Below are 57671 nucleotides of genomic sequence, written 5' to 3'. Positions count from 1 at the left end.
CTCGTTTACTTCGGGTATTAGAATCCGGAGAGTATATACGCGTCGGATCATCGAAAGTTCAGAAGACAAATGTCCGTGTCGTTGCTGCTACTAATGTAGACGTATATGAAGCTGTGAAAAAGAGCAAATTCAGGGAAGATCTTTATTACAGGTTAAATACCGTTCCTCTGCGGATACCTTCTTTGCGTGAACGTAAGGAGGATATCTTTTTGCTTTTTCGGAAGTTTGTTGTGGATTTTTCGGATAAATATCGTTCTCCTGGGGTACAGTTGACTCCTGATGCTCAGGAATTGTTGTCGAATTATAATTGGCCGGGAAATGTTCGGCAGTTGAAAAATATTGCGGAACAAATAGCTGTTTTGGAAAAGGAACGCATTGTTGATGCTCGTATTTTAAGCAACTATTTGCCATTAGAAAAAAGTGCAAATAGTCTTCCTGTATTTGTAAAAGATCAGAGTAAAGAAGATTTTTCGGAACGAGATATTCTTTATAAAGTCCTTTTCGATATGAAAAAGGATATGGTGGATCTGAAGAAATTAGTTGTAGAGTTGTTGCAAAATGGAACTACGCCTGCATCTTATGATCAAAATTCGCAGTATATTAATCAATTGTATCAAGAGGTAAAGCCTGGTACGGCACAGCTTTATAATGAAGAGATTAATACGACGCCTACATTGACAATACACAATCCGAGTACTAGCTCTTCAGGCAACAGCTATGTTTCGATTGATGATACACAAGATGTGGAAGAGATCGAGGAATCTCTCTCGTTGGTAGACAAAGAGTCGGATATGATTAAAAAGGCGCTGAAAAAGCACAAAGGTAAACGGAAGTCTGCTGCGCAGGAACTTGGTATTTCCGAACGTACTTTATACAGAAAAATTAAGGATTTAAATTTAGATTAAGTACTTATGTGGAAGTTAATAGCTCAAGTTAGAGTAATCGGAGTTCTTTTATTTACGCTGCTTGTTATTCAAAGCTGTGGTGTGAAGTATAGTTTTACAGGGGGGTCTATTCCTAAAGATATGAAGACATATACTGTTTTGTACTTTGAGAATATTGCACCGCTGGTATACACGACTCTTAGTCAGAATTTTACGGAAGGCCTGAAGGAGCGGATTCGTACACAATCTAGTTTAAGTCAAGTTAATGCAGACGGTGATGCTATTTTTGAGGGGGTGATTACGAATTATACAATTACGCCTGCTTCGGTAGCTGCCGGTGGGCTGGAACGTGCAGAGAATAGTAGGTTGACTATCACCGTTAAAGTAAAGTATACAAACCGGTTGGATCAGTCCGGGGAGAGCAATTTTGAAGAGAGTTTTTCTCAATTCAAAGAATTTTCTGGTTCGGATGTTACTAGATTTGAAGCCCAGTTAAATCAAGATATAATAAAAGCGTTAACCGAGGATATATACAATAAAGCATTTGCGAACTGGTAGTGATAAACCGATAGAGGTAATGACAGATTTAAATAATTCACAACATACACTGTATCGACAGGCACTTATTGATCCTTCCAGGTTGACGGAGGACGATCTTTTGGGACTGATAGTTCGCTACCCTTATTCTCAGCCGCTTATCTTTGCTTACGAACGCAGGAAGAAACTTATTAACGAAGAATCTCCAAATCGTGAGTTAGCGCTGCTATATGCTGCGAATGCAAATTGGCTTTGGAATTTTGTAAATGCGCCTGTAGTAAAAGTCGAGGAGATTATTCCGGAACAGGATGGGTATGTGCCATTCGAGTTATACGAAGATAGTACTGAAGAACTTTGTCTTGATTCCGAGCATGAGGGAGAAGATAAGATCGTAGCTGTGGATGATAGAGAGGGTGCAGAAGGCGAGTTTGATGATAGCTCTATTGTTGAGCAAACGGATGCTCTAGCGTCGAGCGAAGAAGGAATGGAGCTCGATAAGCTTGTTCAAGGTGGGGCGGTGCTTGGTGATTATTTTGTTTTCGAAAAGAAGGAACGTGAGCATGGGACTAATGTTGAAGAGGAGGTTGTACGTGTAACAGTATCTGAAGATCCAGAAAATGTTAGTCTATACAATGATGACCTGATGCCTTATAGCTTCCGGTGGTGGTTGCACAAGACACGGTTAGAGCATGCAGATACATATCAACCTTTTATCAAGCCACATTTACCAAAACCGGAAAAGGGACAGTTTGATTTATCAAAGCTCGAGGAAAACATCCTTGATCAGCAGATTAAAGAAAATATAATACATTTTCAGGAGCCTGAGAGCAAATTGAGTGATGCGGTCAAAAATAGTCCATTAAAGCAAGTAGAGCCCAAAAAGAGTGACCCAGTTATTGATCGATTTATAAAAGAAGAGCCAATGATTCAAGCTCCATCGCCAGAAAATTTAAATAATGAAAATATGGCTAGACAGAGTGCAGAAGATAATTATTCATTGGTTACAGAGACTTTGGCCAATATTTATGTTGATCAAGCACTTTATTTAAAAGCGATCGAGGTGTTCAAAAAATTAATTTTGAAATATCCAGAAAAAAAATCGTATTTTGCGGCCCGAATTCAAGATTTAGAGAAGAACTTATAAATAATATTAACTAAGAAATGACAACATTATTCATTATCCTGATTATTTTGGTAAGTGTGATTTTAGCATTTTTCGTGCTTATTCAAAATCCAAAAGGAGGAGGTTTATCATCAGGTTTTGCTGGTGGAAGTAATCTTATGGGCGTACAACGTACAGGAGACTTTTTAGAGAAAGGTACTTGGACTTTAGTTATTGCGCTTATGGTATTTAGTTTAGCTATTAATATCTTAGGTCCTGGTGCAGGAACGAAATCCGGAGGTCTTTCCGAACAAATTGAAGCTCCAGTACAGGCTCCTTCATTGAACTTAAATGCTCCTGCACAAGGTCAGCAGGCCAATCCTGCACCTGTAGCACAGGATTCATCTAAATAGGATATGACAAGATAAGATAGGCCTCACATATTGATGTGGGGCTTTTTTTGTTTATAAACTGTCATCATGGCATTGTGTGTCCTGCTAATAACTGCCATGCTATAGTGTTTGAAATGAAAAAATGGCAATCTTTTAGACGTATCTGTGTTTGGCACAGTTGGTGATGGAATAGAAGTAAAAGTAAAAATTAATAATAAACGTATAATTGTATAAATTATGGCATTAAGTATTAGACCTATCGGAGACAGAGTGGTCGTAGAGGCTGCTCCAGCAGAAGAGAAAACAGCATCGGGTATTTATATCCCGGATACAGCTAAGGAAAAACCATCTCAGGGCACTATCGTTGCTGTAGGCGCTGGAAAACCAGAAGAACCACTTACAGTTCAAGTTGGTGACAAAGTGTTATATGGTAAATACGCTGGAACTGAGATCACGTACGAAGGAAAAGAATATTTAATCATGCGTGAGTCTGATATTTACGCAGTATTATAAGTTATTAGCAGTATTATAGGTAATTAATCAAGTGAAGTTAGCGAGCGCTGAGATAAAAATGATCTTCAGGTGCTAAGTTCTATACTCAAAACGAAAATAACATGGCAAAACAAGTTAAATATAACGTTGAGGCGCGTGAAGCCCTAAAAAAAGGAGTAGATACATTAGCGAATGCAGTAAAGGTTACATTAGGACCTAAGGGGCGTAACGTAATTATTGAGAAAAAATTTGGATCTCCTGCAATCACTAAAGATGGCGTTTCTGTAGCTAAGGAAATTGAGCTTAAAGATGCGTTGGAAAATATGGGCGCTCAAATGGTAAAAGAAGTAGCGTCTAAAACAGCTGATCAAGCTGGTGATGGTACCACTACTGCAACTGTATTGGCGCAAGCGATTGTTGCTCCTGGTATTAAGTCCGTTGCAGCAGGTGCTAATCCGATGGATTTAAAAAGAGGTATTGATAAAGCAGTAACTGCTGTAGTTGCTAACTTGAAATCCCAGTCGCAAGCTGTAGGTGCGGATAACAACAAGATCAAACAGGTGGCGTCTATCTCTGCTAACAATGATGAAGTTATCGGTTCTTTAATCGCTGAAGCGATGGAGAAAGTTGGTAATGATGGGGTTATTACTGTCGAAGAGGCAAAAGGTACAGAGACAGAAGTGAAAACTGTAGAAGGTATGCAGTTTGACCGTGGTTACTTGTCTCCATATTTTGTGACAAACTCTGACAAGATGGAAGCGGAGTTAGAGAATCCTTATATTTTGATTTACGATAAGAAAATCAGTAATATGAAGGAATTGTTGCCTGTTTTGGAAAAGCAAGTTCAGACGGGTAAACCGTTATTGATTATCGCTGAAGATCTAGATGGTGAGGCATTGGCTACTTTGGTTGTAAACAAAATTCGTGGTTCACTGAAAGTGGCTGCTGTTAAGGCTCCTGGATTTGGTGATCGTCGTAAAGCTATGTTGGAAGACATCGCTATCTTAACTGGTGGTACAGTGATTTCTGAGGAAAGAGGTTACAAGTTAGAAAATGCAGAATTATCTTACTTAGGTCAAGCTGAAAAAGTTGTTATAGATAAGGATAATACAACAGTGATTAATGGTTCAGGTAATGCTGATGATATTAAAGCTCGTGTTGCTCAGATTCGTTCTCAAATAGAGACTACTACATCAGATTATGATCGTGAAAAATTGCAAGAGCGTTTAGCTAAATTGTCTGGTGGTGTTGCTGTTCTTTATGTTGGTGCTACTACTGAGGTGGAGATGAAAGAGAAGAAAGACCGTGTAGATGATGCATTGCACGCAACTCGTGCCGCTGTTGAAGAAGGTATTGTTGCTGGTGGTGGTGTAGCATTCATTCGCGCTGTCGAGGCGTTAGCAGGTCTTAAAGGTGATAATGAGGACGAGCAAATCGGTATCGATATCATCAAAAGAGCGATTGAAGAGCCTTTGCGTCAGATCTGTTTCAATGCAGGAATTGAGGGCGCAGTGATTGTACAGAAAGTTAAAGAGGGTACAGCTGATTTTGGTTATAATGCACGTACAGACAAGTTCGAAAACTTAATCGGTGCAGGTGTTATTGACCCTACAAAAGTATCTCGCGTAGCTTTGGAAAATGCTGCTTCAATAGCATCGATGTTGCTGACAACAGAGTGTGTATTGGCTGATGAGCCAGAAGAAGCTGGTGCCGGTGCTGGCGCTCCTCCAATGGGCGGCGGAATGGGTGGAATGATGTAATAAATTATTCTTTCATATATAAAAAATCCCCGATTCTATTTTTGGATCGGGGATTTTTTTATACCTATGTATTTTCATATGTGTATAATTATCTTAGATGAGCTCGCAAGCTCGGTTTGACTTTTAATGGTCATATGGAATATCCAAATTACATTATGCACGACTTTATTACTGTTGGTGTGCATGCTGCTCCGCGGTCATCCGTGTTTGTGCAATCTATACTACATGGATATTTCTAATGATTGTATATATAAGTGTTATTACTCCTAGAATAATAATAGCTTTTTGACTGTATAATACACGACGTAATTTAAACTCAGTCTCGGTCGGTTGTGGGACGAGTTGCAGATAAAACCCCAGCAGAATATAAGGGGTGAGGGCGAATAGTAAAGGATTTTGTATGAAAGCTAATTGGATCTCTCCGTTAAGTAGGTGGTGGGCTGCCCGTTGCATGCCGCAACCTGGACAATCTAGCCCTGTAATTGTTTTTGTTGGACAGCGGGGAAAAAATACGCTTTCTAAGGGGTTAAAATATTTATAAATTAACCCGATTCCACCAATTATTACGGGGTAAAGGATAAAAAAATGAGATCGTTTGATAGTCATTAAGAAAGAATAGATGCAAAAAGTCCTAAACCAAAAATTCCGATCATAAGTAGCCATATTGATGCACAGGTTATTAAATTAATAAGGATCCATTTTTTTGCATTTTTGGAATCTCTTTCGGCTCCAACAATATCGCCGGCATAGAATTTTTTTTCTACTCTTGAAGCGTATATAATAGCGGGAATCCCAAAGAGCCAGCAGCACAGTATAGTCGTGATAATACTCTCTACTAAGTATGTTTTGGGTGGCCTTGAGTAGTTGGGATTAACTGTGTTTCCGCTGAAGTTAGGTGGTATGGGTTGAGCGGATGTAGATTCAGTTAGTATGGGTCTTTGTAGGGGTGCGTTATCAATGAATAGATCTCTTAGCTCGGGAAGGTCTTGAGCTTTCGTCCAAGTGACTAAATCCTCGGTCCAGATGAGGGTGTTGGCGTTGATGCGCTTCATACGCAGCTCCTCAAGTGTTACAGGCCCAAAGGAATTTTGCCCATCCGAGTAGTGGTAGCTTTTCATTTTATTGATTTCTTAGTATATTACTAATATATAAATAAATGCTAAAAAGTATATGTATAACCCTTATTTAATCACAGGTCTAATCTTTTGTGTTGGTTTTCTCTTGATTTTTTATGTTTTCAGAAAGTTTAGGGCTAAATCTACCCAAGTTTATCTGGAATTGTCTCCTTCTTTTATAGCGGATATTTTGCAGGATAAGGTAAAGTTTTATGCTAAACTGACGGTTGAAGAACAGACTATTTTTAGAAATAGGGTTGTTTATTTTTTGAGGCGGATCAAAATTTCTGTTGAAAAGGGTGCTGATATGACAAATGAAGATCGTGTATTGATTGCAGCGAGCGCTACAATTCCATTACTTCATTTTGAGACTTGGGCGTATGAGAATTTGGACGAAGTAATCGTATATCCTGATTATTTTGATGAACGATTTGATACGTTGTCAGAAAGCAAGAACATTGCAGGGATGGTGGGTTCTGGAGCGATGAATCATAAGATGGTGCTCTCGCTACCGGCGTTGCGATCCGGATTCGAGAAATATAGTCTTGGGAATACTGCAGTACACGAGTTTGTTCACCTTATTGATAAAGCTGATGGAGAGGTGGATGGGATACCTGAGTACCTTATACCAAAGGACTTGATTGATCCCTGGATGAAAGAGATGGATAGAACGATTCGTGCGATACGAAGAGGTGAATCTGATATAAGAGAATATGCTGCTACGAATGATGCAGAGTTTTTGGCGGTGTTATCGGAATATTTTTTTAAGAAACCCAGGTTGTTAAAAGAAGAACATCCTGAACTTTTTAAGTTGCTGGATCGGATTTATAACAGAATGGGATAAATAGGTGTGATCTCGTACTGAAATCCCTTGAAATAAAAAAAGCAACTCATTTGAGTTGCTTTGTAGCCCGTAGGGGGATTTAAAACATTGCTTAATTATGACAAAATAAGCTATAATTTTAATTCGTGGTTCTTTTTGAGACTCTTATTAATCCAAGACTTAATCTATGGATTACTGATATATTATCAGCCAGTCAAAATTAAACATCTTAAATCATTAAAATTATGGAGCCGAACTAATCATAATTGTATAGCCCCCACCTTATCTTCCAATACTAAAGTTTCTGTACGATTTTGTATAGTCTTGTTATTCATCCCTAAGGTCGTCAGCAAGATCTGCACGTGATACTTTTACAATATGTATACCTACAGTAAAGGCTACGACAGTCAATATTGCCAATGCACATATTCCGGATACCGAGCCGCTAAGCTGTGTCCGATATGCGAAACCCCTCAACCCGTCTATGAGCCCATAAGCTTCAAAAATCATCAGCACGGCAAAAAAATTATCGAAAGCCGTTATAAGTGACGGAAATCCGACGAAAAAATCGAGAGCAACATTCGCTGTGAAATGCGGACGAGAATAACCAGGCTTAAATGAACGTTTCCCTTGTTGTCAAGATGATAATTGTTCTAGTTATTTTTTTTTCTTTTTTATCAGCAGGTTGACTATCGAATACAAGAAATTCCTCCTGAGGTAATCTATAAAAGTCAGAATGATAAACGTAGCGATAGGAAGACAGGCTGTAGTCAGAATATGGGAAAATCTGTTTTCAATTCCGAGGGATTTTTCAAGGTTGAATATTAACCGGTAGGTGAAACTTGTAGACTGGTTAATGATGTTTGATTATTCCATATTAACAAATAAATATACAAAAAATAAACTAAACGGGTCGAAGCGGCCATCAGGGGGGTGCCGAACCAAACTTAGCCAGTGAAGAAGTCGATCTTAAGTTTCTTCAATCAATAATATTTTGTTAATTTCTTTTTTTGATGAAATATTTTAATAATTTTAAAAACATGAAATGGTAAGGATACCACCCGTCTTAAGGATTGATACAAAGATAGGTAAATATGATTTTGTAGTATTTAAACTAGTGATATAAAGAGTATTACATTTTATTATTAAAAATAAAATATAAAGTTTGTGATAAGGTATAGAGAGGTTTTTATTGCTGTATTCAATTGTTAATGTTTCCTTAAATAGAGAAATATATTTTGTTATCGTTTGGTTTATATTTAGTTTTGGTGTTCACAATGAATAACTGATCGGCCTTAAAAATATTGGGGCTACAAGAATCTTTCAATTTTATTCCAATAAAATGAAAAACTTAAGAAATAGCCGCTCATTGATTTTATTATTGTCAGCAATTGGGTTGCTGTCCAGTAACTTAGCATCGGCCCAAAATAAACCTAAATGGTATGTAACTGCCGGTGCTGGAGCAACCACAGTTCGGAGTATTAACACCTCATTCGGTGATCTTCAATATAGTATCAGGGAAGCTGATGCCTCTATCGACTATCAGCTGAACAGCAAGCCCGGTTTTCTGATCAACGGGGGCGCAGGACTTTCGGGCACCTTTGAAAAGGAGGGGCTTTTAGGATGGGAGGTGGGCCTAAACGTGCGAAGCGCAGGTTTCGGACTAACGGCGGAATTGCTTGACCGTAAAGGGGAGCTTTCCGATTTTTATCGGGATATGTTGCCCGAATTCGGAAAAACAAAGAATTTTCGGTATTGGGCACTGCATATACCGGTTTCCATCACTTACCTTCCGTTTGAATACGTAGGGTTTAAAGTTGGGGCTGACCTGTATTATCAGTTTTCCTCGAACATTACGAGCAGTGAGTTCCCCTATGGGGGATTGGGCAGAGCGATGGGGCTATCTTATTATACGCCAAAATATCAGCATCCGTTTCAGCTCGGTGCCCATATCGGCGTATTTGCACCTATCAATGACCGGTTGAGGATAGACCTGGATGCCTTTACGGACATCTCCCCGAGATTGAATATTAATCCCGCTACCCCAAAGGATGATTTTAAATTCAGGGAGATGGGTCTCAGGCTGAATACACGTTATTATCTGAAATGATAAGATCTGGACGCATATTTTTTATAGCATCATTCCTCGCTATATTGTTTTTTGTTAATCCGTCTAAGCTTGGAGCTCAAATTAAGGCTGTTATTAATGTGAGTGACGCCCGTAGCGGTATACCGATCGAAAATGCGAACGTCATTAACCTTGAATCAGGCATAACACGGACAACCGACGCTGGGGGAAACTGCCTGATTACGGTTTCTGATAAAGGAAGGTTTTCCATCTCCCATGTTTCATTTCGGGATACTGTTATCTTTGTTTCCGCAGGTCCCAACCAGATACGCGTGGGACTATATCCATTGGAGCTAAATGTAGTCGAGGTGTATGCTGATCAGCCTTTTAACAGAAAAGCTGCTCTTGGCGTAAATCGGGTCTCCCTTCCTTTTTTAACAGCTACGCCTTCTTTTTTTGGTGAACCGGACATCTTGAAAGGCTTAACCTTTTTACCGGGGGTTACAGATGGAAAGGAAGGATATTCGCACCTCTTTGTCCGGGGAGGCGAACAGGACCAGAATCAGATCCTGTTCGATGGAGCGACAATGTTCAATGTGAACCATATTGGTGGGTATATTTCCATGTTTCAGCCAGAGCTTGTTGGAGGGGTAGACTTTTATAAGAACTACTGGCCTTCTAAATTTGGAGGCAGATTATCCTCCGTACTGGATATACGGACAAAGGAAGGTGATTACAAAGAACATCATCAATCCTTTCAATTTGGCCTGACTGCCCCCAAGTTCAGTGCCAGCGGCCCCCTGATCAAGGACCGAATGAGCTATCACGTAGGGATGCGCAGAACAATTGTTGATCTGGCAACCGGCGCCATAGCAAGGAAAATCCGAAGAGGCGACCGTACCGGTGATATAGGCAATCTTGTCACACAGGACATGACCATGCGACTGAACGGTCGCTTGGCTGATAACCAGCATATTTCTCTGACGGCACTACATGGACGGGACAAGCACTCTTTTCTAGAGAACTATCCTTCGTACAATCAGCTATCGGAAGACAGTTACGGCATCAGGAACGAGCTTCTCGCTCTCAATTACAGAATTGGTCTGGGGCTAACTACATCACTGAATGCCCATGCCAGTTATTCCAATTATAGCCACTTCTACTATATCTATTCTAAAACCAATGATGGGTCGGACTATGGCGGAATGGTTAAGAATAGTCTGGAGGCTTCAAGCCAATCCGGTAACAGCGTCCGTTCCATCAAATTTAATATCCATGGGAAAACACAGTTTAATGATGCGCTGGAGTTAAGTTATGGCATGGAGCGGGAGGAGCTTAAATACGGGATACACCTACGGCGAAGGGAAGCTGTTGACGCGGGGATAACCAGTGATTATAACCGGGAAATGGATATGGACGATGTTAGCAATGCCGCCCTGTCAGCAGATATTTCATACAGGATGACCGACAGGTTCCGTGTCAATTCAGGCATCAGGGTTTCCAGATATAAATATGGACGGTCCGCTACATGGCTCCCCGAGCCGAAGATCCTTTTGACCTATGAGCTTGATGAGAGGTCGACGGTTAATGCGGCTTTTAATAGGCAGCGTCAGAGCTCCATCCTTTTGGGCTTTACTGATGATATGGGGCGGTTCAGGGAATTTTATATAGCCAACGACGGTATCTCAGCCCCATCATTCTCCAAGCAATGGTCATTGGGGTATTTCCGTAATCCCAAGGGCTTATTGGATAACATGTCCGTCGAGCTCTTCCTTAAGGATCAGTCCGATGTCGTCAAGTTTGCACCCTCGACGGATTTCGATAGAGATGTGGTAGAATATGCTAACTTCCTTCATCGAAATGGAAGGATGCGAACATATGGGCTAGAAGTTCTTTTACAGAAGACCACGGGAAAGCTGCACGGTTCCTTATCCTATACCTATACCAAGTCCCAGTCCATGTTCGGGTCATTAAATCAAGGAAATTGGTTCAATTCGGATTTTGATTTCAGGAACAATGTGAACTTGCTGATGATGTACAATTTTGGAAAGGGATACAGGCTTTCGGGAAGTTGGACCTATAAGACGGGAAGGCCATTCACTGTACCTACAAGTATGACCGAAATTGAAGAATGGAGATCTGGCTTTCCGATTATGGGAAATCTTAACAATATGCGCCTGCCGGCCTTCCATCGGTTGGATATCAATATAGAACGTAAATGGAAGACTGGAAGGGGTAATACGAGATGGTTTGGGATAGGTGTTTACAATGTTTATAACAGGGTAAATCCATTCTTTGCACAGCCTTCGGATATTCCCGGCAAGTTGGAAGTCACGGGGATGTTCCCTATTCTGCCCTCTTTCAATATCGGATTTGAACTTTAATACTATAACTGAACTATGATGTTACGAAAGTTTTGCAGAAATATATGGACTGTCCTATGCGCAACGGTTTCACTCGTCGGCTGTACGGACCATAAAACTACTATTTCGTTTGAGTTCCCTGAGTATACTCCACGCTTGATCGTATTGTCGTCTGTAGGAACTATTTCGGGAGGTGAAGCGTCTATATCTTGGAGCAGGCCATTGCGAGGTCAGTCAGGTGTTGTGCCTGAGCTGCCCAAGCTTTCCGTATTTCTATTGGAAGAAGGCGTGCGCATCATCAAATTCAGTGAAGTCAGCGATTCTGCGGGATATTTTGCCATTAGCCCAAAAGATTTCAGCCCCAAACCGGGAACTGGTTACGCCATAGAGATATTGATGGAAGAAAAGGCTGAAAGGATCACCTCTGAAAAATGTTATTTGCCGGAAAAGCCGGTCTTGACTGATGTAAAGATAGAATTAAACCCGCATCTGCCATCTTCGTATACCTTGAATTGGTCGCAAGGCGCAGCAAAAGAAGGTATCGGTGCGACAGCGCTATGCCCGTTCCTGATCGATGACCAAGGAGTGATGGACACAAAGCAGGGACTTGCGGCCTACTATCTTTCTCCAGAATTCAGATATACAGACGGGAAACCCTTGCAAGGGAGAGAAGGGGAAAAACGTTTTGATCGACAGGTAAAAAAGGATGGCGGAACCACGGAACTTGCAAAAGAAGTGGATGTCAGGCTTGCTTTTCTGTCGCCTGAACTTTCCATATTTAAAAAGGAAATAGATCAATTGGGCTACCTTGGAGAGTCCATATTTCAGACGGTCCGCCCTCTCTATTCCAATATTATTGGTGCAGAGGGAATTTTTGGGCTGTATAATGAAACTTCAGTGAGAGCGAATTTCTAGAAAGCGGATAAAGTGAATAATAATAACCTTATAAACTATATTTTATTCAGCGATTTCATTGAGTTTGAAAATGAATATTTATTCAATACCCTAGTTGGAGAAAAAATATGCATGAACTCAATTTCATTTAGTGTTTATTATTGTAATAATATGATTTGATTTGCTGTTTTTCCTTTTTTGAGTATTGTATTTTTCTCTAAAAAAAGAAATATTATATATATTCACTAAATTTTACTTAACTGAGTTATATTATGAAAATGGATTTTACGAAAGCAAGCTTTAAAGATTTTGAAAACATCCCGGAACTTGACATTTATCAACGCGCGATCGCCCATGAGGGTTATCTAAGTTATCTTCGGGATAATGAATTTATGAACTATAGATTGCTCGCTACCTCTGGTTGTGGTCCTGAGATAGGGTTGGCTGAAGACGATTATTTAAAAAAAGGTGATTATATCAGTTTCGTATGTAAGGATTATCTAGGCTTTACCCAACATCCAGAAATTAAAAAGGCAGTGATCGCTAATGTGGAGAAATACGGAACAGGGGCGGGAGCATCACCATTGATCGGAGGCTACTTCGATTACCATAAAGAATTGGAAGATAAGATCTCTGATTTTTTCAAAAGGCCCAAAGGTTCTTCGATTGTATATACGACAGGTTATACAGCCAATAGCGCATCTTTGCTCTGTCTTTTGAAAAAAGAAGATATAGCCATTGTGGATATGGCTGTACATTCAAGCGTCTACGAAGGTATCATGGGGACAACTGTTAAGCGTTTTCTGCATAACAATGTTGATGATCTGGAACGAATCTTATCAGCAACCAAAGGTTCGTATCGAACAAAAATGGTTATCATTGACGGTGTATATTCGCAGGATGGTGATATTGCCAAACTTAAGGAAATCCTTGAAATAACCCATAAACATGGTGGCGTATTACTAGTGGATGATGCCCATGGTATAGGCGTGATAGGTAAAACAGGCCGTGGTGCTATGGAGTACTTTGATGTTTTAGATCAAGTAGATATCATTACCGGTACATTTAGCAAAACTTTTGCCAATATCGGGGGATATCTCGTAGCTGATCCACAATTGATAACATACCTTCAATTCCAATCAAGGCAATATGCTTTCTCAGCGTCTGCCAGTCCTGCCATCGCTGGAGTGACCAGGGCGATTTAACTCATTGATGAGGAACCTATATGGCAGCAAAAGTTATGGGAGAATATTGAATATTACAAAAAAGGATTGCTAGACATCGGTTTGCAGATAGGGACAACAGAATCTGCGATTATACCCGTAAAAATTGGAGATGTGCAGAAGAATAGCGAAGCTGGTAAATTATTGCTCGAAAATGGTATTTACACGAATCCGATCATGTATCCAGCAGTATCATTAAAAGACTCTAGAATTCGCATGAGTTTGATGGCTACGCACACCAAAGAACATCTGGACAAAGCTCTTAACGTGTTTGAATATGTCAATAAAAAATTGGATATTGCAAAGCCAGTATAGGATACAAAAATTAAATGGGACGTACTAAAAAAACTGAATCAGGACAGACTGAAAAAAAAGAACCCAAAACACGAAAAACCCTTTCGGGTCCTCTTCGGGATAAGTCTCGCACAATGGCCCGTTTAGTTGCAGCAGTTGGGAAAGTTCTTCAAAAAAGTGGGTATGCAGGATTGACCGCACCTAATGTAGCGACTGCCGCCGGCTTGGACAAAAAACTTGTGTGGACATATTTTGGCGGTCTTGATAATTTGGTGGAGGAATATATCCGTCAGAGAGATTTTTGGAAGCAAGCAGCAAAAGGATATATTGAAGACCTATTGAAGCACCCTGAGAGCATCAGTAAAGATGACATTGCGGGTCTTCTTAAAAATCAATTCGACACAGTATTAAAAGATAAGGTTCTACAGAAAATAATTCACTGGGAATTAGGAGAGAAAAACAAAATGCTCCGGAAAGTTGCCGACAGAAGAGAAGAAATTGGTGAAGAGCTGTTTCAAGCTATCTTGCCAGATTTTGAAAAAAGTAACATTAGCATACGCCCTCGGTTGGCATTATTGATCGGTGGCATCTATTACCTATCCTTACATGCCAAATCTAATGGCAGTACTTTCTGTGGTCTCGATATTAATATTGAGAAGGACAAGGAGTTAGTTGACAATGCGATTCAGGAATTTATTTTTGAAACCTATGAAAAGTTGAAATAATTATAAACGCCCCAAACTTTATAAATAATCGAGAAGAGGCCATTTAAGCTTCTTTTTGTTTTATTTGGAAGTTCCAAAGAAAATTTTCCAAGATCGGTAAATTGATTTGATGCCCAGGCATAAAAGAAAATCCATGTGGAAGTGGACCTTGTTTCAGGTTAACTAACTTATATGTGACTCTCCTAAAATTCCTATACCCTAATTATATAAAAAGGAGTGGAAACCATTGAGCGAATTAGGAGTAATATGGTTTTACTGTAGTTACGGTTATCGAAAAATATCTGGCCAAAACAGCATTTCGTAATGGTCAAACACCAGTTGGTCGAGAAAATTTGGGAATAAATTGCCGATTGGGTATATTATGGGATTTTGGTAGGTTCAAGCGGACGGTGAGATAGAGGTCAACTGGATGGAAGAACATTATGAATTTCAATTCTTTCAAGATCCCCTGAGTATCGAGGACGTCGGGCAGAATCCTCCTGCAACCTGTCTTCATCCCTTCAAGAACTGCCACTCTGGTATTTCAGGAAGTCTGTCAGGTGTCTTTCTGACGTCCTGTACCCCTTTAGCGTATTGGGCTCAAAACCGTTTCCGAGCAGTGCCTCAACCTTGGAGTTGTGCTCGGCGAATAGTTCCATCAGATAGCGGCTCTTTTTCGCCTTGCCCAGGAACTGGGACTGTAGGCTTTCCGCCGTGATGGGACTGTCTGTATGTATGAGCGCCTGATGGGCAATGCTCATTTTGTTCTGTAGACTGTCAAGGTACGCATTGAGCGTACGTGCATCCTCTTTACTGCCGATGGCACGCCCAGTACGGCTATTCCATTTCTGTGGATCGATCGTCCTCCCGGTGGACATCTCGGCACGTTTTCCATTCACCGTAATACGCATGTAGATGGCGATCGGGCCTCCTCTGTATACTTTTTGCTTTCTGAGATAGAAAAGCAGGCTGTAAATACCTCTCATGATAACAAGTATTAAAAAGTTAAACAAAAGTAAGGATGTAATGCTCTGCGGTCAAGATGTTTATTTATTGAAAACCTTGTATGTCAATTGGTTATATTGAATTCGGCGCGTAGTGGATCCGTCTGATCGGACGCACCGAATTACGCTCATTTTTATTGCGAATTGGTGCATATTTTGATGTTTTGACGGTAATAAAAAACCCTGCAAATGTTTGATTTGCAGGGTTTTAACATCTTTTGATATCTTTATCAGTAGCCCGTAGGGGAATCGAACCCCTGTTTCCAGAATGAAAATCTGGCGTCCTAACCCCTAGACGAACGGGCCTTTATGTGTTTCGGTGTGCAAATATAGAATTTATATTTGTTAATGCAAAAATAAAATTATTTTTTTTTCTCTGATTCTATTGGTATTTTTAAACTTCAATCAGAACTTAAATATGAGAAATTTACTTTTAGTCGGAGCTTTGATCACTTTTTCTGGAGTGCAGGATCTATTTGCCCAGCAAAAGAGCGTGGCAGATCAAGTACAGCTTCATTGGAAACCCAGTGTAACATATAATGGGACAGATAATCTTGAGTTGACATTGGTTATTAAAAATATTTCCAACAGCAGCCTGGATTTGGGGAAATGGGATCTTTGGTTTAATGCAATGTATCCGGTGGTGGATAAAACGACAGATCGCTATTCTTTTTCAAATGAGCGAGGTAACCTGTTTCGACTACAGTTTGCCGAACAATCTCTAAACCCCAATGATTCACTGGTGACAGTTTATACGACGAAGTATGCAATTTCTAATATATCCACCGTGCCGAATGGTTTTTATTTTCAGGATAGGCATAATTATAAAACCTATCATGCTGTAGAGAATGTATTTTATAGTCCCATTGTGCTGTCTGCGGATAAACAAAATGCCTTTAATGCATCCTTGTTTGAAAGAAATGCGAAACTGAATAAGGAAACTTCTGTTCCCTTGATTTTTCCAACACCTCTATCCGTAAAAGTAGGAAAAGGAAACTTTAAGGTGCCGTCGACATTGAATTGTTTCGTTTCTGATGATTTCCGTTCTAGTTTGGGTTTTATGGAGAAAATCCCATTTATTAAGGAGCTTGATCTGGTTTTATCAGAAGAGCAGTCCGCACAGTTTGTGATAAAGAAAGTTGAAGGTTTAAAGAATGAAGCTTACAGACTTGCTGTGACGAAGACGGGGGTGCGTATCGAGTCAAGTTCAGCAGGGGGAGTGGTTTATGCGTTACAGTCGCTGATATCTATGCTGAAGCCTGAGATGTATTTTGCTAAAGCCGATCTGGAGATTCCGTTTGTTCAGGTGGTGGATGAACCAAGGTATAGCTACAGAGGCTTCATGATGGATATTGCCAGAAATTTTAAAGATAAATCTACAATTTTAAAGTATCTGGACCTGATGGCGAGTTATAAGTTGAACGTGTTTCATTTTCATTTTATTGATGATGAAGGATGGCGATTGGAGATAGCTTCTCTTCCAGAGCTGACGGATGTCGGGGCTACTAGATCTCCTTTGTTTAAGGATGGAAGATCATTGCAGCCTGCTTATGGATCAGGGGGTATTCAATCTTCAAAGCAATTTTTGACAAGGGCTGATTTTATAGAAATTTTAAAGTACGCGCACGACCGAAATATTACTGTGGTTCCGGAAATAGAGACACCTGGACATGCTAGGGCAGCTATTAAGGCTATGCATGCCCGATATGAACGATTGATGGCAGCAGGCAAAAAGACGGAAGCTGAGAAATATTTGCTTTACGATCTTGATGATCGCTCTGTGTATAATTCGGTACAACATTTCGGTGATAATGTTATTAATCCGGCTCTGCCCTCTACGTATGTTTTTTTAGAGCAGGTAATAGATGAATTTGTCGCAATGTATAAAGAGGCGAATATACCTTTCAAGAAGATTTCTATCGGTGGAGATGAAGTTCCGAATGGTGTTTGGACGAAATCGCCTAAGATCGATTCGCTCATGAAGAAAGAAGGGATGCAATCTTCACATGAGGTTTGGCCTTATTATATACAACGTGTTAATGAGATCTGTGCGGCCAAGGGCTTAAATATGGCTGGTTGGGAAGAAATCGGTATGGTCAATAAAGGGCAGGGTATGATGGTCAATCCGGACCTTCGAAATAAATCAAATATACAGGTGGACGTGTGGAACAATGTAATCGGAGGAGGGCAGGAAGATCTAGCTTATAGACTGGCCAATGCGGGGTACCAGACTGTATTAATCAGTGCGTCTAATATGTACTTTGATATGATGTGGAATACCAATTTTATGGAGCCGGGGCTTAAATGGGCTACATACGCCGATTTGTTTCATTCCTATTCTTTACTTCCGGAGGACTTTTTTGCCAATATAGATAATTACTATAGTGGTCAGAAGTTAGGAAAGCAAGGGTTTAGCAAAAGGATTCGGCTTTCCGAAAAGGGTAAGTCAAATTTTTTGGGCATCAAAGGGGGCTTATGGGCCGAGACAGTCTTAAAAGAGGAACAAATGGATTATTTGGTCTTTCCGAGATTTTTTGCTTTAGCGGAGAGAGCGTGGTCGTCCAAAAGGGATTATGAGAGTGAATCTAAATTTAAACTCCAGCTTTTAGAAAATGATTATACCGGATTTATCAACAAGATTGGATTACATGAGTTACCTAAGTTAACAGATCGTGTTAAGTTCAGACTGCCTGCTGTCGGTGTAAAGGAAAGTGATGGAAAAATTGTTGTAAACACGGAGTACCCGGGTTTTTCGGTCTACTATACGTTGGATGGAAGTGTGCCTACATTGCAAAGCACAAAATACGATGTGTCTAGGCCTTTGGTATATCAAACCGGGCAGGTTCTAGCTTTTTCGGTGCTGGATGCTGATGGACGTGCAGGACAGGTATCCTATTTTAAGAAATAAATGGAATAACGTCTCGCATTTCGATGTCGGAGTGCGAGGCATTATATAAGCACCTGTCTCCTTGAATAATCAGCAATTGAGGCGATTCATGTTTTACTTCCCACATTTCTGCAATGGTATTGGATATATCTCTATAGGCGATCAAATCCAGATAATATATAATTGTACCTTTTGGAAGAAGATCCTTGTCGTATTCTAGACTTCGTTTCGCCATTGCACTAACAGGACAGCGTGTGCTGTGTTTGAATAGTATAGAGACCTCTTCAGACTTGTATATGTCGTGAAGTTGATCTATAGTATTAAGTGGTTTCCAAGTCATTTTGTTAAAGATTGTTGAATTTCCCTGTTTCTATATCTGTAAATGCGGCCACTGTTTGAAATCTATAACTGAACTGGCTTTCAAATATCGTAGGAAGAATTATCCCACCCCCAATATCTTTACTGCCTGAAGTCATGTACTCAACGTTATCTATTACGATAGATTTGATTTCTCCCTTACTTGTTAATGATATCTTTCCGTCAACTGTATCACTTCCCAATGTCGGTAGGTGGGTAAAGTCGATTACAGTAATCTTGTCCGTATTTATTATCTTTTGCGATAGCTCCCTGATATTTGAAGGGTTGTCGGATAGGAGTGCTGGTAAAAACAGTATCTTCGCATCTGTAAAGAACTGTTGGAGTATACTTTCGATATTCTCTTTGCCTTCTCGTGTATCTATAAAATATTTTCTCAGCTTTTTGGATTTGTAATTAAAGAGGACAACAACGTTTTCTTTACTTTTGTTAAGCCCTTCGAAGCGACAATCTCCAGATGTCTTATCGATTAAAAAGGTTCTTTCTTCACTGAATCCAGATATTATGGACGGACCGGTCACCGTATATAATAAATAACGCGTATTCCCCCATTTATTAACATCACCGATTGCAAGTTGAAGTAGTTTTTTCCCATTTTCTTGTTCTTGGGCATATAGTTGGACAGAACTTATAGACAGAAATAATCCAATGAAAATTACCGTTAATGTAAGATATTTCATGTTAATATGTTTTATATCACTTCGGTATTATCTTGTTCTGTGTTTTTTCTTGGGATAGGTATTATAAGCTGCGCATGTAGAATGTGTCCCACAGGAAGATAAAATAGCCGTACCAATTATTAAAAAACTCAAAAAGATTAATGTCTTTTTCATCTGTATATAATTACTTTGTGATCCGTCAACTGATGGATCGGTTTCTTTTTTAAATTGTAATGGAGCTATCAAGTTTATTCATCGAGAATATGTTTAAGCGGTATTCATGAGCTCACTTCGTTCGGTTATTCATCTCTTATCCGATTTGAATAAACATCGTATTTTCATGATCTGGCGATTATTAAAAATAATCGCCAACTAGAAAGACTTAGATATATGGCTCATCTGAATTGCCGTAATCGCAGCTTCCTCACCTTTATTTCCATGCTTGCCACCGGCTCTATCTAGAGCTTGTTGCATATTGTCTGTTGTTAATACGCCAAATACAACCGGTTTATTGTATTTGAGACCTACATTTGCGATACCATTGGCTACTGCATCGCAAATAAAATCGAAATGGCGGGTCTCGCCTTGTATTACACAACCTAAACAGATAATGGCGTCAAATTGTTTGTTGCGTAATGCGATGTCTGCTCCTGAAATTAACTCATAGCTTCCTGGGACCTCCATCACCTGAATGTCTTCTTCAAGTGCTCCATGATTTAACAAACCATCTACTGCTCCTGATAATAGTGCTCCTGTTATCTCTGCATTCCATTGTGCTACAACAATTGCAAATTTGAGCCCTTTTGCGTTCTTGACTTGCAGGTGTGAGAAATCGGATAGGTTTTTTAGACTACTTGACATGGTAAATTTTTTTTTAATCAAAAAGGCCGCCTATAGAGCAGCCTTTTGTATGTTGTTCATTAATTAATGATTATTGTTTTGCTTGAACTCGAGCTAAAGGACCTTCGATTGTGGATGCCTCTGTACTTTCTGGATACTCTGACTTGATTCTGGAGTAGGCCTCTTCTGCTTGTTTGTTTTCATTTAATTGTTCATATACCAATCCAAGTTTTTTAAGGAATAATGGCGTAGTATAAGAGTTTTTCGACTTGTCAGCCGCTTTTTTGTAATAGTCAGCTGCATTCTTGTAGTCGTGGCTTTCAGAGTATGAATCTCCAATTAATCCAATTACTAAAGGATCTAATATTTCACTTCCTGTCTCTGAATATTTTTTCAGGTATTTAATAGCCTCTTGAAAATTTTGTTGACGTAGGTATAAACTTCCTAGATAAGCATTTGCAATATTTGCTGAAGGTGTATTTGAGTATTCATCAGCAATCTCTTTGAATCCCAAGAATGCTCCATCCCCATCGATAGCCTGTTTTTGTAGCGAATCAATTAATGCGAATTCCTCTGCTTTATACATTGCATCGGCTGCCTTCTCGGCACGTGGTGCGAGATAAAATTTTTGATATCCAATATATAATAAGATTAATACGATGATTCCTCCTAGGATAAAAATCACACTCTTCTGATTATCTTGAAAAAATGAACCTTTTTTCTCGGTTGAATTGATATTCGTTGACATTAGTTTATTTTAAATAATTACACGGAACGCAAAAATACACTTTTATTAAATATTTGCAATACTTTCTTGTTATAAAATACTAATTTATTGCCTCTTAAGAGGTCTGTATTTCCTGTTCTTTGTCTAGCAGCTCATATTCTGAATTTTGACTCTTGAACTCAGGAACAATGACTTTCATTTGTCTTACTATATTGGTATTGTGCTGCGCATTGGTTATCTCGAGTAGTTTCTGAAGTTGGGAAGATACTATCTCGAAATTATTATCGCGCACTTTGGCAATCATTATTTTTTGATGATGCGTGGGAAGTGTATTCTCTAGATCATTTAAAAGTTCTTCGTATAGTTTTTCGCCTGGTCGTAAGCCTGTAAATCGTATTTCGATATCTTGATTTGGTATATACCCTGAAAGCTTGATCATCTTCTGGGCTAGATCTACAATTTTAACAGATTTTCCCATGTCAAAGACAAAAATTTCGCCACCTTGTCCCATACTTCCCGCCTCTATAACGAGCTGACAAGCCTCTGGGATAGTCATGAAATAGCGTGTTATCTCCGGATGAGTGACAGTCACGGGCCCGCCTTTTTCAATCTGTTCTCTAAAACGAGGGATAACAGATCCATTGGAGCCGAGGACATTGCCAAATCTAGTGGTGATAAATTTGGTTCCTGTTTTACTTTCTTTTAAAATCTTACTGTTTAAGGATTGGACATAAATCTCTGCTATCCGCTTTGTTGCGCCCATGACATTCGTGGGATTTACTGCTTTATCTGTTGATACGAAGACAAATTTTTGGACATTGAATTCCACAGAAAGATTTGCCAGATTCATGGTACCAAATATATTGGTACGTACGCCTTCGATAGGATGGTTTTCCATCATCGGTACATGTTTATATGCAGCTGCGTGGTATACAATGTGAGGACGAAAGGTTTCAAAAAGTATTTGCATACGTTCCCTGCTTCTTACATCAGCGATAAACGTGTGGAACAGTTGGTCTTTGAAGTTCTCTTGGAGGTCGAGTTGAAGGTTGTGCAGGGGCGACTCGGCTTGATCACATAGTATAATCATTTGTGGGCTGTATTGCCCCAGTTGTTTTGCGATTTCGCTTCCAATAGATCCTGCTGCTCCTGTTACTAGAATGCGCTTTCCTTTTAGTTGGTCGAGTATGATTTCATTCTCTAGTTTGATGGTAGAGCGTTCTAGGAGGTCTTCTATTCTTACATTTTTGATTTGATTGACCGTAAGATCCCCATTCATAATTTTTTTAATAGGAGGTAGAGTCAACACCGAAACATTATGTTCGAGACAAATTTCGATTACTTCAGCTTTTTTATCAGGAGGAATTGAGGGCGTGGCTATGATAAGCTCATCAACGGCACATTTATAAATTACTTTTGTTAACTCCTCAGAACCGAAAATTTTAACACCGTCTATAGATTTTCCTATTTTAGACGCATTGTCATCGAGATACCCTACTATTATTTTATTTGATGTGAGATCATGGTCAAATGTTCGTTTTACAGCGATACCCAATTCACCGGCTCCAAACACCAATGTGTTCTTCTTTATCTTTCGAGCAGTTTTTGAATATTGAAAGAAGATTTTGATTGAAGTCCTGTAAGTAATCAAGCCCGCAAATAAGAATAAGGAATAGATGATAATAAGTCTGCTGTCTATAAATTTGGGCGTACGTAAGGCTAGTCCAAATAATTTAAGCGCAAAGAGTATTATTATGGTAAATAGTATGGTGGAAAGAATTCGTATAGAATCGGCGGCACTGGTATACCGTACTATTCCAGAGTAGAGTCTAAAGATTGAGAATGATATTGCAGTGGCCCCAATACAGAGTAAAAATTGAGTTGCAAAATCATTGGGAGAAATGGTACTGATTTGGAAATTATGAAAAAGAGCAAATGCAGTTAAAAATGTCACTGATGCAACAAACAGGTCCAAAGAAAAAATTATCCATCTTGGGACAATCTTGACATGATTAATGACTCTGAATAATTTCATTTATAATTTTTGTGGTGATTATTACAAATGTAGGAGAAAAATGTAATAGTTTTAACTTTATTGTTTTTGTGAGGTTAAATGATTGAATGTTACTCTAATATATTTATATTTACTTCTATTAAATAGATTTAGATGGGTAATATGACTAAGATTGCACAAGAGATAATTGGGCAAACTCAAGAAGCTTTTAAACCGATCAAAAGGTCAAAATGTAAGCTTATCATTGGTATTCCTAAGGAGATTGTGTTTCAGGAGAATAGAATCGCTTTGACACCCTTGTCTGTTGCTCTCTTGGTCGAGCATGGGCACGAAGTCCTCATAGAATCTGGTGCAGGTACGGCGTCGAATTTTATGGACCACCATTACAGTGAACAAGGAGCGCAGATTGTTTATGAGAAAGAGCGTATTTTTAAGGCAGACATAATTGTAAAAATAGCTAGCCCTACGATTGAAGAGGTTGGATTTATGAAGAACAAGCAGATCTTGTTTTCCTCTCAACAGCCTTCCTTGATGGATATTCATGTTTTGAAGGCGATGATGAAAAAGCAAGTTACCGCGTTGTCTTACGAGTATCTGCAGGACGAAGGAGGGCATCTTACTGTCGTTCGGGCTATGAGTGAGATTGTGGGAGCGACGTCTATTTTAATTGCTGCAGAGTACCTGTCCAACGTTTTTGAAGGAAAAGGGTTGATGTTGGGAGGGGTAACTGGTGTGCCTCCTACCGAAATTGTAATTATTGGGGCCGGGACAGTTGGTGAGTTTGCTGCAAGGACGGCAATAGCTTTAGGGGCACAAGTAAAGGTTTTTGATAGTTCCGTATTTAGGCTGCGTCGATTACAGAATAACCTAGGTACACGGGTATTTACTTCTGTCGTTCAACCTATAATTTTAAATAAGGCTATTATTTCCTGTGATGTGGTGATAGGTGCATTACGAGCTAAAAATGGACGATCTCCGTGTATTATTTCGGAAGAAACGGTGTCAAAAATGAAACCAAACTCCGTATTGATTGATGTCTCAATTGATCAGGGAGGGTGTTTCGAGACCTCTGAAATCACCTCGCACGATAAGCCTGTCTTTAAGAAATACGATGTTATCCATTATTGTGTACCCAATATTGCATCTAGGGTAGCCCGTACTGCTACTTATGCGATGACGAATATTTTTACGCCGATTTTATTGCAAATCTCCGATTATGGTGGGATCAGTAATTTAATCTGGGGACATGCCGGAATTAGGAACGCTGTGTACTTGTACCAAGGCAGTTTGACCAATAAGGATATGGCAGATAAGTTTAATCTTTCCTATAAAGATTTGAGTTTAATGATCGTCGTAAATCAATAGATATTTTGTCATGTGCTATCGTGTTTGTAAGTTTGTTGCTATATTTTTTTCTGTGCTAATGATTGAGCTTGCGATTGGACAAGAAAGGCTAGACTTTTATCCGAATGGAGTTTTGAATACTAAACAATCGGTAGATGTAGGCGATAACGTCCCGGAATTGTTTTTCTATAAGCCAATTCACAAAGATAAAGATAAGGTTTTTTTAATTATTCCCGGTGGCGGTTATGCTCGGGTAGCGATGGGGCATGAAGGACATGACGTGGCAAAAAGGTTGCGGGATTTAGGTTATGCATCTTATGTGTTGCGTTATCGGTTGCCGGTAGATAGTCAGATGTTGGACAAAAGGATTGCGCCGATACAAGATGCCCAAACTGCCTTGGTGTATATCCGTGAACATGTCGAACGTCAGGGGATAGTAGGGAGCAAAGTTGGGGTATTGGGATTCTCTGCCGGGGGACATTTAGCTTCGACCTTATCGACTCATTTTAATATATCTTACATTGGAGAAGGTATACATCGCAGTCTAAGACCTGATTTTTCAATTTTAGTGTATCCTGTGATTACAATGTCTGAAGGTATGACACATGCAGGTTCTAAAAAGAATTTGATAGGACCCGTTTTTGACGAACATGACATATTAAGATTTTCTAATGAACAACAAGTCGGTTCAGTAACTCCGGCTACTTATCTGGTACATGCCGCCGATGATAAAGTGGTCCCTATCGCAAATAGTTTATTGTACCAAGAGGCATTAGATGCATTTGGCATTTCCAATGCGTTATATAGGTACGAGGAAGGGGGGCATGGATTTGGTTTGACCAATAAAAAGGAATCAGGTGATTGGTTTACAGCTATGTTGATCTGGTTGGAAAGCCAATCATTGGAAACTGAAAACCAGGGGGTTAAAAAGTAATATGTCTTTTAATGCCAAGCCTTACTTGGGTTCCTTTTGGTAGTGGGACTGTGGTATTCACAATCGCGTTTAGGGATAATGAATCGTTACCTATACTATACTCTTTGTAAAAACCTCTAAACCGAATGTTCTTGATCCATAAATTACCCTGAGCATCCGGTATTGTGTCAATCCATTCTTGATGGATAGCGATCTGTTGCGATGTTTGTATATTCAAAAGAGAGGCCTGCTGCATATTAAGAATATTGCTTTTGGCGAGTAAGAGTGCCGTATAGGGATTTCTGGGGTTGTAATATAATGTTTCTGGTGATCCTAGGTCTACGATTTTCCCTTGTTTCATAACAATAAGCATATCAGACATTGCTAATACTTCTGCTGGATCGTGTGATACAAGTATGACCGTAAGTCCAAGGTCGTCGACAATCTGACGTATATCTTGCTGTAAATCATCCCTGAAGGCAGCGTCTACCTGATTGAAGGGCTCATCCATCAATAACACTTCTGGATCATTTATTAATGCACGTGCTATAGCTACCCTTTGGCGTTCCCCTCCGCTTAGGTCGGCAACACGTTGTTGTGCTAGATGATCTATTTTCAACCGTGCCAACATTTCTTCGGTTCTTGATTTTTTGTAATCCAAGTTTGTGTTGGGTAGTTGAGAGGCTATATTGTCCCAAACTTTGGCGTATAAATTTAGATCATCAAATCCTTGTGAGACGAGCTTCATGGCGTCGTGCCCAGGTATAAGTTTGTCTTTGCGGGTGGGCACCAACCAGCCTTTATACCGTATTTCACCGGATTGGGGCTCTAGCAAACCATAAATTAACTTTAATAAGGTGCTTTTTCCACTTCCAGATTCGCCGATAATGGCTGTTATTCTCCCAATATGAATATCAAAATCTACACGATCTACAGCTGTCACAGTTTCTTTGCCTTGGAATATACCACTTACATCTCTTCCATGAATAAGAGCTAGTCCAATTTGTTGTGTATCAGAAGGTATATATTGACAGGAGGATGTAGATTGAGCCATAAAAAAAAGCCGAAATATGATTTCGGCATAAAAGTAATGATTTTTTCTATTATGGCCTAAAAACCTAGTGTAAGTCCGAAAGTGAAATTGTTGAGTCCTTTTTGTGCAGGGCTGTTTTCAAATACATCGTTTACATAATATTTTGCAAATATGCCAAAGTCGTCATATCCCACTCGGAGAAAAGGTCCATATTGGAAGGTCGCCAGGTTGTAGTTATCCCTAAATTTTTGCTTACCATTTTCTCGACTCTTTAATCTTTGTGTACCTTTTAATAGGACTCCGGTCATTGCGCCAAAAGCTACTTTCATACGGTCTCCGTGTCTGTTTTTGTCACTGCGCCATTCAAATGAGACAGGCATTCTTAGGTATGTAGAAGTGAGTACATTCTTTGTGTAATTTACTTCATTGGGGTCTATGACTTTATAAGAGAGTGATTGGGTATTTTCCTCTAAGAGAATATTCTCTTTTAAACGTAGATAGTTCCATTCGAATCCTGCAGATAGATATGTTTTGAAATTATCACTTACACGTACACCAAATTGTAAGACATCGAAACCAAAATTTGAGGCCTTCTTGTAGGCCAAGAAATCGTTTTCTTCGGATAGTGTGAATTTTCCATCATCCATTATTCTGGAAAACCCCCAATCGATACGAGTTAGCGTTACGCCACCAAAAATTCTAGGATACTTTGATGTGTTCGGTTTATCTTTAATTCCGATGGTTATATTTAGATCTTTGTCCTTACGGATTGTGTCTTGTTTTTCTTTTTCACGAACATCTTGTCCTTTTGCTAGTGAGACTGTCAGTGTGGTTAATACTATTCCTAAGAATCCAAATTTAAGGTTATATGTTTTCATCTTTTATTTTTTTTGTTACGGTTTTTAACAAATGAGTTCAGAATATCAATACGTAAGGAGCCTTCTTCGTCCGCGCGAAAACGAATGTCTTTTGTGGTACTTACTTCTATTTTTTCTGAGATAGTGTTTAATATTGAGGTTACTACATTTTTATTTGCTGTTTCATGTGGAGCCTGTGCATACATGCTCTCTGTTTCTTCATCCAGATCGATCAAAGGCTTTATATCTTCTATTTCGATGACTTGATGAACTGGGATGTTTGACGTATAAACTTCTTGTACTTCCTTTAAATTCAGTAATTTGGGTTTTGACTCTTCTAGATCACCGATTTTAAGGTCTACATTGACCCGGTCATAGCTTTTTTGTTTTTCTACTCTTTGAGGTTGTATGGCAAGTACAATATCTGTGCGATGAATCTTTTCTTCTTTGTTTTTATCGGTTGCGATCTGTACTTGTTCTGTATTTTCTGAATGTTGGATCGTTGTATATTTTTGATTGTTCTCTTGTTTTTTCGCGACTATCGTTTCGCTTCCATCAGGTGATTGTGTATCGCTTTTGTAGCTTAGTTTTAGTAAACCGAAGGTTGCGGCTAAAAGTAAAATCGCAGCTGCGACATATCTTACCCAGATTTGTTTTCTCCAAGGCAGACGTACTGTCTTCTTTTTTGATTCATCCAATTCTCTCTCTATACGTTGCCAAACATTTTGGTTCGGAGTCTCTTCTGCTTCATGAAAAGCTTCACGGAACAATCTATCGATATCTTCTTCTTTCATGATGATTTAGTATGTTAATTTTACTAATCTATTTTGTAACCATTGTCTTGCTCTGGAAAGCTGTGATTTGGAATTCCCCTCGGATATTTCCAATAGCTCCGCAATCTCTTTGTGTGAATACCCCTCTATTGCATAGAGATTGAATATTGTTCTATAGCCGGTTGGTAATTCCTGAACGAGGTCCAGCAGATCCTTGTAAGCCGTTTGATCAGTTCCTATTTGACTCGTTAGCTGAAGTGATTCCTTGTTATCAATAGACTCTGCCAGTTTTCCATTGTTCTTTCGGTGGGTTTCAATGGCTACGTTAATCATAATCCTTTTGACCCAACCTTCTAAAGAACCTGAACCATCAAATAGATGGTGTTTGGTAAAGATCTTAACAAATCCATTTTGTAGGATGTCTTCAGCTTCAAGCGTTGTATTGGCATATCGCATGCATACAGCTAACATCTTTTTGGAAAAGTAGTCATATAACGCAACTTGGGCTTTTCTATCCTCTTTTTTGCATCCAAGCCAAATTGTATTTAGATTATTCTTTTCCAATTAATTGATATTAGTTAATAGGAAGACGCTGTGAAAGAAAGAAAGGTTGCATTTGCTATTGAAAAAAAATTATTTTTTTTCAATAGCTATCGTTCTTGTTTGAAAGTCAATGATATCGATTGTTATTTTTATCGCATTTGTTGGGAGCAAATTGGGGATTTTTTCTGGCCACTCGACAAAGCAATAATTCCCAGAATAAAAATATTCTTCATATCCGAAGTCGAAAGCTTCGGACTCCGACTTCAACCGATAAAAATCGAAATGAAAAATAGGTCCGTTGCTAGAAGCATATTCGTTTACTATTGAAAACGTAGGACTGGAGGTATGGTCCTGTACATGTAGACATTGACATAGTTCGTTTATCAATGTAGTCTTTCCTGCCCCCATTGTCCCATAAAAAAGGAATATACGGTCATTGGGATAACTATTAATAATCCGAGAAGCTGCTTCTTTTAGGTCTTCTAAGCCTTTTACATTGATTTCCATAATTGACAAAAGTACCTATTTTGGTATATATGTGGCATATGGGATTATCATTTCTTCGAGAGATATGCCTCCATGTTGGAACGTGCCATTGTAGTAATTTACAAATTGATTGTAATTGTTCGGATAGACAAAATACACCTCTTCTTTGGCAAAAATAAAAGTTGAGCTAACGTGAAGCTTTGGTAATTGTGCTTCGTGGGGGTTTCGGATTGTAAACACGTCCTTATCTACGTAATTGAGGTTTTTTCCTTGTTTGTATCTTAAGTTGGTGTTGGTGTTTCTGTATCCTACAACTTTGCTTGGTTTTTTTACCTGGATCGTCCCATGATCTGTTGTGATGATGACTCTGACATTTTTTTGGGACAGCCACTTTAATACTTCTAATAGTGGAGAATGCTCGAACCAGGATACTGTAAGTGATCTATACGCTGCTTCGTCGTTGGCCAGTTCACGTATCATAGCCATGTCGGTACGTGCATGGGATAGCATGTCTACAAAGTTATATACGAGAACGTTGAGGTCATTTTGCATGTAGTTGCTTACATTGTCTAAGACTTCCTTTCCTTGTTCGAGGGTGAGTACCTTTGTATAGCTGTGTTTTATTTCTCTTCTGTAAAGTCGCTTGATCTGATCTGCTAGAAATTTGTCTTCGTGCATGTTTTTTCCTCCTTCGTCTTCATCATTTTGCCATAAATCAGGAAATCTCTTTTCCATTTCTAAGGGTGTAAGACCGCTGAATACGGCATTTCTAGCGTATTGAGTGGCTGTAGGTAGTATACTGTAATAGCTGTCTTCTTCCTCTAGTCGGAAATAATCTGTAATGACATCATTAATTAATTTCCATTGGTCATATCTGAGGTTGTCTATTAAAAAAAAGAAAGTTGGCTTTTCTGGTTGAAGATTTGGAAAAACTTTTTTTCTGAATAACTGATGTGATAGTGTGGGACTTCCTTCTGGGTTGTTGATCCATTTTAGGTAGTTTTTCTCTATAAATTTAGAAAAGGTTGCGTTCGCATCGGCTTTTTGCATCGTTAAAATTTCGTGCATGCTATCATCTTCTAGTTTTTCTAGAGAAAGTTCCCAATAAATAAGTTTTTTATAAGCGTCAGTCCATTCTTCATAGTTGAGATCATTGTTGATGATTGTGCCGAGATTTCTAAACTCCTGCTGGTAAGCCATGGAAGTTTTCTCACTGATAATCCTTTTATTTTCGGTGAACTTTTTGATGGTTAAGAGAATTTGTCTTGGGTTAACAGGCTTTATTAGGTAATCATCAATCTTTGCACCGATAGCATCTTCCATTAAATGTTCCTCTTCATTTTTGGTTATTAAAATTGTCGGGGTAGTAGGGTTGATCGTTTTGAGTATACTTAGAGTTTCTAGGCCGGTCAATCCAGGCATGTTTTCGTCTAAAAAAACAAGATCAAAGGGTTCTTGTTTGAAAGCGTCTACAGCGTCATTTCCGTTGTTTACGGTTCTAACTTTATATCCTCTTTCTTCTAGAAGAAGGATGTGTGGTTTTAAAAATTCAATTTCATCATCCGCCCAAAGTATATGTGTTTTTGTCATGCTCTTGTGTGGTCTTATGTGTTACTACTATTTTTTATGTAATTAATTAAGCGTAGTAGATTTTTGAGTAGAAAAGCCAATATGTATAATATAAGCTTATATTTAAAACTAACCTAATTAGAATCTAGATAAAACGCTATTTTTTAACATAAATTAACTGCATTGTGTGTATCTTTGCGCTTATCTTAGGTGGTGTGTTTGTCGTTTTTATTCGACAAGTATAAAAATACGAAAACTCTTAATACTAAATCAGATTGAATAAGAAAAAAATCATTAATGATCCTGTGTACGGTTTTGTTACAATTCCGTCGGGATTGATTTTTGACTTGATCGAGCACCCTTACATTCAGCGACTACGGTACATTAAGCAGGTCAGTATGACACATATGGTGTACCCAGGTGCATTGCACACTCGTTTTCAGCATGTTATTGGTGCCATGCATTTGATGCAGTTGGCCATCGATACGTTGAGAAGTAAAGATGTCGCGATCAGTGCTGAAGAAGAGGAGGCAGTTTTGATAGCCATCTTGCTCCATGATATAGGACATGGTCCGTTTAGCCATTCTTTGGAGCACTCTTTAATTGAGGGTGTTTCACATGAAATGATATCTGCACTTTTGATGGACAATCTGAATAGAGAGTTCAATGGAAAGTTGTCTTTGGCAATTGTAATTTTTAACGATAGGTACCCTCGTAAATTTCTTCATCAATTAGTTTCTGGACAATTAGATACAGATCGAATGGATTACCTCAACAGAGATAGTTTCTTTACGGGAGTTTCTGAAGGGGTTATATCTTTTGATCGAATTATTAAAATGTTGACGGTAAAAGACGATGAACTAGTTGTTGAAGCTAAAGGGATTTATTCCGTAGAAAAGTTTTTGATTGCCCGTCGTCTTATGTACTGGCAGGTTTATCTCCATAAGACAGTGATTGCAGCAGAGCAAATGCTGATTAAAATCTTAACAAGAGCCAGGGTGCTTTGTGAAAATGGAGAAAAACTTACCGCTTCACCTGCTTTCGCCCATTTTTTGTATGCAAAGATTGATGCGGTCATTTTTGTGAGAGATGCTATTCATTTGGATCTGTTTACAAAATTGGATGATACCGATATCTTGTCCGCGATTAAGGCATGGGAGCTACACGATGATCCAATTTTGAGTATGTTATGTCGACGCCTCCTGCGTCGGGATCTATTTGGCACGGAAATGAGGTCATCTAGTTTCGATTTATCGGAAATAGAGACGATAAGACGTAAAGCAAAGCAGTACTTTCAGTTGAACGATGCAGATGTCGATTACGTAGTTTATTATCAGCAAGTACAAAATTCAGCGTACAGTGCAGAGAAAGAGCCTATAAAGATATTAAATAATCGCGGCGAGCTTTTGGAGATAGCAGAAGCATCGGATCTCTCGAATTTAGAAGCTTTGTCTAGGCGAGTGGTTAAGTATGCATTGACCTACCCGAAAGAATTAAGGTATGTGGAGTAAGTCTTGGGAATAAAAAAGTTGAAAACTAATTGGGAAAAAAAGATACATTTGTAGTTAAATGCAGTTTACAGCCGAACAAATAGCAACGTTATTAAACGGGACAATAGAGGGAAATCCTAATGTTTCTGTTTCTCAATTGGCAAAAATTGAGGAAGGGTCTAACGAAACGTTATCGTTTCTGTCTAATCCAAAGTATGAACACTTCTTGTACACAACTGAGTCAGCGATTGTGATTGTCAACGAGGATCTTGTTTTACAAAAGGCAGTGTCTTGTACGCTAATTCGAGTTAAAGATGCCTATTCTGCCTTTTCAGAGTTATTGAAAATTTATCATTCGTTTCGGAATGAACGTTCGGGTAGGGATGAACAGGTGTATATTCACGATACAGCTCAGATAGGTGAAGGAGGTTATATAGGAGCATTTGCTTATTTGGGGCGTGAAGTTAAAATCGGTAACAATGTTAAAATATATCCTAGAGTTTACATTGGGGACAACGTACGTATTGGCGATAATTGCACCTTGTTTCCGGGGGTAACAATATATTTTGACTGCACAATAGGAGCAAATGTTATAATTCACTCTGGTACTGTTGTGGGGAGTGACGGTTTTGGCTTCGCTCCTCAGGCAAACGGAACATACGATAAAATACCTCAAATCGGCAATGTTATTATTGAAGATAACGTCGAGATAGGGGCTAACACGGTTATAGACCGAGCTACAATGGGATCGACTATAATTCGAAAAGGTGTAAAGCTAGATAATTTGATTCAGATAGCACATAATGTTGAAATCGGTGAAAATACAGTTATTGCGGCGCAAACAGGAGTCTCCGGAAGTACGAAAGTGGGACGCCAAGTGATTCTTGGAGGGCAAGTAGGTTTAGTGGGACACATTAGTATCGCAGATGGAACACAGGTGCAAGCGCAATCGGGGATTAACAGAAGTATTAAGCAAGAGAATATGAAGTGGGGGGGGACACCTTTTGCTCCATATACAGCTCATTTACGCTCACAGGTTGTGTATTCAAAATTGCCTAGCCTTGAGAAGCGAATTTTTGAATTGGAACAAAAACTTAAAGAAATACAATAAAATCAATTGCCATAAGTATGGAGGAAATGAATGCAAAGCAAAGGACTATTAAATCTGAATTTACTATATCCGGAGTTGGGTTACATACAGGAAAATCTGTTACACTAACGATAAAGCCCGCAGCGGAAAATCATTGGTTCAAGTTTAGACGTGTCGATTTAGATGGACAGCCTATCGTATCTGTTGATGCAGATAATGTAACGGATACCTCTCGCGGAACGACTATTGCTGAGAATGGAGCTTCTGTAAGTACAATTGAGCATTTGATGGCTGCATTTATCGGTCTTCAGATTGATAATGTATTAATTGATTTGGATGGGCCTGAGGTTCCTATTTTGGATGGTAGCTCGACTATTTTTCTTCAAAAATTAAAAGAGATTGGTTTTGTAGATCAAGATGCAGATCGTGATTTTTACGAGATAAAGGAAAATATACATTATGTAGATGCGGATCGTAAAGTCGAAATTGTGGGGATGCCTTTAGATGGGTATAGGCTGACATGTATGATCGATTTCAATTCACCGGTATTGGGAAGCCAACACGCTTCTATCAGTCAAATAGATGAGTTTGAGAAAGAGATATCTTCATCCCGAACCTTTTGTTTTCTACATGAATTAGAGGCTCTTGTTAATAATAATTTAATCAAAGGTGGCGATTTGTCAAATGCGATCGTTATAGTCGACAAAGAGGTGAGTACAGAAGAATTGGATAAACTTCAAAATTTATTCAATAAGCGTGTCACGGTAGCTGATGAAGGTATATTAGACAACATTCAGCTGCGTTATCAAAATGAACCCGCACGGCACAAATTATTGGATATGATTGGCGACTTGGCATTGGTGGGACGCCCGTTGAAAGGTCATATTATGGCTGCAAGGCCAGGGCATGCTGCGAATGTTGCATTTGCCAAACGGATAAAAAATCAGATTAAACGTGACAAGGCGAAAAAGAAGATAAATACGTACGATATACACGCTACTCCAGTTTACGATACGGTACAAATTATGAATATTTTGCCGCATCGTCAACCATTTTTGATGATTGATAAGATTTTGGAACTTTCGGATACACACGTTGTGGGATTAAAAAATGTAACCATGAATGAAGATTTGTTTATGGGACATTTTCCAGGAATGCCTATTTTTCCAGGGGTATTACGTATCGAGGGGATGGCACAAACCGGAGGGATATTGGTCCTTAATACAGTGCCAGATCCTGAGAATTGGTTAACATTGTTCCTGAAAATAGAAAGTGCCCGTTTTAAAAATCAGGTTGTGCCAGGTGATACGATCATCTATAGTTGCGAATTGTTGGAGCCAATCCGTAGAGGTATTGCCCGTATGAAAGGGGTGGGTATGGTCGGAGAAAAGATCGTTTGTGAGGCAGAACTAATGGCTCAAATCATTAAAGTTAAGTAAGACAATAAATTAAATAAATGATACAACCGTTGTCATATATACATCCTGATGCTAAAATAGCATCAAATGTAGTCATAGAACCTTTTAGTACCATTCACAAAGATGTGGTAATCGGTGAGGGTACTTGGATTGGTTCGAATGTCACTATTATGGATGGTGCCCGAATCGGTAAGAATTGTAAAATATTTCCTGGAGCGGTTATTTCTGGTGAACCTCAAGATTTGAAGTTTGAGGGGGAGATCACTACAGCAGAGATTGGAGACAATACGACAATCCGTGAATGTGTAACTATAAATAGAGGAACACGTGATAGATATAAAACTGTAATTGGAAAAAATTGCTTAATCCAAGCGTATAGTCATATTGCCCATGATTGTATCATTGGAGATAATTGCATCTTCTCCAATTCGAGTACTTTAGCTGGACATATTACCGTAGGTGATTATGTCGTTTTAGCAGGTTTGGTTGCTGTTCATCAGTTTTGTCAAATCGGTTCGCATGCTTTTGTAACCGGTGGTACCTTGGTACGCAAGGATGTGCCGCCTTTCATTAAAGCAGCTCGTGAACCGATTGCCTATGCAGGGGTGAATTCTGTAGGTTTGAGAAGAAGAGGTTATACCTCGGAACAAATTGCTGAAATACAGAATATCTATCGGGTACTTTTTGTACAAAATAGGAACTTGTCAAAGGCTTTAGATCTCGTAGAGGCAGAGTTTGAAGCTACTGAACTTAGAGATGAGATTCTAACTTTTGTACGTAATTCAAATCGAGGTGTGGTTCGAGGGTTTAATCAGGGGAAAACTAGTGTTTAACTAAAACAGGTAATTATTGAATATAACTTTACATAATTTAGGAAGAAGGTTTAATCAGGAGTGGATTTTTAGACATATTGATTATACCTTCTCTTCCAATAAAAAATATGCCATTTTAGGGCCTAACGGGTCTGGTAAATCAACGCTTATAAAGTCGCTGACAGGACAGCTCACTCCCAGTGAGGGTACTTTAGATTTTTCATTAGATTCGTGTTCTATTCCTGTTGAGGATATTTATCAGCACGTTGCCATAGCGGCTCCCTATATCGAGCTTGTTGAAGAATTTACGTTGAAAGAGCTGCTGGATTTTCATTTTAAATTCAAGAAATACCTGAATGGTTTTGATAACAGGGAGATTATTTCTGTCTTGGGAATGGAAAAGTCTCAGAACAAAGGGCTAAAGTATTTTTCTTCCGGTATGAAGCAGCGTGTTAAATTAGTGCTTGCCTGTTGCAGTGATTCGAAGTTACTCTTTTTAGATGAGCCGACCAGTAATATGGATTTGGAGGGAGAGTCCTGGTATTTAGATCTAGTGGATAAGACTTTTTTTGAAGGTCGAACGCTTGTCATAGGTTCTAATCAAGAAAGAGAGTATCAGTTCTGTGATGCTAGGATTTCAATATTAGATTACAAATAAACTGGGATTATCGAATACCTTGCTCTTGTACATGCAAGGCATTTTATCTAAGTTTGTAAAAGGAATAAAAAAAATTACAATTCAAATGGCTAAAGCTTCAGAAGTAAAATCAGGAAATATTTTGCGTTTTAACGGCGAACTAGTTGCTGTAGAGGAATATATACATCGTACACCAGGCAATTTACGGGCATTTTACCAAGCTAGAATGCGCAATGTAAAGACAGGTAAGTTGGTAGAATATCGTTTTCGGGTTGATGAGGCTGTAGAGATCGCTCGTGTAGAAACTAATGATTATCAGTATTTATACGAAGATGAAGACTTTTTTGTTGTTATGGACAACGAGAGCTATGAACAGTTCAATATTCCAAAGTTTCTCTTCGGTGACTCGGCACGATTTTTGAAGGAAGGTATGAATGTAATTGTGGCTTTTGAGAGCGATGAGCCTATTATGGCACAGACGCCTAAAAGTGTTGAGCTTGAGATTACATATACTGAGCCAGCGGTAAAAGGAGATACCTCAACAAACGCTTTAAAGAAAGCAACAGTAGAAACAGGTGTGGAAATCAATGTTCCCCTTTTTATTAATCAAGGTGATAAAGTAAGAATTGATACACAAAGCGGCGATTATGTCGAGCGAGTGAAATAATAAAAATTTTAGGTTTAGGTTGATTATTCGGTCTTGTAAGCTCTTAGCTGCAAGGCCGTTTTTTTTATCACTATCAGGAATAGTAATGAATAAAAGTGAATTAAGACTGCTGTACAGAGAGAAGCGAAAGATGTTAGATCGGGAAACACGGGCTACATATGATGATGTTATTTTATCATATTTAAAGGCTATGGACTGGTCAAGTGTACATTTACTCCATCTCTATATACCGATAGACAGCTTGAATGAACCTGATACTTTAGCTTTTATGAAGTGGCTTAAAGAGGAGAAAGATAATGTACAGTTTGTGGTGTCAAGGTCGGATTTCGCTAGTGGTGAGATGATTCATTTTTTATGGGATGAATCTATGGTTTTTGAAGCTAATAAATGGGGGATTCTCGAACCTAAGGAAGGGATCGAAGTTAATGAGCTAGATTTAGATGCAGTATTAGTCCCGTTACTTGTTGTTGATAAGGAAGGTAATCGAGTTGGTTATGGCAAGGGGTTTTATGATCGTTTTTTGGCCAGATGCAATCCAGAGATTTTGAGTGTGGGTTTAAGTTATTTTGAGCCCGTGATGGAGATTAGTGATGTCGGCAAATGGGATGTTAAGCTGAGATATTGTGTCAATCCACAAGGGGTGTATCGGTTTTAAAAATAAACGGCATTGGAAAATTTTCCAATGCCGTTTATTTTTATCTTAACAGAATTAATGTGTTACATTTTTCTTTCCAGCTTTGTGACCGGATATAGCATAGTATAATATGAATAAATAGCAAGGCAACGCTATCCAATATGCTTGATGAGAACCAATAGAGTGTGCTATTTGTCCGTAAATCAATGGAATAACTGCTCCTCCTGCGATACCCATTACTAAAAGTCCGGATGCTGCACTTGTAAATTTACCGACTCCTTTTAATGCGAGCGGCCATATTGCTGGCCAAATTAACGAATTTGCAAGTCCTAGTAGGGCCACAAATAATAACGAAGTCATGCCGGAAGTTGTAACGATACCTACTGTAAAGGCAATACCTAGTATACCACAAAGTTTTAATGCTGTCTCTTGATTTAGGTATTTCGGGATACATATAATACCAATAATGTATCCTACAACCATAGCTCCCATTGTGAATCCTGTGAAGAATTTAGCATCCTCTAGACTGACGCCCTGAGAGACGCCATAAGCAATAATTGTATCGCCTGCTAATACTTCTACCCCTACATAAAGAAATAAGGTTACGAAGCCCAGGATGACGTGAGGGAAGGCCCATATACTTTTCTTGTCTTCTGAGATATTGTGGTGATCAGAAGTTTCTTCTTCGTCACCTTTGACTTCAGGTAGATTTGCTCTGGAGATCCAGAAGGATAAGATTAGTAAAACAACTACGATACCGATGTAAGGGTTGACAACCTGTAGAGCAACCTGATCAAGAGCTTTAGCATATTCTTCGGTTGACATGTTATCTACTTGTTTTGTGATTTTGTCTGCTTCTCCCAAATTTAAGAAGAGTCCTAAAATAACAGGAGCTGCGGCACCAGCAAACTTATTACAGATCCCCATGATACTTATCCGCTTTGCAGCAGTCTCAACAGGACCAATAATGGTAATGTAGGGATTGGACGCTGTTTGTAATATCGCTAATCCGCCTCCCATTATAAATAGTCCTAACAAGAAGAGTATATATGTTCTTGAAAAAGCAGCAGGTATAAAGAGTAGTGCTCCTAAAGCCATGATACCAAGAGAAATAGACATTCCTTTTTTGAATCCGAATTTATTGAGTACCCATGTCGATACGGGGGCCATCACTAGATAAGCAATGTAGAATGCAAATGTGACAAAATAAGATTGAACTTCTGTTAGTTCACATGCAATCCGAAGATAAGGTATTAATAGAGAGTTTAGCCAGGTGACGAACCCAAAGATAAAAAAAAGTGCTCCAATAATTATCATTGGGCCAAGTGTAGACTGGCCGTTTTGAGCGTTTAGGTTTTTAGAATCCATTGATTGATTATATTTTTTTAAATTATGATTTTTCTAACTACAAGACTAATAAAATTTATTCATTTAAAGAAGAGAAATATCTCAGGCAAACGATTGCATATGGTGTAAAAAATAGAGAGACTTCGATGGGCGACGTCTCTCTAAAAACCTAAACCGTATCATATAACCAATAAATGATGTTATATATTGTAAATACAATTTAATGTCGGAAATGTTTTTAAATTACTCTTGATTTTTCAATAATTGCTACAGTTAGTCTGGAAATACAAATAAGTCTATTTTTGTCATCATGCATTTTTATGTCCCAGACGTGTGTTGTTTTACCTATATGTAAAGCTCTGCAGGTAGCAGTAAGCATGCCTTTTGAGGCTGAACGAACATGATTAGCGTTGATTTCTAATCCCACTCCGACATATTTTTCGGCGTCAATTATCAAGTTGGAAGCCACGCTGCCAATAGATTCTGCTAGCACGACCGAAGCTCCTCCATGTAATATTCCAAACGGTTGACGGACATTGTCTGTAATTGGCATGGTCGCGATAATGTTGTCATGATTGATTTCCAAGGCTTTTACGTCCAATAGTTTGGTCATATACTTGTCGAATATAGTATTAACTTCTGTCAGGGTATATTTTTTAAACCAAATCATAAGTTTTATTCTTGATTTTTAAGATATCGCTCCTGCAAAATTATTCGATGGTGGTTAAGGTGTCCAGCTATGACATAAATAAAAGCCCTTACACTAATTAATCGGTCTGATGCCATCCCTTTGCGTGCTAACTCATGTTCGTTGAATGTCTCAAACAATAATAAATTTGATTTTCGAATCGCGGTAAATTCTTCAATAATGCTTTCAAATGTCCGCTCATTATGTCTTCCATTAGCCACAAATTCATCTTGCTCAAAAGAAGCTAAAGCAGTCATATCATTTCTAGCAAAGCGTAATGCTCTATAGGCCATGACACGTTCAGTATCCAGGATATGACACAAAATTTCCTTTATGGTCCATTTTCCTTCAGCATAGGTATAAGAACCACGCTCTTCGGGGATGGCTTTTATAAAGGTAGGGAAGGTGTCTAGCTGATTTGTGAGTTCTTTCATTACATCTTCAACGATCGTCTCGATATAGTCTTCATATATAGCTGGGTATTCGTCAGACTTGAGTAGGTTCATATTTTAAGTTGCTTTTTAATATTATCCTGAAAGTTGTTCCTTTTCCTATTTCTGATTCTTTAACAAAAATCTGCCCTTTATGGTAACTGACCATGCGCATAGTCAAACTCAGTCCCAACCCCCATCCTCTTTTCCTTGTCGTAAATCCGGGTTGAAAAATTGTCTCGAAATTAGATCTTGGAATGCCTTTTCCTGTATCACTAATGTCTATAAAAATTTCCTCTTTTGCAATGTTTTCCGTAATTACTACTTTTATTATGCCCTCTGTATCGATTGCATTTACGGCATTTTTTAATAGATTTTCAATGATCCAGTCAAATAAGGGTACATTAAGCATTGCCTCTACATGTTTGTCGCCTTCCAGTATAAAAGTTATTTTATCACTAGTTCGGACTTTGAAATAATTGATAAAATCACTTACGACGAGATAGACATTATGGTTAGAGAGTGATGGAGTTGATCCTATTTTTGAAAAACGGTCTGCCACGATTTCTAGTCTTTTCACATCACGTTCCATTTCATTTACTACGTCGTCATTTTCGGCATCAAACTTAAGTCGGATGAGCTCCACCCAACCCATCAAGGAGGAGATAGGAGTGCCTAATTGGTGAGCTGCTTCTTTTGCCATACCTACCCACACTAAGTTTTGTTCAGATTTTTTTATAGAGTTGAAGACGGAGTATGCAATAATTAAGAAAATTGCAATTAGTGAAAGCTGTATATAAGGGAATATACGTAGTTGTTGCAGGGCATCGGATTCTTTATAATAAACAGACCAGGACTTTCCGGAGTCCAAGCTTAGTGTTATAGGAGGATGCATTCTTTTCATCTCGTACAACTGCTTTTGAAAGTAATCTGGATCGTAATGGCCCCCGTCCTTATGATTTTCCTCTACTTTTATGTTTGTCTTAGTGCTATCGAGATCTCTCCAAAAAATGATATTATCCTTTTCATCGGTGATTATAGCAGGCAGTGATAGACTGTCACGTACTGCGTAAATAAAGCTTATGAAGTCATCATCAACGTCTGGCATGGTCATAATACTCCGTGTGCTCATCGCCCATACCTCTGCTTTGGTTCTTTCGGATTTTGATAAATTTTTCACCAAATAGTTAGTGTATAAAAGGGATGCAAGACCAATTAGAGCCGCAAATAGCAGTAGGAGGATTTTCCAAACCTGTTTATTGTATTTATATGTGTTCATTTTTTAGGATGATCAATATGCAAAATAGTTATTTTATTGAAGATTTCCCTTTAAATATAGGGTCTACCTGTAGTTTTTACTAATTCAGTGTTATTTTAATCATTCAGAAATCAGTAATTTTGTGTTATGAGTTTGCAGAAAAAAGTTAGAGTGCGCTTCGCGCCAAGTCCAACCGGAGGATTACATTTAGGAGGAGTAAGAACAGCTTTGTTCAATTATTTATTTGCAAAGCAGCACGACGGTGAGTTTATTTTAAGAATTGAAGATACTGATCAGACTCGATTTGTCCCTGGAGCAGAAGAGTATATAAATGAGTGTTTGGCTTGGTGTGGCATTTTGCCGGATGAGAGTCCCTCAAATCCTGGCACTTTTGGACCTTATCGCCAAAGCGAACGTAAGCCTTCTTACAGACAGTATGCCGAACAGTTAATTGCAGCAGGTTATGCCTATTATGCTTTTGATACGTCAGAAGAGCTTGATGCGCTGAGACAGTCTCAACCTAATTTTCGTTATGCTCAGGAAAATAGGATGAGTCTGCGTAATTCGTTGACTTTATCACCAGAGGAAACACAAAGATTACTTGATACAAACGTACCATATACTATCCGGATTAAGATGCCTGAAGATCACATCGTGTCTTTTGACGATATGATTAGAGGTAGAGTCTCGTTCGAGACGAAATTAGTCGATGATAAGGTTCTCTTAAAGGCAGATGGTATGCCTACTTATCATTTGGCTGTCGTGGTAGATGACAAGGCTATGGAAATATCTCATGTATTTAGAGGTGAAGAGTGGTTGCCTTCGGCTCCTGTCCATTTGCTGTTGTGGGAGTATTTAGGTTGGTCTGACGACATGCCGCAGTGGGCACACCTACCATTGATATTGAAACCGGACGGTAACGGTAAATTAAGTAAACGCGATGGAGATCGTTTGGGTTTTCCAGTTTATGCAATGAACTGGACCGATGCCAAAACGGGAGATCTGACCAAAGGTTTTAGAGAACTCGGCTTCTTGCCAGAAGCTTTTGTGAATATGTTGGGCGTACTTGGTTGGAACGATGGGACAGAGCAGGAGATTTTTACCCTTCCTGAGTTGGTAGAGAAATTTTCTGTAGAGAGAATCAACAAATCTGGTGCTAAATTCGATTTTGAAAAAGCCAAATGGTTCAACCATGAATGGATAAAAAAGATGGACAATACCGCGTTATTGCCTTTGGTGCGTGAAAGTTTAGTTCAACATGGCGTTTCAGCTATTGAAGACTCTTCTATTGCTACTATTTTGTCGGTCGTTAAGGAACGTATGACTTATCTATCTGACTTTTGGGCACAGGCATCATTCTTTTTTCAAATGCCACAGCATTATGACGTTGATGCGGTAAAGCCAAAATGGAATGCCGATAAAACAAAATTCTTTGAGGATATTCTCGTAGAATTTGAAGGCCAAGATTGGCAAGCATCTGTATTGGAGCCTTTTTTTAAAGAACGTGTGCAGTCCTCAGGTATGAAAATTGGAGAATTGATGATGCCTTTTAGAATCATGCTGGTTGGAGGGAAGTTTGGACCTGATGTCTTTTTGATTGCGGAGATTCTAGGTAAGGATCAAGTGATAAATCGAGTTAATGTTGCACTAGATGTATTTAATAGTTAATTTAGGTTCTTTGAATCTAAACCAAACTTTATGAGAAAAATTAATTTATTAGCATTTTTTGTCGCTATAAGTATTTTGACGCTTTCATGTGTGACCAACAAATCACTACAGGGCAATCCGGAGGAACGTCTAGGTTGGAAGTTAGGTGCGCAGGCGTATACTTTTCGCTTGTTTTCCTTTGCGCAGGCTTTGGATAAACTAGATAGTTGTGATTTACGTTATGTGGAAGCTTTCCCCGGACAAACTATTGGCGCAGGTAGCACTGAAAAGATGGGTTACGAGCTTTCGATAGAAGGTCGAACATTGGTTAGGCGTTTGTTGAAAGATAAAGGGATTACGCTACATGCTTTTGGAGTTGTTGGGGCGAAGGATGCTGAAGAGTGGGAGAAGGTATTTTTGTTTGCAAAGGACATGGGGGTTAAAGTGTTAAATGTCGAGCCTTCTGATGCTCATTTGGACATCGTATCTAGCCTGTGTGATAAGTATAAAATAAAGGCAGCTTTGCACAACCACCCTGATCCTTCTAAATACTGGAAACCAGAGGTAGTGTTGGATGCGTTAAAGGGACGGAGCAAGTATATGGGAGCTGCGGCTGATGTTGGGCACTGGATGCGTTCGGGATTGGATCCAGTAGCTTGCTTGAAGCAGTTGGAAGGACATATCTTTCATTTGCACTTTAAAGACCTCAACGAATTCGGAAATAAAAAAGCCCACGATGTTCATTGGGGCACTGGAAAATTACCGTTACAGGGAGTTATTGATGAGTTAAAACGTCAAAAATTTGAAGGAATGATCTCTGCGGAATATGAATATAATTGGGCAAATAGTAAAGATGATGTGCGACAAAGTGTAATTAACTTTAGAAAACTAATAAAATAATAAAAGGAGGTTTTTAACCTCCTTTTATTATTTATATGTCTTTTCAATGTTATCGGATAACTCTTTGTTATTTTCCAACATATAAGCTATGCTCTTGATAACACGGTTGTGCTTTTTAACAAATGGATTTTCTTCATTCCAGACATATCCAGCTAATACAGCACAGACTTTCTCCTTGACGTCCAGGTTTTCAGGTCTGTGAAAAAATAATGTCTGTAAATTGCCTGTATACCATTCCTTTACATAGGTGGTGAATACATCAATGCCGCGTTGCATATATTGTGTGAAATCTTTTTCCCAATCTATTTTTTCACCATTGATTTGTCTCCAGGCAAGTTTTGCGGCTAGGATTCCGGATTCGGTGGCAAAGCATACACCTGATGAAAATACAGGATCTAAAAACTCCGAACTATTTCCGGTGAGTGCAAATCCATCACCATACATGTTGGTGACCGCAGCTGAGTAATTTTTCAAGTGAATCGGTTTGAAAATAAACTCAGTTCCAGCGAATCTTTTAACGTAGAAATCAGAGAGTTGGATTGCCTTTTGTAGTGCTGTCGCTGTATCGCCGTTTTCGGCTAATCGTTCAATAAATGCGGTGTCGGCTACTATCCCAAGGCTCGTATTGCCATTGGAAAATGGAATAACCCATAGCCACACTTCGGTATCCAGCACATCAAAAGAAATCTGTGTTCCTTCGATACCTACGGGTCTGTTAATGTCCTTAACATGAGAAAAGATAGCAGAATGCGGGTTTAGTTTCGACGGTTTGTCCAAATTTAGTAACCGTGGTAATACCCGGCCATAACCACTAGAATCGATTACAAACTTAGATTTGATCTGTGACTCGTTTCCCTCTTTATCTACAACGGTAGTTATGGAGTCTGATCCGTCGAAGGAAATGGCCGTAACCGTAGTTTCAAAGCTGATATCGACGCCCTTCTCTATCAGTGTATCGGTCATGATCTTATCAAAATCAGCTCTTGGAATTTGCCAGGTCCAATCCCAACCTTCACCAAATTTTTGACTAAAATCAAAAATACTAATGACTTGTCCTCGGATGAAGCGTGCTCCTGGTTTTTTTTGAAAATTCTGCTTGTCTAAGTCGTCCAAGAGACCAGCCTCTTCGAAGTGATCCATGACACGAGGGATGAGACTTTCTCCTACTACGAGCCTAGGAAATCTACTTTTTTCTACAACTTTGATATTTGCACCTTGTTTTTGCAGGTATCCAGCAGCTACACAGCCAGAAGGGCCTGCTCCTATAATCAAAATGTCAACTTGACTTGTTTTCATTCAATAAAGAATTCAATTTAAACCTAAATAATTCAATTATTTAGCACACCTCTGCCATCTAGGGCTTTTTTATAGAGGAAATGTGTTATTTTTGCACTCGGCTACTAGCAAAGGTACTTAATTATCTTGCTGAAGAAAGAAGATAATCTAAAAATTGGAAAGTAAAAAGACCACATATATAAATGATTTCTATTCATAAAGATCTTTCATTAGATCAATTTGCAGACATATTATTAAATCGGAAACAGGTAGGATTGGGCAGTGAGACGATCGAAGTAGTCAAAGAGAGTTTTAAATTCTTAAAGTCATTTATTGAGAATAAGATTATTTATGGTGTTAATACGGGTTTTGGCCCGATGGCGCAGTATCGTATTCAAGATGCCGATCGTATTCAGCTACAATACAATTTGATTCGTAGTCATGCTTCAGGAACTGGCGACCTTCTGCCAAATGACATTGTTAAGGCGGCGATGCTTACTCGTCTCTGTAATCTCTCGAAAGGAAAATCAGGCGTACATATATCCGTTTTGGAGTTACTGCAGGAATTTATCAATCGTGATATCACTCCCGTGATTTTTGCCCATGGAGGTGTGGGAGCTAGTGGAGATCTCGTGCAGTTGGCACATTTGGCACTTACTTTAATCGGTGAGGGAGAGGTAATATATCAGAATCAAAGGAGATTAACGCATGAAGTGTTCTCTGAGTTGGGCTTAAAGCCAATCGCGGTAGAGGTTCGTGAGGGTATATCTTTGATTAATGGTACTTCGGTGATGACGGGAGCCGGAATGGTTAATTATTTTCATGCAAAACAGTTGCTCTGTTGGTCTGTGGAGTTGTCTTCTATTATGAATGAACTTGTAAAAGCGCATGATGATCATTATTCGGTCACGCTAAACGAAGTGAAAAAGCATCAAGGACAACAGGATATTGCAGCGATGATGCGTGATCACCTGGCTGATTCAAAATTGATCCGTAAACGTGAAGAAGACCTGTATTCAGGGAATAATCTAGAAGAGATTTTCAAGGATAAGGTGCAAGAGTATTATTCTTTGCGTTGTGTGCCACAAATCTTAGGACCTGTGTTAGAGACTATCGAGCAAGTTGGACATATTTTAGAAAGTGAGGTGAATTCAGTCAGTGATAACCCGATTATATCTGTCGAGGATCAGAATGTATATCATGGAGGTAATTTTCACGGTGACTATATCTCATTGGAAATGGATAAATTGAAGTTGGCTGTTACCCGATTGACGATGTTGTCGGAACGTCAATTGAATTACTTGATGAATTCTAAGATTAACGAAATATTGCCTCCCTTTGTCAACATGGGTAAGCTTGGTTTCAATTTTGGAATGCAGGGGGCTCAGTTTACAGCGACTTCGACGACAGCTGAAAACCAAACGCTTTCCAATTCAATGTACGTGCATAGCATACCTAATAATAATGACAACCAAGACATCGTAAGTATGGGTACAAATGCTGCTGTGATTACACATAAGGTTATTGTGAATGCATATGAAGTACTGGCTATACAATTGATATCGGTGGTGCAGGCTATTGATATACTATCCTGTCAAGATATGGTGTCTAGTCGTACAAAAGCAATATATAGGGATATAAGAAGTATAATTCCAGCGTTTTCGGAAGATAAGCCGTTGTATATAGCTATTCAATCCGTCAAGAATTATTTAATGAAACAGGGGTAACCATGAAGTGTGCATTAGTAACCGGAGGATCTCGAGGTATAGGACGTTCTATTTGTCAAAAATTAGCTAATGATTTAGGCTATTTTGTTTTGATCAATTATCAAGGGAATGAAGCTGCGGCGCTAGAAACGCTGCGATTGATTGAAGAGGTAGGTGGAAAGGGAGCCCTGTTAAAGTTTGATGTAGCAAACGAAGAGGCTGTAGCCACAGTGTTGATGGATTGGACGCAAGAGCATCCAGATGCCGTTGTAGAGGTGGTTGTTAATAATGCAGGCATTGCCAAAGATGGATTGTTTATGTGGATGAAGAAAGAGGATTGGCAAAGTGTTTTGGATGTATCGTTGAATGGATTCTTTCATGTAACTAACTTTTTTATTCAAAAAATGTTACGGAATCGATATGGACGTATTATTAATGTGGTGTCAGTTTCTGGGGTAAAAGGTACGGCAGGACAAACCAATTATTCTGCAGCAAAGGCGGGAGTCATCGGAGCGACAAAGGCATTGGCACAAGAAGTTGCTAAGCGCAATGTTACAGTAAATGCTGTAGCTCCCGGTTTTATTCAAACCGATATGACTGCCGAAATGGATGAACAGGAGTTGGTAAAGCTAATTCCAGCAAATCGTTTTGGTAAAGCAGAAGAGGTGGCTGATTTGGTTTCATTTTTGGCATCCAAAAAATCTAGTTATATTACAGGTGAAATCATAAATATAAATGGGGGTATTTATTCCTAGATACACGTATGGATAAAAGGGTAGTGATCACAGGAATGGGAATTTATTCTTGCATAGGGACGAACTTGGAAGAGGTTAAGCAATCTCTATTCGAAGGGAAGTCTGGTATAATGGTTGATAAATCTAGGATTGATTTTGGATTTAAATCACCACTTACGGGGATGGTTCCTGTGCCAAATCTAAAGAATGAGTTGACCCGGAGACAGCGGATTAGCATGGGAGAAGAATCTGAGTATGCTTATATAGCTACACGTGAGGCTTTACAACATGCCGCAATCGATTCGGTTTACCTTGACGCCAACGAGATAGGAATTTTATATGGTAATGATAGCGTGTCAAAGGCTGTGATAGAAGCTACAGATATTGTCCGGGAGAAGAAGGATACACAATTGATTGGCTCGGGCGCTATTTTTAAGTCTATGAATTCGACGGTGACGATGAATCTGGCGACGATTTTAGGGTTAAAAGGCGTAAATATGACCATCAGTGCTGCTTGCGCCAGCGGCTCACATGCCATTGGTTTAGGTTATATGTTTATTAAGCAGGGACTGCAGGATATGATTATCTGTGGAGGTGCTCAGGAAATCAATCCCTATGCTATGGCTAGTTTTGATGGTTTAGGCGTTTTTGCTGAGGATATTGAGCATCCCGAATTAGCTTCACGGCCTTTTGATATTGGCCGTACGGGATTAGTTCCGAGCGGCGGGGCAGCTACGGTTATTCTAGAGAGTTATGAATCGGCCGTAAAGCGTGGGGCACCTATCATTGCGGAAGTTCTGGGATATGGATTTTCTTCTAATGGAGGACATATCTCTACACCCAATATTGACGGGCCAGCAATGGCCATGCGGCGTGCTTTGGAACAGGCAGGTATAGTTGCTGGAGATGTTGATTACATTAACGCCCACGCTACGTCTACTCCTATTGGGGATGCCAATGAAGCGAAAGCTATATTGGAGGTTTTTGGTGGAAAACCCTTTGTAAGTTCGACAAAGTCGATGACGGGACATGAGTGTTGGATGGCGGGAGCGAGTGAGATCGTATATTCCACCTTGATGTTAAAACATGGCTTTATAGCTCCTAATATTAATTTAAAGCAAGTAGATGAGGGGTTGGAAGAATTAAATTTAGTTTCATCAACAATAAAACAAGAATTTGACATATATTTGTCAAATTCTTTTGGATTTGGTGGAACAAATTCAGCGGTAGTAGTTAAGAGATTTAATAATGAGTAACGCGGATATTAAGCAGAAGATAAATGAGATTTTAGTCGAGGAATTTGAGGTGGATGCGGAGGTAATACAGCCCGAAGCACCCCTTAGGGAGTCCCTTGATCTAGATAGTTTGGATTATGTGGATTTAGTCGTGTTGATCGAATCCAACTTTGGTGTCAAATTGGGAGAGGCAGATTTTGCAGGCATGACAACTTTCCAGGATTTCTACAACGTGATTGAACATAAAATATCAGCAAAGTAATTTTTGATAACCATGAGCCAATGGGACGGAAAGTCGAAAGGAACACTCCTTGGCTATAAAATATTTGTTTTCTTTATCAAGAAATTTGGTGTCCGTACAGCTTACGGACTTCTTGTTTTTGTAGCCCTTTATTACTTTCTGTTCTACCCCAGTAGTTTTAAGAATATTTTCTATTATCTTCATGATCGGCAAGGGCTTTCAAAGTGGACGTCATTTTGGAAAGTTTATAGTGTCTATTTTGTGTTTGGAAAGACTATTATCGATAAAGTAGTTATTTCAGCAGGTATGCGGGATCAGTTTACCTATGAATTTGATGGAATTGAATCGTTAAAAGAAGCTTTGGAAGAGCGTAAGGGAGGGATTTTAATTTCGGCACATGTTGGGAATTTTGAAATTTCGGAGCAGTTTTTTTCAGATCTTGATCTTAGTTTTCAAATCAATCAGGTGACTGTAGATCAGGAAGTGTCCGTGATTAAAGAATATTTACAAACGATAGCGGAGAAGTCTACAATAAAACATATTTACATCAAGGATGATATGTCGCATGTATTTGATATCAATGATGCGCTTTCTAATAATGAGTTGATTTGTTTTACTGGGGATCGTTATTTTGACGGATCTAAAGTGCTGGAGGCTGAGCTATTGGGTAAGAGGGCTCTTTTTCCAGCAGGGCCGTTCCATTTGGCATCAAGATTGGGTGTGCCTATTATATTTGTGTATGTGATGAAAGAGACCAATAGTCACTATCATCTTTATGCTCGTCGGGCAGAAGGAGTGAGACGGAGAGATGCACAGGGGGCATTGGAAGCGTATGTGAAGAGCGTAGAAGGGATACTATCTCGCTACCCATTGCAATGGTTTAATTTTTTTGATTTTTGGAATAGAAAGGAAAAAGCTTCTTCCTAGATTTATGAAACAAGTTTTAGTAGTATACTATAGCCAATCTGGGCAATTGGAAGATATCGCGAAATCAATAGCGCAGCCATTTTCGGATGATGAGGATGTTAAGCTTGATTTTTACGAGATCCGTACAGTTCATTCTTTCCCTTTTCCTTGGCGAGGGGATGTGTTTTTTGATATTTTTCCAGAGACTTTTCAACAAATTCCTGAAGAAATCCACCCTCCGCCACAGCATATTTTAGAAAAGAAGTATGATCTAATATTGTTCCATTACCAGGTTTGGTATTTGACGCCCTCGATTCCTATTAATTCTTTTTTGAAAAGTCCCTATGCTGCGACTATTTTGTCCGGTACGCCTGTTGTGACGGTCAGTGGATCTCGTAATATGTGGGCCAAAGCGCAGGATAAGGTAAAAGCATTATTGGTTCAGAATGGAGCTCGGTTGGTTGGTAATATTGCTCTGACGGATAGACATCATAATATGATTTCGGTAGTCACTATAGTTGATTGGTTATTTTCCGGTATAAAACGCCGAGCGTATGGTATATTTCCGTTGCCCGGTGTCGCTGATCAGGAAATCAGGGGTGCATTCAAATATGGGGAGACCATTCTTTCCCGAGTAAAGGAGGGTAACTTCACATGGATGCAGGAGTCATTATTGGCCCAAGGGGCAGTGGATTATCGATTTTTCTTAGTTTCGATGGATAAGAAAGCCAATCGAATGTTTCAAATTTGGTCAACACTGATTCTTAAAAATCCAAAAAAACGTAAAGTGCTGGTCAACTGTTTTAAATATTATGTAGTTTTTGCTATATATTTTCTGTCTCCTATTGTATTTTTAATCGAATTATTGCTGCTTCCAATTTTATATTTTGCTAGAATTAAAAAGGAAAAGGCCCATTATCAAGGTATTTAACAGATGAATGAAGTTTTTATAAATCGTGTAAGTAAATTTTTACCCAATGAGCCCATTGTTAATGAGGATATGGAGATATACCTCGGTAAAATTAACGATAGGGAATCTAAGGCTAAGCGTATTGTCTTACGTAATAATGGTATCCAGACCCGGTATTATGCGCTTACAAAAGAAGGTGTGCCTACGCATACAAATGTATTGCTTACGGCAAATGCTATCCGTAATCTGTTGGATGAGGATTTTAAAGCTTCGGACATTCAACTGATTTCTTGTGGTACATCATCTCCCGATTATTTAATGCCTTCGCACGCTGTTATGGTTCATGGAGAATTGAAGAGTGGGCAATCGGAAGTTAACTCCGCTTCGGGCAATTGTTGTGCGGGGATGAATGCGCTAAAGTTTGGTTATTTATCGGTAAGGGCTGGAAATACGGTGAATGCGGTATGTACAGGTTCCGAACGGATGTCTTCCTGGATGTTGGCAGATCATTACAATAAGGAAGTTGAAAGCCTTCAGGAACTAGAACAGCAGCCAATTATTGCTTTTAATAAAGATTTTTTACGCTGGATGCTTTCGGATGGTGCAGGGGCTATGCTTTTGGAAAATCAACCTAGAGGTCCACTGTCGTTACGTATAGAGTGGATAGAAGGTTATTCGTATGCCCACGAACTGGACGTGTGTATGTATGCTGGAGCTGATAAGCTTCCAGAGGGAACATTGAAGCCGTTTAGTGATTATCCTTCTGTAGAATGGCTGAATCAGTCTGTTTTTGCAGTCAAGCAGGATACGAAACTACTGGATAAATATATTTTGGACAAAGGGGTAGAAAGCATGAAATCTGCTATGCATAAGCACGGTATTGGTCCCGAAGATGTCGATTATCTATTGCCACATGTGTCATCACATTATTTTGTGGATGGTCTATACGATCGCTTTGCAAAAGCAGGAATAGAGATTACGAGGGACAAGTGGTTTATGAATCTACGCTCGGTCGGTAATGTGGGGGCGGGTTCGGTATACCTGATGTTAGAAGAATTAGTGCATTCAGGACAGTTGCTAAAAGGACAACGTATTTTGTTGTGTGTGCCAGAAAGCGCACGTTTTACCTATTCTTACGCCTATTTAACTGTTTGCTAATGGTTCCGATACAGGGAGAAGATATTTTAAAATTAATTCCACAGCGGTTTCCTATGGTCCAGATCGGTAGGTTGCTTGCATATAAGTTAGAGACTGTTGTTGTCGATTTTGAAATAAAGACGGATAATATTTTTTTACTTGGAGATCAAATGCAGGAGAGTGGGCTATTGGAGCATATGGCGCAATCGGTGGCAGCGCACACGGGATACGGTTATTATATCCGTGGCGAGCAGGCACCTACTGGATATATCGGTTCTATTCAGAAAGCCGAGGTATACAGATTACCATCAGTAGGCGAGGTGTTGACTAGTCGGGTGGAGATTGTACAGGAGTTTATGGGAGTCACCTTGGTCCATATAGAAACATACGTAGCAGAGGAATGCATAAGCTCTGCACAGATGAAAACGGTCATTGCTTCAACGTCTTAATATGGCAACAGAATCTATCAGAATACCAATTCATGAGTTTTTGCCACATAGGGACCCTATGTTGATGGTTGATTATATTGTGGAGATCAGTCAAGGTCATGTCATTTGTGAATATACGATTGAGTCTGACTGTGTGTTTCTGGAAGAGAATGTGTTACAGGAAGTCGGTTTGATTGAACATATGGCTCAAACCTGCTCCTCTATTGTTGGGCAGAACTACTATTCGGAAGACTATAATCCTGAAGTCGATGAGCGTGTGATTGGGTTTATTTCTGCTATTAAAAGTGTTTGTATCGAGCAGCTGCCTCGACAAGGGGCATGTATTCGTACAAAGGCAAGTCTGGTCTCGCAGTTTGAAGGTGCAGGATACACTATTTGTACGATGTCGGTCATTGCGGAGGTTCTCGATATGAAGGTTGCAGAGGCTGATATCAATTTGTTTTTACAAGAACGTAAATCTTAATATCCATGAAATATCCAGATAATAATGGCAACACAAATACGAATGACCATAGTTGGGATATTCCATCTCGACAGCTCGGGACAAGTTAATGGCAACTGAAAATCAAACCGAGCTTTCGAACTCATGAAATAATTATATACATATGAAATATCCATGTAGTACCGGCCGCATAAACACGAATGAATATAGTTTGGATATTCCATATGGCAACTGAAAATCAAATTATATACATATGAAAAAGTCAGAAGTACCTCAGGATAGTGGCCGGATTGTGCAAAAAGGCTCTCGAGAAATGTATTATGCAGTAGATGAGGATGGTGAATATACCACCGCTTTGAGTACAGGATGGGAAGCGAAGAATATCGTACAAGATCATACGATGAAAGTTCTACAGGCTGAAATCGATCAGGCTAAAGCGGATGTAAAGGCCGGAAAGCGGAGCCCTGTCTATTATTATATGTTATTGACGAGAATGGATGTAGGTGTCCTGTCGGGATATACAGGCTTTTGGCAATGGCGTATTAAGCGTCATTTCCGACCAACGGTATTTAATAAATTGAGTGATGATCGGTTACAGAAGTATGCTGATGCATTCGATATCACAATAGTAGAGTTAAAGAATTTTAAAGGAGATTAATGCAGTTAGATTTTACACATCACCAATCTGCACATTGTGAAAGTGGGGTGGCTTCAAACTTATTGAAGGATAAGGGACTTAATCTCTCTGAGCCTATGGTTTTTGGTTTAGGTGCGGGTATATTTTATGTTTATCTGCCCTTTTTGAAAGTCAGTAATGCTCCGGGATTGAGCTACCGTCCTATGCCAGGATGGATCTTTAGCCGTATGGCTAAGCGTCTGGGGATTAAAATTGAGCGCAAGAAATTTGCAAGTCCGGTGAAGGCCCAGCAGCAGCTGGATGCGAATCTGAAACAGAATATCCCTTCGGGATTGCAGGTGGGGGTCTATCATTTACCCTATTTTCCGGATGATTATCGGTTCCATTTCAATGCGCATAATCTGGTTATCTATGGTAAGGAAGGTGATGAGTATCTCGTGAGCGATCCTACTATGGAAGGCGTACATCGATTGACGGAAAAGGAGTTGGAACGGGTGCGTTTTGCAAAAGGTGTGCTGGCTCCGAAAGGGCATTTATATTATCCAACCTATGTGCCTGCTGAGCATAAGATTGATTGGGGCAAGGCTATTCGTAAATCGATACGGAAGGCCTGTAATGATATGTTGGCTCCTGTTCCTATAGTCGGGGTAAGGGGAATGCGTACAGTAGCGAAAGCTATTGCCAAGTGGCCCCAAAAGGTAGGTGTGCCCAAAGCTAATTATTACTTGGCTCAGATGGTACGTATGCAGGAGGAGATAGGGACTGGCGGTGGCGGTTTCCGTTATATTTATTCTGCTTTCTTGCAGGAAGCGGGACATAAGATCAATAATACTGCCTTACTCGATTTATCTACAGAAATGACAGCGATTGGTGATTTGTGGCGTGATTTTGCTGTTAATGCGTCTCGTGTGTATAAAAAGAGAAGTAATCAAGGGGATGTGTATAATACATTGTCTGCGGAGTTGCTCCACTTAGCGGATCTTGAAGAAGCGTTTTTTAAGAAGCTGAAAAAAGCTGTTTAGATAATATGGAGATCATTCGAATAGATAGCCTTTCTAAGAAATATAAAGACGCCGATTATTACTCGGTGGAGAATCTTAGTCTTCAGATTTCCAAAGGGGAGGTATTTGGTCTGTTGGGCCCCAATGGAGCTGGTAAGACGACATTAATCTCTATGCTATGTGGATTGCTCAAGCCTACATCAGGTAACTTTACGATTGCTGGCCTTTCTTATAGAGAGTCGGCAATGGCTATCCGTCGATTAATTGGTGTAGTGCCGCAAGAGTATGCTTTGTACCCTACACTGACGGCTACGGAAAACCTGGTTTATTTTGGAGCAATGTATGGCCTGAAAGGAAAGAATCTAAACCAATTGGTTGAGGTGGGTTTAGCTGAAATGGGACTCTCAAAGTTTGCACATAAAAAAATAGGCGCTTTCTCGGGAGGTATGAAGCGTCGGGTCAATCTATTGGCGGGAATTCTACATGATCCTAAGTTGCTTTTTCTGGATGAACCTACTGTAGGGGTGGACGTGCAGTCGAAAAATGCAATCCTTGAGTTTTTAAAAGAACGAAATCAATCTGGTATGACCTTGGTCTATACCTCGCACCATCTTATTGAAGCACAGGAACTGTGTGATCGTATTGCCATTATTGAAGGAGGAAAGATCATCGCTCAAGGGGCTCCTCAGGAACTCATCCATAAGACTCAGGGAGCACGAAATTTGGAGGATGTTTTTATTGCATTGACAGGAAGGGGGCTTAGGGATGTTATATAAGTTGTCGATGGCTATTCGCAAGGAATTAATCCTCCAGTTTAGAGATATTGGTGGACTTATTATTCTTTTTGTGATGCCTATGGTTCTGTTGATCACCATTACTATGGTACAAAAAGGGTCCTTCGATTCTATTACCGGAACTAGGATCCCGGTGCTACTGGTAGACAATGATGGAGGAGAGATTGCCGAAACGGTTAGAAAAGAACTAGGTAGTACAGGAAATTTTATTATTGTAGAGGAAATCGGCGATCAGACAATGTCCGAGGCATCCGCAAAGGAAGCTGTCTTTAGAGGAGATTATCAATTGGCTATTGTGCTTCCGCCAAAGCTGAGTGAAGATTTGAATCTACATATTAAACAGAATGTGGACATGGTAATGGCAGAGTTCTCGTATTCCGATTCGGATACGGTGCATGCTGCTGCAGTGGTGATCCAAAAGAAGGATGTTAATTTGTATTTTGATCCTGCTACACAGGAATCTTTTAAAACAGCGATAAAAAGTTCTATCGATAAATTGATTGCTACGATTGAAAAAGACAAGGTTTATAAAGTATTTCAGGAAGAACTGGGTGTCAGTGAAGAAGCTGTATTTGATGAGGATCAGATTCTTCAATACCGTGAAATTGGTCCTACGGAAGGAGGGATTTCTATAAAACCTAGTGCTGTACAGCATAATGTACCGGCTTGGTCTTTATTTGCTATTTTCTTTATTGTAGTGCCTCTCTCTATCAATATAGTGAAAGAAAAGTCACAGGGTACTATGGTTCGTCTTATAACGAACCCGGTACCTTATACGTTGTTTCTTTTGGGTAAGACTTTTACGTATTTATTGGTTAGTCTGATTCAATTTTACCTGATGCTTGTTGTTGGGGTATATGTATTTCCTCTGTTAGATTTACCTTCCTTTGAGGTGGGCTCTAATTTTATACAGTTGTCTACCATGGCACTTTTTGCAGGGCTTGCAGCCATAGGTTTCGGTATCTTATTGGGGACAATAGCTACTACACAGGAGCAGTCTGCTCCGTTTGGAGCTACATTTGTTGTTATTTTGGCCGCGATAGGTGGTGTATGGGTGCCTGTCTTTGTCATGCCTGCTATTATGCAGACTATTTCGAGGCTTTCTCCTATGAACTGGGCGCTGAACGGTTTTTATGATATTCTGCTCCGACAGGGGAGTTGGACGGCTATTCTGCCTCAACTAATTTTATTACTTTTGTTTTTTATACTTACCTTGCTGATTGCTGTCCTATATGATAAGAAGAAAAGAACTATATAACGAGGCGAGTCATTTGACAATATCCAAATGGGCTGAAGTTCGATTTAACGAAGTGGATTCGTTGGGGATTGTATGGCATGGACATTATATTACTTTTTTTGAGGACGGGCGCGAAGCTTTCGGGAGAGAATATGGCATAGATTACCTTGCGGTACAGGCTGCTGGGTATACAACGCCTATCGTTAAAACTATTTGTGAACACAAGCTTCCATTACGATACGGGGATAAGTTTAGGATAGAAACTTCCTTTATTGATACGCCGGCAGCAAAAATGATATTTAAGTATCGGATTTTTAACCCACAGGGGGCTTTGGTTTGTCTAGGTGAAACTACACAGGTCTTTTTGGATAATGAAGGTATATTGACGTTGAATACGCCTGATTTTATTCTGAATTGGAAGAAGAAAGTAGGATTAGTATAGTGTTTAAACCGGTGTACATATCGACAGTAAATTGTGTAAGTCCATTAGGAATGGATCTGGAAAGCAATTGGTCTGCCTTAATGGAGGGAGAAAGTGCCATCCGCACGGTAGATATAGGAATGCTTAAAAGTGTGCCTGTAGCTTGCTTTGTTGATCCACTGTCATTAATGGAAGATCTGTCTTTATCTTTTCTGGAAAATCTGTCCCTACAGGCTATATCACCGTTGCTAAGGGATAAAATAATTACAGCACGGACTGGTTTTGTGCTTTCGACAACGAAAGGGAATATTGATAAACTAGGGTCTACATCTATTCAGGAGGTTGAATTGGGGCGAATGGGTGAGATATTGGCCCATAGATTTGGTTTTATCGCCAAACCTATAGTTGTTTCTCATGCCTGTGTTTCGGGATTGTTGGCGGTATCAGTTGCCAAACGATTGATACAGATGGGGCAATACGATGAGATATTGGTATTAGCTGCTGATCAGGTCAGTGAGTTTGTACTGTCTGGATTTCAGTCTTTTCAGGCAATGAGTAGTGGACCATGCCGTCCGTTTGATGCGGAACGTGATGGTGTGACTTTGGGAGAAGCTGTTGCTGCGGCTTGGGTAACTAGTCATCAGGCAGGAAGTCTGGTACAGATCCTGGGCGAAGGAGCTATCAATGATGCTAATCATATATCTGGACCATCACGTACAGGGGAGGGGCTGGTAAGGAGTGTAGAAGCTGCTTTTAAGGAGGCCGGTATTACAAATGATAGTATTGATTTTATCTCGGCACACGGTACAGCAACACTGTACAACGATGAGATGGAAGCTTTGGCATTTAATC

At 39.4% G+C, this 57671-nt stretch carries 58 protein-coding genes, 1 tRNA gene and 1 pseudogene (2 of these 60 only partly in view); 39 read left to right on the top strand and 21 right to left on the bottom strand.

What is annotated here, in order from left to right; genetic code table 11:
• The 6 genes from G7B18_RS10110 to groL all read left to right on the top strand — a co-directional run.
• Window positions 1–905, top strand: partial view of a sigma 54-interacting transcriptional regulator gene (locus tag G7B18_RS10110; protein ID WP_164109619.1) — the 3' portion only. It extends 364 nt beyond the left edge of the window; 905 of the gene's 1269 nt are visible here — the last part of the coding sequence; its start codon lies beyond the left edge, outside the window; the stop codon is at window positions 903–905.
• Window positions 906–911: 6 nt separating this feature from the next.
• Window positions 912–1442, top strand: a complete 531-nt coding sequence (locus G7B18_RS10105) for an LptE family protein (RefSeq protein WP_164109617.1) — start codon at window positions 912–914, stop codon at window positions 1440–1442.
• 19 nt (window positions 1443–1461) lie between these two features.
• Window positions 1462–2565: a hypothetical protein gene (locus G7B18_RS10100; RefSeq protein WP_164109615.1), complete on the top strand. Its 1104-nt coding sequence runs from the start codon at window positions 1462–1464 to the stop codon at window positions 2563–2565.
• A 17-nt stretch (window positions 2566–2582) separates the two neighbouring features.
• Complete coding sequence (secG, locus tag G7B18_RS10095; RefSeq protein ID WP_164109612.1) at window positions 2583–2936, top strand: preprotein translocase subunit SecG; 354 nt, start codon at window positions 2583–2585, stop codon at window positions 2934–2936.
• 216 nt (window positions 2937–3152) lie between these two features.
• Window positions 3153–3428: a co-chaperone GroES gene (gene groES / locus G7B18_RS10090; protein ID WP_164109611.1), complete on the top strand. Its 276-nt coding sequence runs from the start codon at window positions 3153–3155 to the stop codon at window positions 3426–3428.
• 101 nt (window positions 3429–3529) lie between these two features.
• Entirely contained in the window at window positions 3530–5167 is a 1638-nt protein-coding gene (gene groL, locus G7B18_RS10085; protein ID WP_164109609.1) for a chaperonin GroEL, read from the top strand.
• Between the two features lie 216 nt (window positions 5168–5383).
• On the opposite strand, the gene G7B18_RS19220 is transcribed toward groL, so the two are convergent.
• Window positions 5384–5773, bottom strand: coding sequence for a DUF2752 domain-containing protein (locus tag G7B18_RS19220; protein ID WP_164122483.1), 390 nt, complete (start codon window positions 5771–5773; stop codon window positions 5384–5386).
• On the bottom strand, window positions 5773–6285 hold the full coding sequence (locus G7B18_RS10075; RefSeq protein WP_164109605.1) for a CD225/dispanin family protein: 513 nt from the start codon (window positions 6283–6285) through the stop codon (window positions 5773–5775). The genes G7B18_RS19220 and G7B18_RS10075 overlap by 1 nt, the downstream gene beginning before the upstream one ends.
• A 52-nt stretch (window positions 6286–6337) precedes the next feature.
• On the opposite strand from G7B18_RS10075, the gene G7B18_RS10070 reads away from it, so the two are divergent.
• On the top strand, window positions 6338–7126 hold the full coding sequence (locus G7B18_RS10070; RefSeq protein ID WP_164122482.1) for a zinc-dependent peptidase: 789 nt from the start codon (window positions 6338–6340) through the stop codon (window positions 7124–7126).
• A gap of 306 nt (window positions 7127–7432) precedes the next feature.
• On the opposite strand, the gene G7B18_RS10065 is transcribed toward G7B18_RS10070, so the two are convergent.
• A complete protein-coding gene (locus G7B18_RS10065; protein WP_164122480.1) occupies window positions 7433–7615 on the bottom strand; it encodes a hypothetical protein in 183 nt (60 codons plus the stop codon).
• An 832-nt stretch (window positions 7616–8447) separates the two neighbouring features.
• Here G7B18_RS10065 and G7B18_RS10060 point away from each other — a divergent pair.
• The 5 genes and pseudogenes from G7B18_RS10060 (at window position 8448) to G7B18_RS10040 (ending at window position 14672) form a co-directional block, all read left to right on the top strand.
• Window positions 8448–9215, top strand: coding sequence for a hypothetical protein (locus G7B18_RS10060; RefSeq protein WP_164122478.1), 768 nt, complete (start codon window positions 8448–8450; stop codon window positions 9213–9215).
• Window positions 9212–11557 (top strand): TonB-dependent receptor plug domain-containing protein, encoded by a 2346-nt coding sequence (locus G7B18_RS10055; RefSeq protein WP_164122476.1) that lies wholly within the window; start codon window positions 9212–9214, stop codon window positions 11555–11557. The genes G7B18_RS10060 and G7B18_RS10055 overlap by 4 nt, the downstream gene beginning before the upstream one ends.
• Before the next feature lie 15 nt (window positions 11558–11572).
• On the top strand, window positions 11573–12451 hold the full coding sequence (locus G7B18_RS10050) for a DUF4249 family protein (protein WP_164122474.1): 879 nt from the start codon (window positions 11573–11575) through the stop codon (window positions 12449–12451).
• A gap of 251 nt (window positions 12452–12702) precedes the next feature.
• Window positions 12703–13968: pseudogene (locus tag G7B18_RS10045) on the top strand (aminotransferase class I/II-fold pyridoxal phosphate-dependent enzyme).
• 14 nt (window positions 13969–13982) lie between these two features.
• Window positions 13983–14672: a TetR/AcrR family transcriptional regulator gene (locus G7B18_RS10040; protein WP_164122472.1), complete on the top strand. Its 690-nt coding sequence runs from the start codon at window positions 13983–13985 to the stop codon at window positions 14670–14672.
• A 500-nt stretch (window positions 14673–15172) separates the two neighbouring features.
• Here the strand turns inward: G7B18_RS10040 and G7B18_RS10035 are convergent, their stop codons facing one another.
• Together G7B18_RS10035 and G7B18_RS10030 are read right to left on the bottom strand one after the other, a co-directional pair.
• Window positions 15173–15637, bottom strand: a complete 465-nt coding sequence (locus G7B18_RS10035) for an Arm DNA-binding domain-containing protein (protein WP_164122470.1) — start codon at window positions 15635–15637, stop codon at window positions 15173–15175.
• Window positions 15638–15889: 252 nt separating this feature from the next.
• A tRNA-Glu gene (locus tag G7B18_RS10030) sits at window positions 15890–15961 on the bottom strand.
• A 112-nt stretch (window positions 15962–16073) separates the two neighbouring features.
• Here G7B18_RS10030 and G7B18_RS10025 point away from each other — a divergent pair.
• Entirely contained in the window at window positions 16074–18563 is a 2490-nt protein-coding gene (locus G7B18_RS10025) for a family 20 glycosylhydrolase (protein WP_164122468.1), read from the top strand.
• Here G7B18_RS10025 and ytxJ read toward each other — a convergent pair.
• From ytxJ to G7B18_RS10000, 5 genes are all read right to left on the bottom strand, one after another.
• On the bottom strand, window positions 18553–18882 hold the full coding sequence (gene ytxJ, locus G7B18_RS10020) for a bacillithiol system redox-active protein YtxJ (RefSeq protein WP_164109600.1): 330 nt from the start codon (window positions 18880–18882) through the stop codon (window positions 18553–18555). The genes G7B18_RS10025 and ytxJ overlap by 11 nt on opposite strands.
• Before the next feature lie 4 nt (window positions 18883–18886).
• Window positions 18887–19597 (bottom strand): hypothetical protein, encoded by a 711-nt coding sequence (locus tag G7B18_RS10015; RefSeq protein WP_164109598.1) that lies wholly within the window; start codon window positions 19595–19597, stop codon window positions 18887–18889.
• 351 nt (window positions 19598–19948) lie between these two features.
• A complete protein-coding gene (gene ribH / locus G7B18_RS10010) occupies window positions 19949–20437 on the bottom strand; it encodes a 6,7-dimethyl-8-ribityllumazine synthase (RefSeq protein WP_164109596.1) in 489 nt (162 codons plus the stop codon).
• Between the two features lie 70 nt (window positions 20438–20507).
• A complete protein-coding gene (locus tag G7B18_RS10005; protein WP_164109595.1) occupies window positions 20508–21164 on the bottom strand; it encodes a tetratricopeptide repeat protein in 657 nt (218 codons plus the stop codon).
• Window positions 21165–21258: 94 nt separating this feature from the next.
• Window positions 21259–23178 (bottom strand): polysaccharide biosynthesis protein, encoded by a 1920-nt coding sequence (locus tag G7B18_RS10000; RefSeq protein ID WP_164109593.1) that lies wholly within the window; start codon window positions 23176–23178, stop codon window positions 21259–21261.
• Window positions 23179–23310: 132 nt separating this feature from the next.
• Between G7B18_RS10000 and G7B18_RS09995 the strand changes: the two genes are divergently transcribed.
• On the top strand, window positions 23311–24522 hold the full coding sequence (locus tag G7B18_RS09995; protein WP_164109591.1) for an alanine dehydrogenase: 1212 nt from the start codon (window positions 23311–23313) through the stop codon (window positions 24520–24522).
• A gap of 58 nt (window positions 24523–24580) precedes the next feature.
• Complete coding sequence (locus G7B18_RS09990) at window positions 24581–25435, top strand: alpha/beta hydrolase (RefSeq protein ID WP_240452825.1); 855 nt, start codon at window positions 24581–24583, stop codon at window positions 25433–25435.
• Here G7B18_RS09990 and G7B18_RS09985 read toward each other — a convergent pair.
• The 6 genes from G7B18_RS09985 to G7B18_RS09960 all read right to left on the bottom strand — a co-directional run bounded on the left by G7B18_RS09985 (window position 25425) and on the right by G7B18_RS09960 (window position 30696).
• A complete protein-coding gene (locus tag G7B18_RS09985) occupies window positions 25425–26468 on the bottom strand; it encodes an ABC transporter ATP-binding protein (RefSeq protein ID WP_164109587.1) in 1044 nt (347 codons plus the stop codon). The two genes, G7B18_RS09990 and G7B18_RS09985, sit on opposite strands and share 11 nt — an antisense overlap.
• 56 nt (window positions 26469–26524) lie before the next feature.
• Window positions 26525–27325, bottom strand: a complete 801-nt coding sequence (locus tag G7B18_RS09980; protein WP_164109585.1) for an outer membrane beta-barrel protein — start codon at window positions 27323–27325, stop codon at window positions 26525–26527.
• On the bottom strand, window positions 27322–28098 hold the full coding sequence (locus tag G7B18_RS09975; RefSeq protein ID WP_164122467.1) for a hypothetical protein: 777 nt from the start codon (window positions 28096–28098) through the stop codon (window positions 27322–27324). Before G7B18_RS09975 ends, G7B18_RS09980 begins: the two co-directional genes overlap by 4 nt.
• Window positions 28099–28104: 6 nt before the next feature.
• Complete coding sequence (locus G7B18_RS09970) at window positions 28105–28641, bottom strand: RNA polymerase sigma factor (protein ID WP_164109581.1); 537 nt, start codon at window positions 28639–28641, stop codon at window positions 28105–28107.
• Window positions 28642–28710: 69 nt separating this feature from the next.
• Entirely contained in the window at window positions 28711–29127 is a 417-nt protein-coding gene (gene tsaE, locus G7B18_RS09965) for a tRNA (adenosine(37)-N6)-threonylcarbamoyltransferase complex ATPase subunit type 1 TsaE (protein WP_164109579.1), read from the bottom strand.
• Window positions 29128–29142: 15 nt separating this feature from the next.
• Window positions 29143–30696, bottom strand: coding sequence for a PglZ domain-containing protein (locus tag G7B18_RS09960; protein WP_164109561.1), 1554 nt, complete (start codon window positions 30694–30696; stop codon window positions 29143–29145).
• 254 nt (window positions 30697–30950) lie between these two features.
• Here G7B18_RS09960 and G7B18_RS09955 point away from each other — a divergent pair, with 254 nt between their 5' ends.
• From G7B18_RS09955 to G7B18_RS09925, 7 genes are all read left to right on the top strand, one after another.
• Complete coding sequence (locus G7B18_RS09955) at window positions 30951–32186, top strand: HD domain-containing protein (RefSeq protein ID WP_164109558.1); 1236 nt, start codon at window positions 30951–30953, stop codon at window positions 32184–32186.
• Between the two features lie 58 nt (window positions 32187–32244).
• Window positions 32245–33276 carry a UDP-3-O-(3-hydroxymyristoyl)glucosamine N-acyltransferase gene (lpxD, locus tag G7B18_RS09950; RefSeq protein WP_164109555.1) on the top strand — a complete coding sequence of 344 codons (1032 nt, stop codon included), beginning with the start codon at window positions 32245–32247 and terminating at the stop codon, window positions 33274–33276.
• Window positions 33277–33302: 26 nt separating this feature from the next.
• Window positions 33303–34694: a bifunctional UDP-3-O-[3-hydroxymyristoyl] N-acetylglucosamine deacetylase/3-hydroxyacyl-ACP dehydratase gene (locus G7B18_RS09945; RefSeq protein WP_205600192.1), complete on the top strand. Its 1392-nt coding sequence runs from the start codon at window positions 33303–33305 to the stop codon at window positions 34692–34694.
• A 17-nt stretch (window positions 34695–34711) separates the two neighbouring features.
• Window positions 34712–35506: an acyl-ACP--UDP-N-acetylglucosamine O-acyltransferase gene (gene lpxA, locus G7B18_RS09940; protein ID WP_164109551.1), complete on the top strand. Its 795-nt coding sequence runs from the start codon at window positions 34712–34714 to the stop codon at window positions 35504–35506.
• Between the two features lie 16 nt (window positions 35507–35522).
• A complete protein-coding gene (locus G7B18_RS09935) occupies window positions 35523–36143 on the top strand; it encodes an ABC transporter ATP-binding protein (RefSeq protein ID WP_164109549.1) in 621 nt (206 codons plus the stop codon).
• An 85-nt stretch (window positions 36144–36228) separates the two neighbouring features.
• On the top strand, window positions 36229–36789 hold the full coding sequence (gene efp / locus G7B18_RS09930; RefSeq protein ID WP_164109547.1) for an elongation factor P: 561 nt from the start codon (window positions 36229–36231) through the stop codon (window positions 36787–36789).
• Window positions 36790–36874: 85 nt separating this feature from the next.
• Window positions 36875–37444, top strand: a complete 570-nt coding sequence (locus G7B18_RS09925; protein ID WP_164122465.1) for a 5-formyltetrahydrofolate cyclo-ligase — start codon at window positions 36875–36877, stop codon at window positions 37442–37444.
• 54 nt (window positions 37445–37498) lie between these two features.
• Here the strand turns inward: G7B18_RS09925 and G7B18_RS09920 are convergent, their stop codons facing one another.
• The 4 genes from G7B18_RS09920 to G7B18_RS09905 all read right to left on the bottom strand — a co-directional run bounded on the left by G7B18_RS09920 (window position 37499) and on the right by G7B18_RS09905 (window position 41168).
• Window positions 37499–38791 carry a sugar MFS transporter gene (locus G7B18_RS09920; protein ID WP_164109543.1) on the bottom strand — a complete coding sequence of 431 codons (1293 nt, stop codon included), beginning with the start codon at window positions 38789–38791 and terminating at the stop codon, window positions 37499–37501.
• A gap of 217 nt (window positions 38792–39008) precedes the next feature.
• Window positions 39009–39440 carry a hotdog fold thioesterase gene (locus tag G7B18_RS09915; protein WP_164109541.1) on the bottom strand — a complete coding sequence of 144 codons (432 nt, stop codon included), beginning with the start codon at window positions 39438–39440 and terminating at the stop codon, window positions 39009–39011.
• Window positions 39441–39445: 5 nt separating this feature from the next.
• Window positions 39446–39964, bottom strand: coding sequence for a DinB family protein (locus G7B18_RS09910; protein WP_164109539.1), 519 nt, complete (start codon window positions 39962–39964; stop codon window positions 39446–39448).
• On the bottom strand, window positions 39945–41168 hold the full coding sequence (locus G7B18_RS09905) for a sensor histidine kinase (RefSeq protein ID WP_164109537.1): 1224 nt from the start codon (window positions 41166–41168) through the stop codon (window positions 39945–39947). The genes G7B18_RS09910 and G7B18_RS09905 overlap by 20 nt, the downstream gene beginning before the upstream one ends.
• A gap of 126 nt (window positions 41169–41294) precedes the next feature.
• Between G7B18_RS09905 and gltX the strand changes: the two genes are divergently transcribed.
• Window positions 41295–42815: a glutamate--tRNA ligase gene (gene gltX / locus G7B18_RS09900; protein ID WP_164109535.1), complete on the top strand. Its 1521-nt coding sequence runs from the start codon at window positions 41295–41297 to the stop codon at window positions 42813–42815.
• Between the two features lie 30 nt (window positions 42816–42845).
• The gene (locus G7B18_RS09895) at window positions 42846–43694 is read left to right on the top strand and encodes a sugar phosphate isomerase/epimerase family protein (protein ID WP_164109533.1); all 849 of its coding nucleotides are present in this window, start codon (window positions 42846–42848) and stop codon (window positions 43692–43694) included.
• A gap of 27 nt (window positions 43695–43721) precedes the next feature.
• Here the strand turns inward: G7B18_RS09895 and G7B18_RS09890 are convergent, their stop codons facing one another.
• Window positions 43722–44990, bottom strand: a complete 1269-nt coding sequence (locus G7B18_RS09890) for an NAD(P)/FAD-dependent oxidoreductase (RefSeq protein WP_164109531.1) — start codon at window positions 44988–44990, stop codon at window positions 43722–43724.
• 182 nt (window positions 44991–45172) lie between these two features.
• Here G7B18_RS09890 and hutH point away from each other — a divergent pair, with 182 nt between their 5' ends.
• The 15 genes from hutH to G7B18_RS09815 form a co-directional block, all read left to right on the top strand.
• Window positions 45173–46696, top strand: coding sequence for a histidine ammonia-lyase (gene hutH / locus G7B18_RS09885; RefSeq protein ID WP_164109528.1), 1524 nt, complete (start codon window positions 45173–45175; stop codon window positions 46694–46696).
• Between the two features lie 2 nt (window positions 46697–46698).
• Window positions 46699–47430: a 3-oxoacyl-ACP reductase FabG gene (gene fabG, locus G7B18_RS09880; protein WP_164109526.1), complete on the top strand. Its 732-nt coding sequence runs from the start codon at window positions 46699–46701 to the stop codon at window positions 47428–47430.
• An 8-nt stretch (window positions 47431–47438) separates the two neighbouring features.
• On the top strand, window positions 47439–48665 hold the full coding sequence (locus tag G7B18_RS09875; RefSeq protein ID WP_164109525.1) for a beta-ketoacyl-[acyl-carrier-protein] synthase family protein: 1227 nt from the start codon (window positions 47439–47441) through the stop codon (window positions 48663–48665).
• Window positions 48658–48906: an acyl carrier protein gene (locus G7B18_RS09870; RefSeq protein ID WP_164109523.1), complete on the top strand. Its 249-nt coding sequence runs from the start codon at window positions 48658–48660 to the stop codon at window positions 48904–48906. Before G7B18_RS09875 ends, G7B18_RS09870 begins: the two co-directional genes overlap by 8 nt.
• A 12-nt stretch (window positions 48907–48918) precedes the next feature.
• Complete coding sequence (locus tag G7B18_RS09865) at window positions 48919–49812, top strand: lipid A biosynthesis acyltransferase (RefSeq protein ID WP_164109521.1); 894 nt, start codon at window positions 48919–48921, stop codon at window positions 49810–49812.
• Window positions 49813–49816: 4 nt separating this feature from the next.
• Window positions 49817–50722: a flavodoxin family protein gene (locus G7B18_RS09860; protein ID WP_164122463.1), complete on the top strand. Its 906-nt coding sequence runs from the start codon at window positions 49817–49819 to the stop codon at window positions 50720–50722.
• 3 nt (window positions 50723–50725) lie between these two features.
• The gene (locus G7B18_RS09855) at window positions 50726–51859 is read left to right on the top strand and encodes a beta-ketoacyl-ACP synthase III (RefSeq protein ID WP_164122461.1); all 1134 of its coding nucleotides are present in this window, start codon (window positions 50726–50728) and stop codon (window positions 51857–51859) included.
• A complete protein-coding gene (locus G7B18_RS09850) occupies window positions 51859–52287 on the top strand; it encodes a hypothetical protein (RefSeq protein ID WP_164109515.1) in 429 nt (142 codons plus the stop codon). Before G7B18_RS09855 ends, G7B18_RS09850 begins: the two co-directional genes overlap by 1 nt.
• 40 nt (window positions 52288–52327) lie before the next feature.
• Window positions 52328–52750, top strand: coding sequence for an ABC transporter permease (locus tag G7B18_RS09845; RefSeq protein WP_164109512.1), 423 nt, complete (start codon window positions 52328–52330; stop codon window positions 52748–52750).
• Window positions 52751–52982: 232 nt separating this feature from the next.
• Complete coding sequence (locus G7B18_RS09840) at window positions 52983–53387, top strand: hypothetical protein (RefSeq protein WP_164109511.1); 405 nt, start codon at window positions 52983–52985, stop codon at window positions 53385–53387.
• On the top strand, window positions 53387–54388 hold the full coding sequence (locus G7B18_RS09835) for a BtrH N-terminal domain-containing protein (protein WP_164109508.1): 1002 nt from the start codon (window positions 53387–53389) through the stop codon (window positions 54386–54388). The genes G7B18_RS09840 and G7B18_RS09835 overlap by 1 nt, the downstream gene beginning before the upstream one ends.
• Window positions 54389–54393: 5 nt before the next feature.
• Entirely contained in the window at window positions 54394–55143 is a 750-nt protein-coding gene (locus tag G7B18_RS09830; protein ID WP_164122457.1) for an ABC transporter ATP-binding protein, read from the top strand.
• A 7-nt stretch (window positions 55144–55150) separates the two neighbouring features.
• Window positions 55151–56419 (top strand): ABC transporter permease, encoded by a 1269-nt coding sequence (locus G7B18_RS09825; protein WP_205600184.1) that lies wholly within the window; start codon window positions 55151–55153, stop codon window positions 56417–56419.
• Window positions 56394–56840 carry an acyl-CoA thioesterase gene (locus G7B18_RS09820; RefSeq protein WP_164122455.1) on the top strand — a complete coding sequence of 149 codons (447 nt, stop codon included), beginning with the start codon at window positions 56394–56396 and terminating at the stop codon, window positions 56838–56840. Before G7B18_RS09825 ends, G7B18_RS09820 begins: the two co-directional genes overlap by 26 nt.
• An 11-nt stretch (window positions 56841–56851) precedes the next feature.
• Window positions 56852–57671 carry the 5' portion of a beta-ketoacyl-[acyl-carrier-protein] synthase family protein gene (locus tag G7B18_RS09815; RefSeq protein ID WP_205600324.1) on the top strand. 266 nt of this gene lie beyond the right edge of the window, so 820 of the gene's 1086 nt are visible here — the first part of the coding sequence; the start codon lies at window positions 56852–56854; its stop codon lies beyond the right edge, outside the window.

The sequence above is a fragment of the Sphingobacterium sp. xlx-130 genome (assembly GCF_011007405.1).
Lineage (GTDB): Bacteria > Bacteroidota > Bacteroidia > Sphingobacteriales > Sphingobacteriaceae > Sphingobacterium > Sphingobacterium luzhongxinii.
The sequence above is the reverse complement of the archived record's forward strand: the minus strand, read 5'-3'. Positions and strand labels throughout refer to the sequence as shown.

What these genes read in the sequence shown, in the direction of transcription:
- G7B18_RS10105 (WP_164109617.1), top strand. Translation starts at nt 912, where the DNA reads ATGTGGAAGTTAATAGCTCAAGTTAGAGTAATCGGAGTTCTTTTATTT.
- G7B18_RS10100 (WP_164109615.1), top strand. Translation starts at nt 1,462, where the DNA reads ATGACAGATTTAAATAATTCACAACATACACTGTATCGACAGGCACTT.
- secG (WP_164109612.1), top strand. Translation starts at nt 2,583, where the DNA reads ATGACAACATTATTCATTATCCTGATTATTTTGGTAAGTGTGATTTTA.
- groES (WP_164109611.1), top strand. Translation starts at nt 3,153, where the DNA reads ATGGCATTAAGTATTAGACCTATCGGAGACAGAGTGGTCGTAGAGGCT.
- groL (WP_164109609.1), top strand. Translation starts at nt 3,530, where the DNA reads ATGGCAAAACAAGTTAAATATAACGTTGAGGCGCGTGAAGCCCTAAAA.
- G7B18_RS19220 (WP_164122483.1), bottom strand. Translation starts at nt 5,773, where the DNA reads ATGACTATCAAACGATCTCATTTTTTTATCCTTTACCCCGTAATAATT.
- G7B18_RS10075 (WP_164109605.1), bottom strand. Translation starts at nt 6,285, where the DNA reads ATGAAAAGCTACCACTACTCGGATGGGCAAAATTCCTTTGGGCCTGTA.
- G7B18_RS10070 (WP_164122482.1), top strand. Translation starts at nt 6,338, where the DNA reads ATGTATAACCCTTATTTAATCACAGGTCTAATCTTTTGTGTTGGTTTT.
- G7B18_RS10065 (WP_164122480.1), bottom strand. Translation starts at nt 7,615, where the DNA reads ATGATTTTTGAAGCTTATGGGCTCATAGACGGGTTGAGGGGTTTCGCA.
- G7B18_RS10060 (WP_164122478.1), top strand. Translation starts at nt 8,448, where the DNA reads ATGAAAAACTTAAGAAATAGCCGCTCATTGATTTTATTATTGTCAGCA.
- G7B18_RS10055 (WP_164122476.1), top strand. Translation starts at nt 9,212, where the DNA reads ATGATAAGATCTGGACGCATATTTTTTATAGCATCATTCCTCGCTATA.
- G7B18_RS10050 (WP_164122474.1), top strand. Translation starts at nt 11,573, where the DNA reads ATGATGTTACGAAAGTTTTGCAGAAATATATGGACTGTCCTATGCGCA.
- G7B18_RS10040 (WP_164122472.1), top strand. Translation starts at nt 13,983, where the DNA reads ATGGGACGTACTAAAAAAACTGAATCAGGACAGACTGAAAAAAAAGAA.
- G7B18_RS10035 (WP_164122470.1), bottom strand. Translation starts at nt 15,637, where the DNA reads ATGAGAGGTATTTACAGCCTGCTTTTCTATCTCAGAAAGCAAAAAGTA.
- G7B18_RS10025 (WP_164122468.1), top strand. Translation starts at nt 16,074, where the DNA reads ATGAGAAATTTACTTTTAGTCGGAGCTTTGATCACTTTTTCTGGAGTG.
- ytxJ (WP_164109600.1), bottom strand. Translation starts at nt 18,882, where the DNA reads ATGACTTGGAAACCACTTAATACTATAGATCAACTTCACGACATATAC.
- G7B18_RS10015 (WP_164109598.1), bottom strand. Translation starts at nt 19,597, where the DNA reads ATGAAATATCTTACATTAACGGTAATTTTCATTGGATTATTTCTGTCT.
- ribH (WP_164109596.1), bottom strand. Translation starts at nt 20,437, where the DNA reads ATGTCAAGTAGTCTAAAAAACCTATCCGATTTCTCACACCTGCAAGTC.
- G7B18_RS10005 (WP_164109595.1), bottom strand. Translation starts at nt 21,164, where the DNA reads ATGTCAACGAATATCAATTCAACCGAGAAAAAAGGTTCATTTTTTCAA.
- G7B18_RS10000 (WP_164109593.1), bottom strand. Translation starts at nt 23,178, where the DNA reads ATGAAATTATTCAGAGTCATTAATCATGTCAAGATTGTCCCAAGATGG.
- G7B18_RS09995 (WP_164109591.1), top strand. Translation starts at nt 23,311, where the DNA reads ATGGGTAATATGACTAAGATTGCACAAGAGATAATTGGGCAAACTCAA.
- G7B18_RS09990 (WP_240452825.1), top strand. Translation starts at nt 24,581, where the DNA reads ATGATTGAGCTTGCGATTGGACAAGAAAGGCTAGACTTTTATCCGAAT.
- G7B18_RS09985 (WP_164109587.1), bottom strand. Translation starts at nt 26,468, where the DNA reads ATGGCTCAATCTACATCCTCCTGTCAATATATACCTTCTGATACACAA.
- G7B18_RS09980 (WP_164109585.1), bottom strand. Translation starts at nt 27,325, where the DNA reads ATGAAAACATATAACCTTAAATTTGGATTCTTAGGAATAGTATTAACC.
- G7B18_RS09975 (WP_164122467.1), bottom strand. Translation starts at nt 28,098, where the DNA reads ATGAAAGAAGAAGATATCGATAGATTGTTCCGTGAAGCTTTTCATGAA.
- tsaE (WP_164109579.1), bottom strand. Translation starts at nt 29,127, where the DNA reads ATGGAAATCAATGTAAAAGGCTTAGAAGACCTAAAAGAAGCAGCTTCT.
- G7B18_RS09960 (WP_164109561.1), bottom strand. Translation starts at nt 30,696, where the DNA reads ATGACAAAAACACATATACTTTGGGCGGATGATGAAATTGAATTTTTA.
- lpxD (WP_164109555.1), top strand. Translation starts at nt 32,245, where the DNA reads ATGCAGTTTACAGCCGAACAAATAGCAACGTTATTAAACGGGACAATA.
- G7B18_RS09945 (WP_205600192.1), top strand. Translation starts at nt 33,303, where the DNA reads ATGAATGCAAAGCAAAGGACTATTAAATCTGAATTTACTATATCCGGA.
- lpxA (WP_164109551.1), top strand. Translation starts at nt 34,712, where the DNA reads ATGATACAACCGTTGTCATATATACATCCTGATGCTAAAATAGCATCA.
- efp (WP_164109547.1), top strand. Translation starts at nt 36,229, where the DNA reads ATGGCTAAAGCTTCAGAAGTAAAATCAGGAAATATTTTGCGTTTTAAC.
- G7B18_RS09925 (WP_164122465.1), top strand. Translation starts at nt 36,875, where the DNA reads ATGAATAAAAGTGAATTAAGACTGCTGTACAGAGAGAAGCGAAAGATG.
- G7B18_RS09920 (WP_164109543.1), bottom strand. Translation starts at nt 38,791, where the DNA reads ATGGATTCTAAAAACCTAAACGCTCAAAACGGCCAGTCTACACTTGGC.
- G7B18_RS09915 (WP_164109541.1), bottom strand. Translation starts at nt 39,440, where the DNA reads ATGATTTGGTTTAAAAAATATACCCTGACAGAAGTTAATACTATATTC.
- G7B18_RS09910 (WP_164109539.1), bottom strand. Translation starts at nt 39,964, where the DNA reads ATGAACCTACTCAAGTCTGACGAATACCCAGCTATATATGAAGACTAT.
- G7B18_RS09905 (WP_164109537.1), bottom strand. Translation starts at nt 41,168, where the DNA reads ATGAACACATATAAATACAATAAACAGGTTTGGAAAATCCTCCTACTG.
- gltX (WP_164109535.1), top strand. Translation starts at nt 41,295, where the DNA reads ATGAGTTTGCAGAAAAAAGTTAGAGTGCGCTTCGCGCCAAGTCCAACC.
- G7B18_RS09895 (WP_164109533.1), top strand. Translation starts at nt 42,846, where the DNA reads ATGAGAAAAATTAATTTATTAGCATTTTTTGTCGCTATAAGTATTTTG.
- G7B18_RS09890 (WP_164109531.1), bottom strand. Translation starts at nt 44,990, where the DNA reads ATGAAAACAAGTCAAGTTGACATTTTGATTATAGGAGCAGGCCCTTCT.
- hutH (WP_164109528.1), top strand. Translation starts at nt 45,173, where the DNA reads ATGATTTCTATTCATAAAGATCTTTCATTAGATCAATTTGCAGACATA.
- fabG (WP_164109526.1), top strand. Translation starts at nt 46,699, where the DNA reads ATGAAGTGTGCATTAGTAACCGGAGGATCTCGAGGTATAGGACGTTCT.
- G7B18_RS09875 (WP_164109525.1), top strand. Translation starts at nt 47,439, where the DNA reads ATGGATAAAAGGGTAGTGATCACAGGAATGGGAATTTATTCTTGCATA.
- G7B18_RS09870 (WP_164109523.1), top strand. Translation starts at nt 48,658, where the DNA reads ATGAGTAACGCGGATATTAAGCAGAAGATAAATGAGATTTTAGTCGAG.
- G7B18_RS09865 (WP_164109521.1), top strand. Translation starts at nt 48,919, where the DNA reads ATGAGCCAATGGGACGGAAAGTCGAAAGGAACACTCCTTGGCTATAAA.
- G7B18_RS09860 (WP_164122463.1), top strand. Translation starts at nt 49,817, where the DNA reads ATGAAACAAGTTTTAGTAGTATACTATAGCCAATCTGGGCAATTGGAA.
- G7B18_RS09855 (WP_164122461.1), top strand. Translation starts at nt 50,726, where the DNA reads ATGAATGAAGTTTTTATAAATCGTGTAAGTAAATTTTTACCCAATGAG.
- G7B18_RS09850 (WP_164109515.1), top strand. Translation starts at nt 51,859, where the DNA reads ATGGTTCCGATACAGGGAGAAGATATTTTAAAATTAATTCCACAGCGG.
- G7B18_RS09840 (WP_164109511.1), top strand. Translation starts at nt 52,983, where the DNA reads ATGAAAAAGTCAGAAGTACCTCAGGATAGTGGCCGGATTGTGCAAAAA.
- G7B18_RS09835 (WP_164109508.1), top strand. Translation starts at nt 53,387, where the DNA reads ATGCAGTTAGATTTTACACATCACCAATCTGCACATTGTGAAAGTGGG.
- G7B18_RS09830 (WP_164122457.1), top strand. Translation starts at nt 54,394, where the DNA reads ATGGAGATCATTCGAATAGATAGCCTTTCTAAGAAATATAAAGACGCC.
- G7B18_RS09825 (WP_205600184.1), top strand. Translation starts at nt 55,151, where the DNA reads ATGGCTATTCGCAAGGAATTAATCCTCCAGTTTAGAGATATTGGTGGA.
- G7B18_RS09820 (WP_164122455.1), top strand. Translation starts at nt 56,394, where the DNA reads ATGATAAGAAGAAAAGAACTATATAACGAGGCGAGTCATTTGACAATA.